This is a genomic window from Nocardioides guangzhouensis (genome assembly GCF_004519545.1).
In the GTDB taxonomy this organism is placed as follows: domain Bacteria; phylum Actinomycetota; class Actinomycetes; order Propionibacteriales; family Nocardioidaceae; genus Nocardioides; species Nocardioides guangzhouensis.
In genome coordinates, this window is sequence record NZ_SDKM01000036.1 from 1 (window position 1) to 49633 (window position 49633).

41 protein-coding genes and 1 pseudogene are annotated in these 49633 nt (G+C 70.9%); 27 read left to right on the forward strand and 15 right to left on the reverse strand.

The genetic code is table 11. From position 1 onward, the window contains the following. Window positions 1-32 precede the first annotated feature (32 nt). The 3 genes and pseudogenes from EKO23_RS26745 to EKO23_RS19710 form a co-directional block, all read left to right on the forward strand. A pseudogene (locus tag EKO23_RS26745) lies at window positions 33-389 on the forward strand (hypothetical protein); the annotation flags it as partial. A gap of 58 nt (window positions 390-447) precedes the next feature. Continuing rightward, complete coding sequence (locus EKO23_RS25925; RefSeq protein WP_246051200.1) at window positions 448-1095, forward strand: transposase; 648 nt, start codon at window positions 448-450, stop codon at window positions 1093-1095. A gap of 529 nt (window positions 1096-1624) precedes the next feature. Continuing rightward, window positions 1625-6133 (forward strand): FkbM family methyltransferase, encoded by a 4509-nt coding sequence (locus tag EKO23_RS19710; RefSeq protein WP_167880566.1) that lies wholly within the window; start codon window positions 1625-1627, stop codon window positions 6131-6133. A gap of 57 nt (window positions 6134-6190) precedes the next feature. Here the strand turns inward: EKO23_RS19710 and wecB are convergent, their stop codons facing one another. The 4 genes from wecB to EKO23_RS19730 all read right to left on the reverse strand — a co-directional run bounded on the left by wecB (window position 6191) and on the right by EKO23_RS19730 (window position 11092). Further along, complete coding sequence (gene wecB, locus EKO23_RS19715; RefSeq protein WP_134719894.1) at window positions 6191-7375, reverse strand: non-hydrolyzing UDP-N-acetylglucosamine 2-epimerase; 1185 nt, start codon at window positions 7373-7375, stop codon at window positions 6191-6193. A gap of 49 nt (window positions 7376-7424) precedes the next feature. Next, window positions 7425-8387: a glycoside hydrolase family 16 protein gene (locus EKO23_RS19720; protein WP_167880567.1), complete on the reverse strand. Its 963-nt coding sequence runs from the start codon at window positions 8385-8387 to the stop codon at window positions 7425-7427. 339 nt (window positions 8388-8726) lie between these two features. Next, window positions 8727-9929 carry a glycoside hydrolase family 16 protein gene (locus tag EKO23_RS19725; RefSeq protein WP_134719898.1) on the reverse strand — a complete coding sequence of 401 codons (1203 nt, stop codon included), beginning with the start codon at window positions 9927-9929 and terminating at the stop codon, window positions 8727-8729. Next, window positions 9926-11092, reverse strand: coding sequence for a glycoside hydrolase family 16 protein (locus tag EKO23_RS19730; protein ID WP_134719899.1), 1167 nt, complete (start codon window positions 11090-11092; stop codon window positions 9926-9928). Before EKO23_RS19730 ends, EKO23_RS19725 begins: the two co-directional genes overlap by 4 nt. Before the next feature lie 191 nt (window positions 11093-11283). On the opposite strand from EKO23_RS19730, the gene EKO23_RS19735 reads away from it, so the two are divergent. From EKO23_RS19735 to EKO23_RS19745, 3 genes are read left to right on the forward strand one after another with little or no spacing between them, the layout of a single operon-like run. After that, window positions 11284-12321: a sulfotransferase family protein gene (locus tag EKO23_RS19735; protein WP_134719901.1), complete on the forward strand. Its 1038-nt coding sequence runs from the start codon at window positions 11284-11286 to the stop codon at window positions 12319-12321. Continuing rightward, on the forward strand, window positions 12318-13244 hold the full coding sequence (locus EKO23_RS19740; protein WP_134719903.1) for a glycosyltransferase family 2 protein: 927 nt from the start codon (window positions 12318-12320) through the stop codon (window positions 13242-13244). The genes EKO23_RS19735 and EKO23_RS19740 overlap by 4 nt, the downstream gene beginning before the upstream one ends. After that, the gene (locus tag EKO23_RS19745; protein ID WP_134719904.1) at window positions 13241-14140 is read left to right on the forward strand and encodes a hypothetical protein; all 900 of its coding nucleotides are present in this window, start codon (window positions 13241-13243) and stop codon (window positions 14138-14140) included. The genes EKO23_RS19740 and EKO23_RS19745 overlap by 4 nt, the downstream gene beginning before the upstream one ends. A gap of 12 nt (window positions 14141-14152) precedes the next feature. Here EKO23_RS19745 and EKO23_RS19750 read toward each other — a convergent pair whose 3' ends face one another. Further along, complete coding sequence (locus EKO23_RS19750; RefSeq protein ID WP_134719908.1) at window positions 14153-15532, reverse strand: pyridoxal phosphate-dependent decarboxylase family protein; 1380 nt, start codon at window positions 15530-15532, stop codon at window positions 14153-14155. Window positions 15533-15617: 85 nt separating this feature from the next. Between EKO23_RS19750 and EKO23_RS19755 the strand changes: the two genes are divergently transcribed. Both EKO23_RS19755 and EKO23_RS19760 read left to right on the forward strand, forming a co-directional pair. Then, window positions 15618-16952 carry a GH1 family beta-glucosidase gene (locus EKO23_RS19755; protein ID WP_246051201.1) on the forward strand — a complete coding sequence of 445 codons (1335 nt, stop codon included), beginning with the start codon at window positions 15618-15620 and terminating at the stop codon, window positions 16950-16952. Window positions 16953-16966: 14 nt separating this feature from the next. Continuing rightward, the gene (locus EKO23_RS19760; RefSeq protein WP_134719912.1) at window positions 16967-17698 is read left to right on the forward strand and encodes an AAA family ATPase; all 732 of its coding nucleotides are present in this window, start codon (window positions 16967-16969) and stop codon (window positions 17696-17698) included. Between the two features lie 423 nt (window positions 17699-18121). Here the strand turns inward: EKO23_RS19760 and EKO23_RS19765 are convergent, their stop codons facing one another. The 7 genes from EKO23_RS19765 to EKO23_RS19795 form a co-directional block, all read right to left on the reverse strand. Then, the gene (locus EKO23_RS19765) at window positions 18122-18733 is read right to left on the reverse strand and encodes a hypothetical protein (protein WP_134719915.1); all 612 of its coding nucleotides are present in this window, start codon (window positions 18731-18733) and stop codon (window positions 18122-18124) included. Continuing rightward, on the reverse strand, window positions 18730-19641 hold the full coding sequence (locus tag EKO23_RS19770; protein WP_134719916.1) for a hypothetical protein: 912 nt from the start codon (window positions 19639-19641) through the stop codon (window positions 18730-18732). Before EKO23_RS19770 ends, EKO23_RS19765 begins: the two co-directional genes overlap by 4 nt. Beyond that, window positions 19638-20513, reverse strand: coding sequence for an ATP-binding cassette domain-containing protein (locus EKO23_RS19775; protein WP_134719918.1), 876 nt, complete (start codon window positions 20511-20513; stop codon window positions 19638-19640). The genes EKO23_RS19770 and EKO23_RS19775 overlap by 4 nt, the downstream gene beginning before the upstream one ends. After that, window positions 20510-21349 carry a cupin domain-containing protein gene (locus EKO23_RS19780; RefSeq protein WP_134719920.1) on the reverse strand — a complete coding sequence of 280 codons (840 nt, stop codon included), beginning with the start codon at window positions 21347-21349 and terminating at the stop codon, window positions 20510-20512. Before EKO23_RS19780 ends, EKO23_RS19775 begins: the two co-directional genes overlap by 4 nt. After that, a complete protein-coding gene (locus EKO23_RS19785) occupies window positions 21346-21915 on the reverse strand; it encodes an RNA polymerase sigma factor (RefSeq protein ID WP_134719922.1) in 570 nt (189 codons plus the stop codon). Before EKO23_RS19785 ends, EKO23_RS19780 begins: the two co-directional genes overlap by 4 nt. 285 nt (window positions 21916-22200) lie before the next feature. Next, window positions 22201-24219: an NADPH-dependent 2,4-dienoyl-CoA reductase gene (locus tag EKO23_RS19790; protein ID WP_134719924.1), complete on the reverse strand. Its 2019-nt coding sequence runs from the start codon at window positions 24217-24219 to the stop codon at window positions 22201-22203. Next, window positions 24216-24749 carry a PadR family transcriptional regulator gene (locus EKO23_RS19795; RefSeq protein WP_134719926.1) on the reverse strand — a complete coding sequence of 178 codons (534 nt, stop codon included), beginning with the start codon at window positions 24747-24749 and terminating at the stop codon, window positions 24216-24218. Before EKO23_RS19795 ends, EKO23_RS19790 begins: the two co-directional genes overlap by 4 nt. Window positions 24750-24836: 87 nt before the next feature. On the opposite strand from EKO23_RS19795, the gene EKO23_RS19800 reads away from it, so the two are divergent. Then, window positions 24837-25994 (forward strand): CaiB/BaiF CoA transferase family protein, encoded by a 1158-nt coding sequence (locus tag EKO23_RS19800; RefSeq protein WP_134719927.1) that lies wholly within the window; start codon window positions 24837-24839, stop codon window positions 25992-25994. Between the two features lie 29 nt (window positions 25995-26023). Then, the gene (locus EKO23_RS19805) at window positions 26024-26755 is read left to right on the forward strand and encodes a glutamine amidotransferase (RefSeq protein ID WP_134719929.1); all 732 of its coding nucleotides are present in this window, start codon (window positions 26024-26026) and stop codon (window positions 26753-26755) included. A 156-nt stretch (window positions 26756-26911) separates the two neighbouring features. On the opposite strand, the gene EKO23_RS19810 is transcribed toward EKO23_RS19805, so the two are convergent. Continuing rightward, on the reverse strand, window positions 26912-28861 hold the full coding sequence (locus EKO23_RS19810; RefSeq protein ID WP_134719931.1) for a PTS mannitol transporter subunit IICBA: 1950 nt from the start codon (window positions 28859-28861) through the stop codon (window positions 26912-26914). A 180-nt stretch (window positions 28862-29041) separates the two neighbouring features. Between EKO23_RS19810 and EKO23_RS19815 the strand changes: the two genes are divergently transcribed. The 3 genes from EKO23_RS19815 to EKO23_RS19825 are packed head-to-tail and all read left to right on the forward strand — an operon-like array spanning window position 29042 to window position 31761. Continuing rightward, the gene (locus tag EKO23_RS19815) at window positions 29042-30100 is read left to right on the forward strand and encodes a zinc-dependent dehydrogenase (RefSeq protein ID WP_134719933.1); all 1059 of its coding nucleotides are present in this window, start codon (window positions 29042-29044) and stop codon (window positions 30098-30100) included. A 26-nt stretch (window positions 30101-30126) separates the two neighbouring features. Continuing rightward, a complete protein-coding gene (locus EKO23_RS19820; protein ID WP_246051202.1) occupies window positions 30127-30894 on the forward strand; it encodes a DeoR/GlpR family DNA-binding transcription regulator in 768 nt (255 codons plus the stop codon). Window positions 30895-30915: 21 nt separating this feature from the next. Next, entirely contained in the window at window positions 30916-31761 is an 846-nt protein-coding gene (locus tag EKO23_RS19825) for a DUF72 domain-containing protein (protein WP_134719937.1), read from the forward strand. On the opposite strand, the gene EKO23_RS19830 is transcribed toward EKO23_RS19825, so the two are convergent. Beyond that, window positions 31735-32949, reverse strand: coding sequence for a PucR family transcriptional regulator (locus EKO23_RS19830; protein ID WP_134719939.1), 1215 nt, complete (start codon window positions 32947-32949; stop codon window positions 31735-31737). The genes EKO23_RS19825 and EKO23_RS19830 overlap by 27 nt on opposite strands. Window positions 32950-33055: 106 nt before the next feature. On the opposite strand from EKO23_RS19830, the gene EKO23_RS19835 reads away from it, so the two are divergent. From EKO23_RS19835 to EKO23_RS19890, 11 genes are all read left to right on the forward strand, one after another. Beyond that, on the forward strand, window positions 33056-34162 hold the full coding sequence (locus EKO23_RS19835) for a ferredoxin reductase (RefSeq protein ID WP_246051203.1): 1107 nt from the start codon (window positions 33056-33058) through the stop codon (window positions 34160-34162). Between the two features lie 51 nt (window positions 34163-34213). Then, window positions 34214-35410 carry a fatty acid desaturase family protein gene (locus EKO23_RS19840; protein WP_134719941.1) on the forward strand — a complete coding sequence of 399 codons (1197 nt, stop codon included), beginning with the start codon at window positions 34214-34216 and terminating at the stop codon, window positions 35408-35410. A 142-nt stretch (window positions 35411-35552) separates the two neighbouring features. Continuing rightward, window positions 35553-36989 (forward strand): flavin-containing monooxygenase, encoded by a 1437-nt coding sequence (locus EKO23_RS19845; RefSeq protein WP_134719943.1) that lies wholly within the window; start codon window positions 35553-35555, stop codon window positions 36987-36989. Window positions 36990-37046: 57 nt separating this feature from the next. Continuing rightward, complete coding sequence (locus EKO23_RS19850; protein WP_134719945.1) at window positions 37047-37583, forward strand: RNA polymerase sigma factor; 537 nt, start codon at window positions 37047-37049, stop codon at window positions 37581-37583. Then, entirely contained in the window at window positions 37580-38404 is an 825-nt protein-coding gene (locus EKO23_RS19855; RefSeq protein ID WP_134719947.1) for an anti-sigma factor, read from the forward strand. Before EKO23_RS19850 ends, EKO23_RS19855 begins: the two co-directional genes overlap by 4 nt. Further along, entirely contained in the window at window positions 38401-39276 is an 876-nt protein-coding gene (locus tag EKO23_RS19860) for an ATP-binding cassette domain-containing protein (RefSeq protein ID WP_134719948.1), read from the forward strand. The genes EKO23_RS19855 and EKO23_RS19860 overlap by 4 nt, the downstream gene beginning before the upstream one ends. After that, window positions 39273-40160 carry a hypothetical protein gene (locus EKO23_RS19865; RefSeq protein ID WP_134719950.1) on the forward strand — a complete coding sequence of 296 codons (888 nt, stop codon included), beginning with the start codon at window positions 39273-39275 and terminating at the stop codon, window positions 40158-40160. The genes EKO23_RS19860 and EKO23_RS19865 overlap by 4 nt, the downstream gene beginning before the upstream one ends. 9 nt (window positions 40161-40169) lie before the next feature. Next, window positions 40170-40823 carry a hypothetical protein gene (locus tag EKO23_RS19870; protein WP_134719951.1) on the forward strand — a complete coding sequence of 218 codons (654 nt, stop codon included), beginning with the start codon at window positions 40170-40172 and terminating at the stop codon, window positions 40821-40823. 179 nt (window positions 40824-41002) lie between these two features. Beyond that, on the forward strand, window positions 41003-42421 hold the full coding sequence (locus tag EKO23_RS19875) for a DEAD/DEAH box helicase (protein WP_134719953.1): 1419 nt from the start codon (window positions 41003-41005) through the stop codon (window positions 42419-42421). Between the two features lie 59 nt (window positions 42422-42480). Continuing rightward, the gene (locus EKO23_RS26265) at window positions 42481-43383 is read left to right on the forward strand and encodes a DUF5701 family protein (RefSeq protein WP_246051204.1); all 903 of its coding nucleotides are present in this window, start codon (window positions 42481-42483) and stop codon (window positions 43381-43383) included. A 110-nt stretch (window positions 43384-43493) separates the two neighbouring features. Continuing rightward, window positions 43494-44183 carry a CPBP family intramembrane glutamic endopeptidase gene (locus EKO23_RS19890; protein ID WP_217702718.1) on the forward strand — a complete coding sequence of 230 codons (690 nt, stop codon included), beginning with the start codon at window positions 43494-43496 and terminating at the stop codon, window positions 44181-44183. Between the two features lie 6 nt (window positions 44184-44189). On the opposite strand, the gene EKO23_RS19895 is transcribed toward EKO23_RS19890, so the two are convergent. Then, window positions 44190-45164 carry an NAD(P)H-binding protein gene (locus tag EKO23_RS19895; protein ID WP_134719957.1) on the reverse strand — a complete coding sequence of 325 codons (975 nt, stop codon included), beginning with the start codon at window positions 45162-45164 and terminating at the stop codon, window positions 44190-44192. Window positions 45165-45219: 55 nt separating this feature from the next. Between EKO23_RS19895 and EKO23_RS19900 the strand changes: the two genes are divergently transcribed. From EKO23_RS19900 to EKO23_RS19910, 3 genes are all read left to right on the forward strand, one after another. Further along, window positions 45220-45867, forward strand: coding sequence for an alpha/beta hydrolase (locus tag EKO23_RS19900; RefSeq protein WP_134719958.1), 648 nt, complete (start codon window positions 45220-45222; stop codon window positions 45865-45867). 91 nt (window positions 45868-45958) lie between these two features. Beyond that, the gene (locus tag EKO23_RS19905) at window positions 45959-47170 is read left to right on the forward strand and encodes an acetyl-CoA C-acetyltransferase (RefSeq protein ID WP_134719960.1); all 1212 of its coding nucleotides are present in this window, start codon (window positions 45959-45961) and stop codon (window positions 47168-47170) included. A 131-nt stretch (window positions 47171-47301) separates the two neighbouring features. After that, window positions 47302-49539, forward strand: a complete 2238-nt coding sequence (locus EKO23_RS19910) for a 3-hydroxyacyl-CoA dehydrogenase NAD-binding domain-containing protein (RefSeq protein WP_134719962.1) — start codon at window positions 47302-47304, stop codon at window positions 49537-49539. Window positions 49540-49633: the final 94 nt, after the last annotated feature.

Genomic DNA, 49633 nt, shown 5'->3' on the forward strand with positions numbered 1-49633 from the left:
TGTTTACCGAGCGTACGAGTGTGGGGCTCGACGTGCACGCCCGATCGGTCGCGGCTGCGGCGATCGATGGCGCCACGGGCGAGCCGTGCCAGACCAGACTGACGCCGTCCTATGACCACATCCGGTCGTGGGTGCAGTCCAGGCCGGGCCCGGTGGCGGTGACCTACGAGGCCGGCCCGACCGGGTTCGGGCTCTATCGACACCTGACGGCGGCGGGCATCCGGTGTGAAGTCGCGGCACCCTCGAAACTGCACAAGCCGCCCGGCGATCGGGTCAAGACCGACGCCCGGGACGCGGCGCGCCTGGCCCGGTTGTTGCGGCTCGATGAGATCACCGCGGTGGCGATCCCGACTGCCGAGCAGGAGGCCGCTCGGGACCTGGTCCGAGCCCGCGAGGACTGCCGCGGCGATCTGATGCGGGCGCGGCATCGGCTTTCCAAGCTGTTTGATGCGGCACGGGATCGTCTACTTCGATGGCGATGCCTGGACCGGCAAGCACGACCTCTGGCTGCGCCACCACGCATGGTCGCAGCTGACCTCTGCGGCCACGCGGGAGGCCTTCGACGCCGGCTACGAGACGGTCTTGGCCACCAAGGCCCGTCGCGACCGCCTCGATGGGCACATCGAGCAGATGGCCGCGACCAGTGAGTTCACCCCGATGGTGCACCGGCTCGGGTGCCTGCGCGGGATCGGTACCCTGACCGGGTTCGCTCTCGCCGTGGAGATCGGCGACTGGGATCGCTTCACCGGCAACACCATCGGCTCCTTCGTCGGGCTGGTCCCCTCCGAGTACTCCTCGGGGACCTCGAGGACCCAGGGGCCGATCACCAAGACCGGCAACCGACACGTGCGTCGACTCCTGATCGAGGCCGCCTGGCACCACCGCCCTCGCTACCGCGTCGGGAAGACGATGCGCGAACGCTGGGACCTCGCACCCGCCGCAGCCCGGGTCCGCGGTGACCAAGGCAACCGTCGACTGCACCAGCGGTGGGTGAGGTTCATCGACCGCAACAAGAAGAGCACGGTCGCCAACACCGCGATCGCCCGCGAGCTGGCGGGCTGGTGTTGGTCGCTCGCCGTCCTCGACGACCGATGAATTGCTGAACCGATGAGTTGCTGAACCGAGCTGCTTCGTCGCCTCAGAGGGTGGCAGCGCGGGGAGCGACCCGCGACCGTTCTATGAGCAGGCCCCGAGCCGACGCTCGCCCCTAGACCAGCGGAACCGCTCCAGCCGAAACACCGTCCTGCGGTAACCAACCCGCGCATATCAGTCTGACCGCGCGTCGCCAACGACACGCTCACCTACACGAGCCGACGAAGCACGAGGCGCCGGCAGGAAACCAATCCCCGCCGGCGCCTCACCCTGGGCTTGACACCACCACCGCCCATATCAAAACGCATGCCGGGGCACGCTGGCGGCCGGTCCGCTGGTGCGAGTCCGATTGACGTCGCATAACCTCGGGGAATCGCCTGGCACGAGGGGATGTGTCGGCCGGCCACAGGGAGTGTTGTTGACCCACCGCGACATGGATGCAGAGCTTCCGATGACTGAGGTTCATTGGCATGACCTCGCATACCCGATTGTGCTGCCTCACCACCAGACCGATTACATACAGGGTGGTGTCATGCGCACCGGGGAGCCCTACGAGCTGGAAATGCTCGAGGCAATGGTGACCTTCCTGGGTGATGGCGAGCTCGTCCTGGACGTTGGAGCGAACATCGGAAACCATGCCCTGTTCCTTGCGCATGCCACAAGTGCCCGGGTGATTGCCTTCGAGCCAAACGTCGAGCTCGTCGAGGCGATCCTCGAGAGTGCACGTCTCGGTGGCGTCGAGGAGCGGGTCGAGGTGCGGCACTGTGCGTTAGGGGCCAAAAGCCTCCGCGGGCGACTCGACGACCTCGACCAGACGAACCTCGGCGGCCAGACCGTCACCGAGGACCCGGATGGACCCTTCGAGATCCGACGTCTGGACGACGAGCAGCTTCCGGGCAAGGTGCGCGCGATCAAGATCGACGTCGAAGGTATGGAGCTCGATGTTCTTACCGGCGCGCAAACCATCATGGCGAACGACAACCCCCTGTTGTACGTCGAGTGTCTTGACCGTGACGAGTTCGACGAGGTAGAGGCCTGGTTGCTCGAACGTGGATACGGCCTGGCTGACACGTTCAACGCCACGCCCACGCATCTCTTTCGCCCTGTTGATGATGCGCCCCAAGGGAGCGTCCGAGACGCACTTCGGCGCAGCGTGCACGCCCGTTACGCACTGGAGGATCGTTATCGTCGGATGTCGGGGTTCCTGAAGAGGTCAAAGGACCGGGAAGCCGTGACAAGGGACGAGATCATCACCCTGCGTGAAGGGCTCGATGAACGTACTTTCCAGTTCAAGAGTGCTCAGGCAGCTTTCGAACGAGTGCGGGGAGAGGCGCTCGTCTATCGAAGGCAGAGGGACGAGCTGGAGCAGAGGCTCGCGGATGCCGCGGCAGAGGTGAGAGCGAAACATCAGGAGATCGCACGCATCGGCAAGGAGAACGCCAAGCTCGCCCGTCATCGCGAACGGAAGAACGCGCAAGAGTCCAAGCACCTGCGTCGCAAGATCCGCCGCCTTCAGGCAGCGCTGAAGGATCTCGAGAACAGTCGCTCGGTTCGTATGAGCAGAGCGTTGCGGGACGCGGGAAGGAGCCCTCGAGGTGTCGCCAGGCTCGCCCGTGACTCGGTCGGCATCATGCGGTCGCCGGCCCGCGGAGGTTCGCAGAGCACAAGGACGGAGGTCGCCCGCGAACCCATCTCTCGCGCCGCTCGCCCCGCTGGTCCTCAGCCCGCCGCTCGCTCGACCAGTCCTAGCCCTTACCACATCCTCGTCCCGAAGGGTGGACCTCGGGGTTTTGACCTCGAGGCGCTCGGCAGGCGCGAGGAGATCGCGCGTCGCGCTGGTGCGGCTCTTGATCTGCGACTAGCTGGCGGCGGACCTCGGCCTCGAATCGCAGCGATCACGGATGACTTCACGCGCCATGGGCTGTCCCACGAGTGTGAGTGGCTGGACCTGCTGCCCCACTCCTGGGAAGAGGCAATCGTCGAATTCGAACCGGACATCCTGTTCGTCGAATCTGCCTGGAGAGGTATGACCGGCGCTTGGCACAACACGGTCCCGCACCTGCCGCAAGAGCTCCGGGATATCCTCGCGTACTGCGAGCGGAAGGGGATTCCCAGGCTCTTCTGGAACAAGGAGGACCCACCGCACTTCGAGACCTTTGTGCGCACTGCGGCCGAGTTCGACCACGTCTACACGACCGACATCGATTGCGTGCCGCGCTATCGAGCAGTCCTCGGTCATGATCGCGTGCACTTCATGCCCTTTGCGTGTCAACCACGCGTGCACAACCCTCGCGAAAGCAGAAGGCGCCGTCCAGGGTTGGCGTTCGCAGGTGGTTACTACACCCGTTATCGGGCGCGCATGCGGGATCTGGAGCAGCTTCTTGAGGGCGCGTCGGACGTCATGCCCGTCGACATTTACGACCGCATGTTGGGCACGACGCACGACGAATACCGATTTCCAGAGCAGTACGAACACCTCATCGTGGGTACGCTCGCGCCGGATGACCTCGACGTGGCTTACAAGGGTTATCGGTTCGCCATGAACCTGAACTCGATCAAGGGCTCGCAGAGCATGTTCGCCCGGCGGGCATACGAACTACTAGCCTCCGGCACAGTGACGGTGTCGAACTATGCGCATGGCCTGAGAGTGATGCTGGGAGATCTGATTCCCATGGGGGACAGCCGGGAGTGGACGAGCCGGACGCTCACGGAGCTATCGGCGGACCCCGAAGCATACGATCGGCTGCGTCTCATGGGCGTCCGGAAGGTGCACCAGGAGCACACATGGGCGGCTCGCAGGGACTTCCTGCTTGCCTCTGCTTCCGGAAGGCCCTTCCGCTTGGAGGAGCCGTCGGTGGGTGTCCTCTTCGTCGTGGATGGCGCGGAGGATGTTGAAAGGGCACGCACGGCACTGGCTCGCCAGACGGGTGTGGCCGTGGACACCACATTCGTGACCGACGATCGCGCCGCCATCGCCCGCCTCGAGGCCGAGGGGCTCACGTACATCTCGCCGGCTCACCTCGGCGCGCGGCCTTCGGCTGAGTTCTGTTCCGGAGCGGTGGGGCTGGCCGTCATGAACGCGAAGGATTGGCACGGTCCCACGTACCTGCTGGACCTCGTCCTCGCATCGCTCTACTCGGGCGACCAAGTCGTAGGTCGCGCGTCCTTTGCCGCAGTCGAGGAGGGGACATTGGTCAAGCCGACGAATGGGTGGGCCTACACCGGCTGCCACGGATTGTTGGCGCGGACGTCTCTGGTTGCGCGTGAGGCATGCGACGAGGTGCGAGCCGGTTCGCTTCTCGAAGATGAGCCCGAAACCCTAGCGGGCTTCTCGCAATTCACGATCGATCGGTTTGACTACTGTTGGGACGGCGCAGCGCTTGAGGCTGCACAACTCGAGGAGTTGCTCGGGTCCTCGACGACTATGAGCACGGGCTACAGGCTCGAGGACGTGCACCGCTTTGTCGAAACTTCGGGTGGGGAGCCGGCTCAGCGTGAGCGCCTCGTGCTGTCCACCCAGGCGATGCTGGACGTGCGTGGGCCGAGAGACGACGTCAGCGTGGAGGTGTCCGGCGAGACTGTCGCCTATACGTCAGGTCTGCCGGAAGACAAGCACATCTACTGGTGGCTTCGTCGACGGATCCCGGTCACAGAGATTGCTCACGACGGTGAGTTGAAGTTGCGCCTCGAGACTTCCGGGGACCTTGACCTGATGATGGCGATTCGATACTTCGACTCCAGTGGGAACGTGGTGCATTCCACCGTCAGGCCGTCCAATCGTGGCGTCGCCTTGCCGGTGCCACAGGAGGCGATTGAGGTCGGCTTTGCGTTGCGTTTGCGAGGTCCCGGTGCCGGAAAGGTCCACGAGTTTGCCCTGGATCACCCCGTGGTGGACCCACCCATCATGCCTGGCACTGGGGAGTATCTCGTGCTCACTGACAACTACCCGTCGTACGAGGACCTCTACCGAAATGGTTTCGTGCACTCACGGGTGCGTGAGTACAGGGACGCCGGTCTGGCCGTGGACGTCTTCAGATTCAAGGAAGGTGAGCCCCTTGGCTACCACGAGTTCGAGGGTGTCGAGGTGACAACGGGGTCCACTCATGCCCTCAGGGCGACCTTGGAGAACGGCCATCACAAGCACGTTCTGGTCCACTTTCTCAACCCTGCCATGTGGGCGGTCCTGCGGGAGTATGCCGACGACTTGAAAGTCACTGTGTGGGTGCACGGGGCCGAGGTTCAACCTTGGTGGAGGAGAAGGTTCAACTTCACTAACTCGACCGAACTTGAGCGGGCCAAGGAAGCGTCGGAGCTTCGACAGGCATTCTGGCGGGGGCTCGTCGACGACCTACCCGCGAAGACGCACTTTGTATTTGTCTCGCGCTACTTTGCAGATGAAGTCATGGACGACCTGAACCGATCGATCCCCGAAGACCAAGTTCACGTCGTCCACAACCCAGTGAACACCTCGTTGTTCGGCTATGTGCCCAAGCAACGGCAGGATCGTCTCCGGATCCTGTCGATTCGGCCGTTCGCATCGGCCAAGTATGCGAATGACCTGTCTGTCGCCGCTGTCCTTGATCTGTCAACAGAACCTTGGTTCGACGAGCTGCATTTCCGCTTCATCGGTGACGGACCGCTGTTCGAAGAGACGATGAAGCCGATCATGGGACTGCCGAACGTGGAGGTGACCAGGGGCTTCCTTACTCAAGGCGAGATCGCTTCCCTTCATCGTCAATACGGTGTTTTCCTGGCTCCCACCCGGATGGATGCGCAAGGTGTTTCCAAAGACGAGGCAATGTCGTCCGGGCTGGTTCCGGTGACAAGCGGCGTGACGGCGATACCTGAGTTCGTGTCAGACCGCGAGGGGTACCTCGCCGGGCTCGATGACGCGACTGGCCTCGCGGACGCAATCAGGGACCTCTATCACAACCCGGACAAGTTCACGGCCAAGTCGGCGGCGGCAGCGGCCCGAGTAAGGCAGCAGACGGCGACGTCAGTCGTCCTTCCGCAGGAGCTGGCGCTGGTGGCGCGGGCCTGACGAGGTCGGGCAGTGGCAGTGGGAGTGCCCGCTGCCCGACGGGCACCGCCTGCATCTTCAGGCGCGGGACGCCCCGAGGAGGCCAGATCTGCCGAGGAGGTCAGGAGCAAAATCGGGCTCTCGCCGACCGAGGTCCAACAGCTGTCTAACCGCGGCCGCGCATCGCCTCGTTGCTCGGCCGTCGCCGTACGGATTCACGGCATTGGCCATCGTTGCGTAGGCGGTGGAGTCCGTTATGAGTCGATCAGCTTCCTCGAACAGGCGGTGTTCATCCGTTCCCACCAGCTTGACGGTTCCGGCTACGACGGCTTCGGGGCGTTCAGTCGTGTCGCGCAAGACGAGAACCGGCTTTCCGAGCGCAGGGGCCTCTTCCTGGATACCTCCCGAGTCCGTCAGTACCAACTGACAGGCCGAGAGGAGGTGCGTGAACTGGCCGTAGTCGAGCGGCTCAATGAGAAGTACGTTGTCGATGCCTTGGAGGCCGGGTAGCACGGCGGCACGGACGGACGGACTGCGATGGACCGGAAACACGAACTGCCATGAGGGATGCCGCCGGGCCACTCGTCCGATTGCACGCGCGGCAGAGTGCATGCCCTCGCCCTGGTTCTCACGGCGGTGCAGCGTCACGAGAACGATCGGTTGTTGCGATCCGACGATTTCAGCCAGGTGGTCATCCTCGAACGGGACTCGGTGCTTCACCACTTCCAGGAGGGCATCGATCACGGTGTTGCCCGTTACTGCGATCGAGGTCGGGTCAGTTCCCTCTTCGAGCAGGTTCTCGCGGCTTGTCTGCGTCGGAGCCAGGTGTAGTGCGGTGACCTGCGCGGTCAGTCGACGGTTTCCCTCTTCGGGGAAGGGTGACCGTAGGTCGCGACTGCGCAGGCCCGCCTCGACATGGATGACCGGCACTTTAGAATAGAAAGCCGCGAGTGCGGCCGCGGTGCTCGTCGAAGTGTCACCCTGCACTATTAAGGCTTCAGGGCGAAACGACTCAAGGACGGGGGTAAGCCCCTCCATGGTCCTTGTGAAGATGTCCGAAAGACCCTGCGACTCCCTGATGATGTCAAGATCGTGGTCCGGGACGATCCCGAAATGCCGGTTCACTTGATCCAGCATGTGTCTGTGCTGGCCCGAGACTGCGACCAAGTGTTCAATGTCGGGGTCATCGTTCAACGCTGACACCAGTGGCGCCATCTTGATGGCCTCTGGTCTTGTCCCGTAGACCGAAATTACGCGTCGCATGAACTCGCCGTGCCTCCAAGCATGCCTTCGTCAGCCGTGGATGACGTTATCAACTGCCCTGTCCCACTGGAGGTGCCACCCCTGAATGTGAGAGCGGCCAGTGCCGCACCCAGTCGACGGCCATCGTCTGGGGAAGCCTGCTGTCCTTGCCCAGGTGTGGGATCTCGTAGTCCGAGCTGAGCAGGCTCAGGATCATGAACTCCGGGCGGCCCGAGACGCCGCGGTCGGTCTGGTAGCTCCGCTGGCCGTCGATGCGGAAGACGTACTTCCTGGGAGTCCACTCGACCGAGAAGACGTGGAACGTCGAGGCCCAGTCGTCGCCGAAGCGCTCCGGCTTTCGGACGAAGCCCCCGGTCTTCCGTCCGGCCTCTGTCGGATAGTCGTAGACGAAGCTGGTCAGGCCCCCGGAGGGGTGCTTGTGCCCGAACCACTCGATGACGTCGACCTCGGATCCGGTCTGCGTGGCCGGTCCGGTTGTCGCGGCGCGTGACTTGACCTGGAGCCAGAACGCGCCGTGTTGGCCGCGTCGATGCTGGAACTTCACGCGCGCTGCGAAGTAGCCGTAGAGGAACGAGCGACTTTGCTCGGTGGAGATGTGGCCGTTCAGCCGATAGGCAAAGTTGCCCTCGTCGCTGGCGCAGCGGTCACCGACCCGGTCCGGGTCGAGCAGGACGCTCAGTTTGACAGTGCCTCCTGAGACGCCGACAGCACGATCGTCGGCCTTCGAGCAGGCGCGATGGCTGTCGGGAAGGTACCCCTGCAAGCGGTTGCTCCACGTGTCGTCCAGGGCGTTGCCGTCGAACTCATCACTGAAGTCGGGCTCGCCCCAGCGATCGGACGCTTGCGGCTTGCTCGACAGAGACGGGTGTCCGCCCTGGCCGACGACGGTCGCGCGATAGACGACAGGCTCCCCCTCGATCGAGTAAGGGGCGGTGAACTCGGCCCGTCCCTCACGGCCCTGCCGGACCGCGTCCACTCGTTCCCAGGAGCCACCGACCTGGCGCTCGAGCACGAGCTTCCGACCCTTCTGGGGTGGACGCGACACAGCTGTGAGAGCTGTGAGGGCCTCAGCAGCCGGCGCCGGGCGCAGGCCCGGCTGAGCGATCTGGGGGTGCGCCTTGAGTCCGACAAAGCGCGGCGTCGGTCGATTCGCGACGGCGCGGTCGCCTCCCTGCCGTCCCGGCGAACCGGAGTCGTTGGACGTGCACGCCGCGGTCAGTGCCGAACCAAGGACGAGCGCGGCGAGGGCGGATCGCACACGGGAAGCAGACATGGATCTCCGGAGACGGGGACGGACCCGGCCATGTTAGGTGGTGGGTCGTTGCCACGCCGAAGCCGGTTCCTTGCCGGGCTAGCGCTCCCAGTACCGGACCCAGTCGACGTACATGTGTTGAGGCAGCTTGCCGGGCCTGAGGTGCGGGATCTCGTAGTCGGAGCTGAGCAGGCTCAGGATGAGGTACTGCGGCTGACCGGAGACACCGCGCGTGGTGCGGAAGGTCTCCTTGCCGTCGATCCGGAAGATGTAGACGTTGGGCGTCCACTGCACCGAGAAGACGTGGTACCTGCTGGCCCAGTCCTTGCCGAACCTGCCCGGGTTCTTGATCCAGCCGCCCGTCTTGCGCGGGGTGACGCCGGCGCGCCCGTCGTTCGGGTAGTCGTAGACGAAGCTGGTCAGCCCGCCCTGCGGGTGGTTGTTGCCGAACCACTCGATGACGTCGATCTCGGCCCCGGTGTTCCGGGCTGAGCCCTCGGTCGCGGTCCGGGTCTGCGGCTGCATCCAGAACGCCGCGTGCTGGCCGCGTCGCGGCTGGAACTTGATCCGGGCCGCGGCGTAGCCGTAGCGGAACGCCTGGGTGCCGCTGGTGGAGATGTGGCCGTTGGCCCGCCACTGGAAGGTGCCGTACGGCGTGCGGCACTTCGGGCGCGTGGCCGGGTTCGGGCCGGCGTCGCGCAGCACGCTGAGGCGGAGCGCCCCGTTGCCCACCCTCGAGGCCCTCGGCACACCGCCGCGCGAGCACTTGCGGTACTGCGTGGCACCGAAGTCCTGCCGGCGCTGGGACCAGGCCGAGCCGAGCGTCGTTCCCGAGAACTGGTCGGTGAAGTCAGCCTGCGCCCAGCGCGAGGTGCTCTGTCCCGTGGTGGCGATCCGGGCCAGCGAGGCCGTCCGCGGGGCCACCGCACGATAGGTCTGGAAGGCGCCGTTGCGTCGGAAGGGTGCGTTGAACTGGGCGATCCCTCGCCCATTCTCCCGCCCCTCGGCGACGGTGTCCCAGCCACTGCCGGTGCGGCGCTGGAGGAGCACGGTCCGGCCCTCCCGGACGGGCCGGAGGGTGGCGGTCACGGTGCTCCTGGCGCCGCCAGCGGAACGGGTGCCGGTGCCGGGCTGGGCGAGCTGAGGGTGGACGCTCAGCGTCGCGGTCTGGGTTGTCCGCGCCGCGACCGTCTCGCTGGCCGCGGCCGGGCCGGAGGAGCAGGTGATCCCCCCGACGAGGGCGGGCAGCAGGGCGAGGGCCGCGGCGCCGGTGAGGGTGCGGGCGAGGTTCGCGGTGGTCATCGCTTCCAGTACTTCACCCAGTCGACGTACATGTGCTGCGGCAACGAGCCCTTCTGCAGGGGGAGCTCGTAGTCGGAGCTGATCAGGCTGAGCAGGAGGTATTCAGGGCGCCGCGAGACCCCGCGGGTCTGCTCGATGGTCTTCCTGCCGTCGATCCGGAAGACGTAGCGTGAGGGGGTCCACTCGACGGAGAACACGTGGTAGCGGGTCCACCAGTCGGAGTTGCGGGCGGTGAAGCGGCCCGTGTTCGTGATCGGCCCCTTGTACTTCGTCCCGTTCTTGTAGACGTGGCTGGTCAGCTCGGTGTTGTCGTTCGTGCGGTCACCGAACCACTCGATCACGTCGATCTCCGCACCCGGGTCGGACGAGGCGACACTCGGCTCCGGCTGCATCCACACGGCGGCATGCTGACCGGCGTAGCGCTGGAACCTCACGCGCGCGGCGACGTAGCCGTACTGGAGGAACTTGGTGCCCTGGGTGGTCACGTGCCCGGTGAGCCGGTAGTTGTACGTCGGGCCGCCCGGCTCGCCCGGGTCACAACGATTGGCGAGGTCACCCGAGTCAGCCCGGTCCGGGTCGTCGAGCACGCTGAGTCGGAGGGCGCCGCCGGCCACCGAGGTGGCTCGTGGGTCGGACTTCACGCACTTGCGCGACCCGACCGACTCATAGCCTTGGGATCGGTCCTTCCAGGTCGTCCCGAGGGTCGCCGGGTTGGTGAACTCGTCGGTGAAGTCGGGTGCACCCCACCGGTCGGTCCGGGCCGCGGCGGTGGCCTTCTTCGCCAGGCCTCGCCACGAGGCCGTGTAGGCGCGGTAGGTCGCGAGCCTGCCGCTCACCATGTAGGGGGCGTTGAACTCCGCGACGCCGCTCGAGTTCTGCCGGGCCTTCGCCACGTTCACCCACGCCGTTCCCTTCCTCCGCTGGAGGATCACAGGACGGCCGGACCGGACCGGGCGGAACCGGGCCGTCATCGAGCTCTTCGCGCCGGCAGACGAGGCGGGCGTGGCGCCCGGCTGAGCCAGCTGCGGATGCATCGACAGGGTCGCGGTCTGGCGGACGGCGCGGGCGCCCGGCTCGGCCCCGGCAGTGGCGATGGTCACGGTCGCCAGCAGCGGCAGGAGCAGGGCGCAGGCGGCCGCGGACAGGCGGCGGGAAGACGGCATGGAGACATCCTGTGGTGACGGTGGAGGGGCGCCCCCATCGTAGACGCATGTCTAGACAACTAGGGTGCTCATGGGTGAATCTGGCTATCCGGGATGCTCCGCCTGAGGCAGGCGACATTCCCAAGATGCGGCCGTTGTGGCGCTCCTAGCATACCCTTGCGGCCGATCGAGACATGAATTGAGGGGGCCGCATGACCCAGACGGGAGCCGCCGCATCCGGTCCGCGGCGCCTGTTGCTCGTCGCCGGGTCCGGTCGCAGCGGAACGAGCGTGCTCGCCAGCACGCTGCAGATGCTCGGAGCGCATATTCCCGGGCCCGAGGTGCTGCCGGACGAAACCAATCCCAAGGGCTTCGGTGAGAGCCAGTGGGTGGTCGACTTCCACGACCGGCTGCTGCGGCGGAGCAACGTCCGGGTCACCGACGCGCGACCGCAGGCCTGGTTCGACGCCGGTCGGATGAGCACGCTCGAGCGGGTCCGGGAGGAACTGTCCACCTGGCTCGCCGAGCAGTACGCCGACGACGTCCGTGAGGTCGTCATCAAGGATCCCCGCCTCGCCTGGTTCCTCGGCCTCTGGCGCTCGGCGGCGCTGCGGCATGGGGTCGAGCAGTCCTACGTGGTCATGCTCCGCCCCCCGACCGAGGTCGTGGGCAGCAAGCAGAAGTACTACAACGCGACTCTCGGCGAGACCGGCCGGATGGCCAGCTGGGTCAACGCCATGCTGCACACCGAGCGGGCCACCCGCGGCGGTCGCCGGGCGTTCGTCCACTACCACGACCTCCTCGACGACTGGACCCGGCCGGTCTATGCGCTGGGCGAGCGCCTCGGGATCGAGAGCGTGCGCTCGGCGTCGGCCACGAAGATCCGGCGCGTGCACGACCTCATCGACCCTTCGCTGCACCGCGTGCGGACGACGTGGGACGACCTCGACGTGCCCAAGGGCCTGCGCGAGCTCGCCGACGAGACCTGGGAGCAGCTCGTGGTGCTCGCGGATCAGGACCTCGAGAGTCCGTCGTTGCACGCCAGCCTCGACGACCTCCGCGCGCGCTACACGCAGTACTACGAGGAGGCCGAGGCGATCGCCCAGTCCTCGGTGCTGGCGGCCGCCCGCCAGAAGCGCAAGCCCACCGACGGGTCGAAGCCCGACCCGGCACCCGTGCCGCCGGCAACGGGCCTGTCCCACCGACTCCGCCGCGCGGTGCGCCCGCGGGGAAGGTCGGATCGCCGGTGACCGCGATTCTTCGGTCCCTGGATCCTGGGAGTGACCTCGACCTCGGACCTGTCCCGGGCCCGGCCCGCCGGCGGCCCGACCAGCGCGGCATCACTACGGTCCTCCGGGTCCGCAACGAGGCCGACGCGCTGCCCTGGTCGCTGCCCCCGGTGCTGCGGGCCACCGCCGAGGTGGTCCTCGTGGACAACGGGTCCACCGACGGGACCCCCGACGTGGCACGCGAGGTGGCGGCGGACCTCGGGCTGTCCGACCGACTGCGCGTGCTGGACTACCCGGCCCTGATCAGCCGCTGCGGCCCGGAGCACCTCGCCACCCCGCCCGGCTCGCCGAACAGCCTGGTCCACTTCAACAACTGGGCGTTCGACCACGTCGAGACGACGTACGGCCTGAAGTGGGACGGCGACATGGTCCTGACGCCGGAGGGGGAGGCGATGCTGGCCGACCTCGCCTGGCAGATCGGTCGCCACCGGGTCACCGTCCGCCTCCCGCGGCACCCCCTGTACGTCGCGAGCGACCAGGTCGCGTACCTCGACCTCGGCCTGCACAACGTGGAGCACTACGGCCACCCGGTCCGCGACGAGTTCTCCTACGTCAAGGCGTTCGAGTGGGAGTTCCTGAAGTTCCCGGCCAACAGCGGCGCCTACACGTTGCCGGCCGGAGTCTGCCTCGAGCTCAAGCGCATCCACGCCGACGAGTTCGAGCACTGGACCGACCCCTCGGCCTTCGCCACCAGCCCGCGGACCCCGCGCAAGCGACGTGAGTACGACGTGTTCCGGGCCATCGTCGACGGCACCTGGCAGCTGCGGGAGCACGTCCACCGCATCGAGTCCCCGGCCGGCACGCACGTGGTCGACCACGTGATGGAGTGGCTGCGCACCGCCCCGCGCCCGCTGGTCCGAGACCACCAGGCCAACGCCTCGTGACCGTCGACGACATCCGCAACCGGGAGGGTGAGCGGGACTTCGACGTGCGCTGGCCCTGGGGCCGGGTGCACCTGCCGCACGGGCTCACGGCCGTGCTGCGTGTGAAGGACGAGGCCCGCAACCTGCCCTGGGTGCTGCCGCCTCTGCTGGGCGTCGTCGACCGGGCGGTCCTCGTCGACAACGGCTCGATCGACGGCACCCCCGACCTGGCCCGCACCATCGCGGACCACCACGGGCTCGGCCACCGCCTCGACGTCACGTCGTACCCGTTCCCGGTCAGCCGCTGCGGCGCGGAGCACCTCGCCACCCCGGCCAACTCGGTGCACAGCCTCGTGCACTACTACAACTGGTCCTTCTCGCACGCCCGCACGGCGTACTCCCTGAAGTGGGACGGCGACATGGTCCTCACCGCGGAGGGCGCCGCGATGATCGGCGACCTCCTGTGGCAGATCGAGTCGGAGCCGACGGTCGTCGTCTTCCAGCACCACCCGCTGTACGTCGAGAGCGAGCGGGTCGGCTACTTCGACGTGCAGCTGGTCAACACCGAGCCCTGGATCCATCCGATGGGCCCGGAGTTCACCTACGTCAAGGGCTTCGACTGGGAGGTCCGCCGCCACTCCGACGAGATCCGCAAGATCACGTTGCCGCAGGGGCTGTGCTTCGAGCTGAAGTGGCTGGACGCCGACGAGTTCAGCCACTGGACGACCACCGACGCCTTCGACCCCTCGCGGACCCCGCGCAAGGTCCGCGAGCTCGAGGTGTTCAGCTGCCTGCGCGAGGGTCGCCACGCGGAGCTCGAGGGCGTCGTCCGCATCGAGGCGCCCGAGGGCGTCCACATCGTCGACCACGTCGCGCGGACCTGGCTGCCCTCGGCCGAGCGCCCGCTCAGGTCCTGACCGGGCGCGGCCTCAGAGGCGCCCGACCACGCGGCGTACGGCGGCGAGGCTGCGGGCCACGTCGTCCTCGGTGGTCGACCAGTTGCTCACCGAGATCCGCAGCACCTTCTCGCCGCGCCAGGTCGACCCGGTCATCCACGCCTCGCCGTCCTCGAGCAGCAGCCGGACCACCTCGTCCGTGCGAGCGTCGCTGCCGAACGTCGCACAGACCTGGGTGAACACCACGTCGTTCACGACGGTCGTGCCGGGGATCGCCGTCAGCCCCTCGGCGAACGCGGTCGCGTGCCGGCACAGCCGGTCGACCAGCTCGACGACGCCGGACCGGCCGAGCGCGCGCAGCACCGCCCACACCGGGAACGCTCGCCCGCGCCGCGAGATCTCCGGCACCTTGTCGAACGGCTCGCCCGCCTCGTCGTGGATCAGGTAGTCGCCCTGCATGCCCATCGAGGCACGCAACGCGGCCGGGTCGCGCACGATCACGAGGCCCGAGTCGTAGGGCACGTTGAGCGTCTTGTGCGCGTCGGTCGTCCACGAGTCCGCGCGCTCCATGCCGCGCGTGAGACCGCGGTACGACGGCGAGGTGGCCGCCCACAGCCCGAACGCCCCGTCGACGTGCACCCATGCCCCGTGCTCGTGCGCGGCGTCGACCACCTCGTCGAACGGATCGAACGCCCCGGAGTGCACGTTGCCCGCCTGGAGCGCCACGACCGTCGGCCGGCTTTCGTCCTCGGCGAGTGCCGCGAGCAGCGCGTCCGCGCGCACCCGGCCCTGGTCGTCCGCGGGCACCGCCTCCGGCAGCCCGAGCCCGAGGTAGCGCAGCGCCAGGTCCACGGTGTCGTGCCGCTCGGCCCCGACCAGCACCCGCACCCTCGGCGCGCCCTGCAGCCCCTTCTCGGCGACGTCCCAGCCGGCCCGGCGGAGCACGGCGTCACGCCCGGCGGCCAGCCCGGTGAAGTTCGACATGGTCGCGCCGGTGACGAACCCGACCGCGCTCCCGGTGGGAAGGCCGAGCAGGTCGAGCAGCCAGGCGGAGGCCACGTCCTCGACCGCGCTGTGCGCCGGAGTCAGCCGGCGCAGCCCGGAGTTCTGGTCCCAGGCGCTGACCAGCCAGTCCGTGGCCAGCGCGGCCGGGTGGGTGCCGCCGATGACGAACCCGAAGAACCGGCCCGACGGGATGGCGGTCAGCCCGGGCTCGCAGGCCGTCGCCAGCAGGTCGACCACCTCCTCGGCCGGCGTACCCTGCTCCGGCAGGTCCGTGCCGAGCGTAGCGACCACCGCGTCGACCGAGGCCTGCGGGGGCACCGGTCGCTTGTCCAGGGAGGCCAGCCAGGCCAGCGTGTGCGCGTGGGCGCGGTCGAGCGCCGCGTCGGGGGCTTCGTTGCTCTCCGCCATCCGGACAGTCTGCTCCCGGCCGCCGGTGCCCGCCATGACGAGAAGGGGTGCCCCGGGGGCCGCCCCAGCCGCTAGGTTGCGAGACGTGACGAACCGCTGGAACCTGCCGCCCGACTTCACCTTCGGCGCCAGCACGGCGTCGTACCAGATCGAGGGGGCGGTCGCCGAGGGCGGCCGCGGCCCCAGCATCTGGGACACCTTCTGCGCCGAGGAGGGCCGGATCAAGGACGGCTCGAGCGGGGCGGTCGCCTGCGACCACTACCACCGGTACGCCGAGGACGTCGGCCTGCTGAAGGACCTCGGCGTGCAGGGCTACCGGTTCTCGATCGCCTGGCCGCGCATCCAGCCCGAGGGCCGCGGTCGCCCGAACGCCGAGGGACTGGCGTTCTACGACCGGCTGCTCGACGAGCTGCTCGCGGCCGGCATCGCACCGATGGCGACGCTCTACCACTGGGACCTCCCGCAGGCGTTGCAGGACGACAAGGGCAGCTGGCTGAACCGGGAGACCGCCGAGCGGTTCGGTGAGTACGCCGCCCTGTGCGGCATGCGCTTCGGCGACCGGGTCCAGCAGTGGGTCCCGGTCAACGAGCCGAACGTGTGCGGCCTCCTCGGCTATGCGATCGGCCGGTTCGCGCCGGGCGAGGCACTGGTGTTCGACGCGATGCCGGCCGTCCACCACCTGCTGCTCGGCCACGGTCGCGCGGTCCAGGCGCTGCGAGCCGCGAGGGCGACCGCGGTCGGCACCGCCACCAACCACAGCCCGATGTGGCCGGCCAGCGACGCCGACGCCGACGTGGCGGCCGCGTCCATGGCCGACACCATCTGGAACCACCTGTTCGGCGACCCGATCCTGCTCGGCAGCTACCCCGAGGGCTTCGCGGAGCTGATGCCCGGCCCGGTCGAGCAGGACCTCGCCGCGATCGGCGCGCCCCTCGACTTCTACGGCCTCAACTTCTACAACCCACAGCTCGTCGCGGCCCCCGCGGAGGGCGACGACCTGCCGTACGCATACGTCGACATGCCGGGCGTCCCGACCACCGACTTCGGCTGGCCCGTGGTGCCCGACGGCTTCCGCCAGTGCCTGGTCGGGCTCAAGCAGCGCTACCCCGACCTGCCGCCGGTCTACATCACCGAGAACGGCTGCTCCTACGTCATGGGCCCGGACGCCGACGGCGTCGTCGACGACCAGCCCCGGATCGACTACCTCGACGCCCACCTGGCCGCGATCGGCGACGCGATCGCCGCGGGCGTCGACGTACGCGGCTACTACCAGTGGTCGATCCTGGACAACTTCGAGTGGGCCGACGGCTACACCCAGCGCTTCGGCCTCGTGTACGTCGACTACGAGACGCAGCGCCGCTACCCCAAGAGGTCCTACGGCTGGTACCGCGACACCATCCGCGCCGTCCGCGGGTCCTGAGCCGGCCGCCCGCCGTGCGTGACCAGCGGCCGGTGCGCCGGGTCGTCCCGAACGACCTGGCCCCGCCGGGCGGCGGCGACTGGCCGGCGTCCGTCCCCGCGGTCGCGCAGGTGCTGCGTGACGGCCTCGACCTCCCGGCCGGCGTGACGTTCCTGGTGGGCGAGAACGGCACCGGCAAGTCGACGCTGGTCGAGGCGGTGGCCATGGCGTTCGGCCTGGCAGCGGAGGGCGGCACGCGCCACGTCGCCCAGGAGGGGACCCGGGCGTCGGAGTCGCCGCTGCACCGCTGGATCACGCTCGAGCGCTCGGCGGGTGCGCCGCGGTGGGGCTTCTTCCTGCGGGCGGAGACCATGCACGGTTACTTCACGCGCCACGAGGAGCACCGCCTCGCACGCGAAGCGCGGTTCCACGAGATGAGCCACGGCGAGTCGTTCCTCGAGGTGCTGCGCACCCGCTTCGACTCGCCGGGGTTGTACTGCCTCGACGAGCCCGAGGCCGCGCTCTCCTTCAGCGCGCAGGTCGCCCTGGTCGGCACCCTGCACGAGCTCGCGGCCGGCGGCGCCCAGGTGCTGTGCGCGACGCACTCACCGCTGCTGGCGGCCCTGCCGGACGCGTTGATCCTCGAGGTCGGCCCCTGGGGGATCCGCCGGGCGGCGTGGCAGGACCTCGAGCTGGTCGAGCACTGGCGGCGCTACCTCGACGAGCCGATGCGGTACCTGCGCCACGTGCTCGACCCCGACGAGTGAGGCGGCCCGCTGTCGGGAGGCCGCAATTGCAGCCGCACGACACGTCCGCGGGTTCGGGAACTGTCATGCCGCTGCAATTGCAGCCGTACGACGTGCCCGCGCGGCGGCCGAATTGTCATGGGGCCGCAATTGCAGCCGCATGACATGGGTGCGCCGCCCGGACCTGTCACGTGCCCGCAATTGCCGCCGTATGACATGTCCGGGCGGTGTCCGACCTGTCCCGCGGCTGCAATTGCGTCCCTATGTCAGATCCGCGGCCCCGAAACGTGCAATACGGCTGCAATTGCGGCCCCACGACATGTGGGGTCGGCGGCGGCCTGTCACGCAACTGCAATTGCAGCCGAATGACAGATCCGGCACGGCGAAACGTGCAATACGGCTGCAATTGCGGCCCCACGACACCGCCCACGAGGCGCTCGGGACCTAGCGACGCTGCGGGTCGCGGGCTCCCCACACCAGCCCGCCGACCCCCAGCACCGCCACCCCCAGCCACAGCACGGTCTCCCGCGTCCCCGCCGACCCCACGTCGTACGGCGCGACGGACCAGGGCAGCGGCACCACCATCAGGCCGAGCGCGACGAGCACCGCGGCCCCGGCGACGGCCGCGCCCGGCTCGGCCCCGGCGCCGAGCACCGCGGAAGCTCCGGTCGCGGCGCACACCAAGGCCAGCCCGACCAGGGCGAGCGCCGGCCAGGACACGGTCCCGCCGTCGGCGCGGACCGCGGCGACGACCCGGGCGGCGTACCCGCACCAGGCCACCACCACGAGCGCAGCCACCCCCAGGCGGATCGCGGTCCGCATGCGCACGCCGGCCGGTACGGCGCGCGTCACCGTGGCCGCGGGGTCGTCCAGCGCCAGCGCCGCTGACCCCCCGAGCAGGCCGGCGACCAGCCAGGTCAGCTCGGACCCCGGTCCCCGCGGCCACACGGTCAGGTCCAGTGCCACCAGTCCTGCCGCGGTCAGCGCGGCCGCCGCCACCGGTCCCCAGCGCACGGCCTCCAGCTCCGCACGCGTGACGGTGGCGGCCCGGCTCACCGGTGGTCCCAGCTGTAGAAGCCGTCGGGGCCGAGGACCGTGCCGGCCAGCAGGCAGGCGACCGTGAAACCGCCGACCAGCCAGGCCGCACGCACGAGCCGCCGTCGCAGCTGCCCCTCGGCGTCCCTGGCACAGGCGCCGATGACTGCGAGTCCGCAGAGTCCCAGCAGGTACGGCGCCTTCCACACCAGGCTGCCGCCCATGTGCCACGAGTAGTTCTCTCCGTTGGACGCGACGAGCGAGAACGGCGCGGCCACGTGGTTCAGGGTCAGCAGCAGGTTCTTGTCCGGAGCCAGGCTGGAGACCGACCACAGGATCAGCAGGACGCAGGTCACCGCGGCCGCCGTCGGCCATCGCCACCATCGCGCGACGAGCACCCCCAGCAGCGAGCCACCCAGGGCCGCGAGCACCCCTTGCGCCATCAGCGCCACCAGCTCGGCGTTGCTGAACTCGCCCCAGTTCTCGCTTTGGACCGGCGGGTCCACCATCCAGAACACGAAGACGTACGCCGCCCCGAGCAGCGCGAGCGCGGCCGGCACCAGGCAGGCGATGCACAGTGCCAGGGTCCGGCGCGGGCCGGGGACGGGGACCGAGCGGACGACGTCGCCGGCGCGGCCGGAGCTGCTGGTGATCCGGTTCATCGCGAGCAGGCCCCCGAGTCCCAGGAAGAACGCCGGCAGCACGGGCCAGTCGAGGTTGGTCTCGGTGCCGTGGGCGGCGGTGTCGTAGTCGGCGTTGGCGTACTCCGAGAACGGGGTGGTCACCGCGATCAGCACGAACAGCAGTGCGGCGACCACGAACAGCGGGTGCCGGAGCAGCCGCAGCGCTTCGTAGCGGGCCAGGCACCACAGCACGCGGCGCTCCTCGACCTGCGCCACGGGGGCGGGAGAGACGGCCACGGTGGTCATGCGGTCACCCCCGCCCGGTCGCGCACGGCCTGCGCGCGCAGCAGGAGGTAGGCGTCCTCGAGGGTCGGCTCGGCGAGCTCCACGTCCTCCGGCGGGTCGAGCGCGACGTGGCGGTAGCGACCGGTCCCGGTGCGCCAGGACGACAGCGCGGCGGCCTGCTCCTCGTCCGCGTGCCACACCTTGCCGGTCGCGGTGCCGACCAGCGCGGTGACCGCGCCGTCGTAGAGGATGCGGCCGGCGTCGAGCACGATCACCCGCTCGCACAGCGCGGCCACGTCCTCGGTCTGGTGGGTCGCGAGCAGGACCGTCGACCGGTGGCCCGCGCCGGAGAGCACGCCGCGCAGCGAGGCCCGTTGCTCGGGGTCGAGGCCGGTGGTCGGCTCGTCGAGCACCAGCAGGTCCGGCGAGCCGAGCAGGGCCTGGGCCAGGGCAGCCCGGCGCCGCTGCCCTCCGGAGAGGGTGCGCATCCGCTTCGCGGCAAGGTCGTCGAGGCCGACCAGCGCGAGCACCCGGCGTACCTCGGCATGCCGGCTGTCGCGCTCGGTCCACTCCTTGAGGGCGGCCACGTAGTCGACGTATCGGAAGGCGGTGAAGCCGCGCGGGTAGCCGCTCTCCTGCGGCAGGTACCCGAGCCGGCGCCGGATCTCGGTCCGCTGGTCCGGGTCGGCCGGGTCGAAGCCCAGGATCCGGCAGTGGCCGGAGCTCGGCGCGAGCACGGTGGAGAGGATCCGCAGCAGCGTGGTCTTGCCGGCGCCGTTCGGGCCGAGCAGCCCGGTCACGCCCGGGGTGAGGTCGAGGTCGAGTCCGTCGAGGACGGTCGTCGGGCCGTAGCGGCGGCCCACGCCGACGAGCTGGATGCTCGGTGTCGTCATGAGGTCCTCCCCAGGAGTGAGAGACGGTCACAGCGGAGCCAGAACACCGCGGAGGCGGCGACGGCGAGGATCAGGTACGCCGGGAGCACCGGCGCGTCGAGCACCTGCACGGCCCGGCCGAGGGGACCGGCGACCGCGACCACGGCGGACGCCCACACGCCGCCCACGCCCAGCGCGGCGCGCCCGACGTCGACCCAGGTCGACAGCGCGAGCGTCAGCGCGCAGCAGGCGGCGGCCGGCAGCAGCCAGGCACCCGCCACCCACGGTGGACCGGGCAGCACCGGGGCGGCGACCAGGGCCAGCGGCAGCGCCACCGCCACCACGGACACCGACCGCAGCAGCACCAGCCGGAGCGGGGAGTACGGCGCCGCGAGCGTGGTCTCCCACAGGGGGTCGACGTCCTGGCCGTAGGCGAACGCGACTGCGGCGACGGGCACCAGCGGCGCGACCACGAGGAACAGCGTCGATCCCTGGGGAGCGCCCTGGGTGGCCGCGAGGATCGAGAAGAGCAGGCAGACCAGCAGCCCGAGTAGCCAGGCGCCGCGCACCGCGGGCGCGGCCGCCACCAGCAGCGCGTCGCGGCCGGAGAGGCCGACGTGGGCGGCGACTCGCTCGACCGGCCCGGGCTGCGGCGACTGCACCTCGTCGACGACCCGGTCCCAGACACCGCGCAGCGGGTCGGCGTCGACCAGCGCCGCGATGCCGGCCCGGCATGTCGCGCACCCGAGCAGGTGCATCTCCACCGAGGCGGTCACGGGCGGGCGGGTGCGGCCGGCGACGTACGCCGCGAGGAGGGCGTCGTCCGCGTGCCAGCCGCGCTCCGGAGAGATCGTCATGTCACACCTCCTGCGAGGTCCTGGCGCAGCTGCGCCTTCGCCCGGTGCAGCCGGGTCTTCACGGTGTTCTGGGGGATGCCGAGCAGCTGCGCGGCCTCCTTGCTGGTGAGGCCGTCGAGCACGGTCGCCTCGACCACCGCCCGCATCTCCGGGCTGAGCCGGTCGAGTGCGTCACCGAGACCGCCGTACTCGATGCCGAGCAGCACCAGCTCCTCGGCGCTCGGCTCCGCGGCCACGGCCGGCGTGGCCGCTTCGACCGGCCGGCGTACGACGAGGCGCGCGGCACCCCGCTCGCCGGCGCGGAGGCGGGAGATCAGGCGGCGGACGGCGATCCCCCAGATCCAGGCCGCCACCTCGCCCTCGCCGCGCCAGCGGCCGGACTCCTTCCAGACCGCGACGAAGCAGTCCTGGAGCGCGTCCGCGACCACGTCCGGGTCGCTGCACCGGCGTCGGAGCCGCACGGACAGCCACGGCGCGTGCCGGTCGTACAGCGCGCGCAGGGCACCCAGGTCACCGCCGGACAGGGCCCTCACGAGCTCCGCGTCGGTGGTCTCGGGTGCTTCCATAACCCGACTGTCGCACCGCGGGGCGGGAAAGGTTCCCGGACGCGGAATTCGCCGGGGTCAGGCCAGCGCGGCGATCGTCGGGAAGCCGCAATTGCAGCCGTGTGACATGTCCGCGGGTTCGGGATCTGTCACGCCGCTGCAATTGCAGCCGTACGACATGCCGGCGCGGTGGTGGAACTGTCACGCGGCCGCAATTGCGGCCCCGTGACATGGCCGACAGCCGAAACCATGCAATACGGCTGCAATTGCGGGGTTACGGCACCCACTGACCCACACCACCCACGGTCAGGCCAGCGCGGCGACCGTCCGGGTGCCCTGGTCGATGGCCCGCTTGGCGTCCAGCTCGGCGGCCACGTCCGCGCCGCCGATCAGGTGCAGGCCGTCGCGGCCGGCCAGGTCGTCGTACACGCCGCGCACCGACTCCTGCCCGGCGCAGACCACGACGTGGTCGACGTCGAGGACCCGGCGCTCGGGGCCGCCGTCGCCGTTGGCGACGATGACGTGCAGCCCGGCGTCGTCGACCTTCTCGTAGGTCACGCCCGGCACCATCCGCACGCCGGAGTCCTTGAGCACAGTGCGGTGCGCCCAGCCCGACGTCTTGCCGAGGCCCTTGCCGACCGGCGTGGTCTTGCGCTGCAGCAGCCACACCTCCCGCACCGGGGTGCGCGGCTTCTTCTCGGTGAGGCCGCCGGGGTGCACCGCGTTGTCGCCGACGCCCCAGTGCGCCATCCAGTCCTCGACGGTGTCCGCGGGGTCGTGGGTGAGGAAGTGGCTGACGTCGACGCCGATGCCGCCGGCGCCGATCACGGCCACCCGCTTCCCGACCTCGACCGCGCCGCTGAGCACGTCGGCGTACGACACGACCTTCGGGTGGCCGATCCCGTCGAGCTCGATGTCGCGCGGCACCACACCGGTGGCCACCACCACCTCGTCGTACGGCGCGAGGTCGGCCGCGGTGGCCTCGGTCGCGAGCCGCACGTCCACGTCGAGCACCTCGAGCCGGCGCCGGAAGTACCGCAGCGTCTCGGTGAAGTCCTCCTTGCCCGGCACCCGCATCGCCAGCCGGAACTGGCCGCCGAGCTCGGCGTCCTTCTCGAACAGCGTGACCGCGAAGCCGCGCTCGGCGGCGGCCACCGCCGCGGACAGCCCGGCCGGACCGGCGCCGACCACGGCCACCGACCGCTTCGTGCGCACCGGGCCGAGCACCAGCGTGGTCTCGTGGCAGGCCCGCGGGTTGACCAGGCAGGACGCCACCTTGTTGCTGAACGTGTGGTCGAGGCAGGCCTGGTTGCAGGCGATGCAGGTGTTGATCTCGTCCGCACGGCCGGCCGCGGCCTTGTTCACGAGCTCGGGATCCGCCAGGAACGGGCGAGCCATCGACACCAGGTCGGCGTCGCCGTCGGCCAGGATCTGCTCGGCCAGGTCGGGGGTGTTGATCCGGTTCGACGCGCACACCGGCACCGAGACGGCCTGCTTGAGCCGGGCCGTCCACGGCACCCAGGCCCCGCGCGGAACCTGGGTGATGATCGTCGGCACCCGCGCCTCGTGCCAGCCGATGCCGGTGTTGAACATCGAGACGCCGGCCTCCTCGAGCGCCTGCGCCAGCGCGACGGTCTCGTCCCAGGTCTGGCCGCCGTCGACGAGGTCGAGCAGCGACATCCGGTAGACGATCGGGAAGTCCGGCCCGACCAGCGCCCGCGCCCGCCGCACGATCTCGACCGGGAACCGCATCCGCGCCTCGGGGCTGCCGCCCCAGGCGTCGGTGCGGTCGTTGGTCCGCCCGGACAGGAACTGGTTGATCAGGTAGCCCTCGGAGCCCATCACCTCGACGGCGTCGTACCCGGCCTTCCGCGCCAGCGCGATCGAGCGGGCGAAGTCGTCGACGGTCCGGTCGACCGCCTTCGTCGACAGCCGCTTCGGCCTGAACGGGGTGATCGGCGACTTGCGGTCCGAGGCGCCGACGCTGAACGGCGTGTAGCCGTAGCGGCCGGCGTGCAGCACCTGCAGCGCGATCGCCCCGCCCTCGGCATGGACGGCGTCAGTGATCTCACGGTGCCGGGCCGCGTGCAGCCGGGTGGACATGCCGCCGGCGAACGGCTTGAGCCAGCCCCGCCGGTTCGGCGCGTAGCCGCCGGTGATGATGAGGCCGGCGCCGCCGCGGGCCCGCTCGGCGAAGTACGCCGCGAGCTTGGGGAGGTCCCAGCGGTGGTCCTCCAGCCCGGTGTGCATCGAGCCCATCACCACCCGGTTGCGGAGGGTGAGGTCGCCGATCGTGATCGGCTCCAGCAGGTGGGGGTAGGTCATCGATCGGTCCTCTCGAGGTACTCCGTCAGCCAGCCGACCCAGAACTCCTCGAGCCGGATCCCGCCGCGCAGGACGAGGTACCGGTCGAGGTCGGCACCGTCGAGGGCCGCCGGGTCGGGGTAGTCGCGCTCGCACCACTGCTCGTACGTCGCCAGCCGGGTCGCGTGCACGGCCAGGTGCTCGCGCACGCCGTCGAGCACCGCCGCCCGGTCGCCGTACGACGCGCCCCGGAGGCGGACGGCGAGGTCGCTGCGCGCCTGCTCGGGCGGGCCGGGCTCGGCGATCCACTCGGCCAGCGCCCGCTCGCCGGCCGGCGCGACGGCGTACACCTTCTTGTCCGGCCTGCCGGTCTGCTCGACCGTGGCGGCGGAGACCCAGCCGTCGCCCTCCATGCGGGCGAGGGTTCGGTAGATCTGCTGGTGCGTGGCCCGCCAGAACAGGCCGATCGAGCGGTCGAACCGGTGCCGCAGCTCCAGTCCGGATCCGGGGCGCTCGCTGAGCGAGACCAGCAGCGCGTGCTCGAGGGCCATGGGCGCCATGGTGAACCACCTATGCAACGAGTTGCAAGCCCATGTGGCCCGGGTCACGCTGACAGCAGATCTGTCAGACTCGCGCGCATGGGCTACGAACTCGGACAGGGCACGGGTCCGCTGCGCGGCGTCAAGGTCGTCGAGATCGCGGGGATCGGGCCCGGCCCGCACGCCTGCATGATCCTGGCCGACCTCGGTGCCGACGTGATCCGGCTCGAGCGGCCCGGCGGCCAGCTGCTCACCGGCGGCCCGCACGACCTCCTCAACCGCGGTCGCCCCTCCGTCGCGCTCGACCTCAAGGACCCGGCCGCCGCGCGCACCGTGCTCGACCTGGTCGCGCAGGCCGACGTGCTGGTCGAGGGCATGCGGCCCGGCGTCGCCGAGCGGCTCGGCATCGGCCCGGAGCAGTGCCACGCGGTCAACCAGCGCCTGGTCTACGGCCGGATGACCGGCTGGGGCCAGACCGGGCCGTTCGCCGAGGTGGCCGGCCACGACATGAACTACATCGCGGTCGCCGGCGTGCTGCACGGCCTCGGCCAGGACCGCGCCCGGCCGTCGTTCCCGACCAACCTGGTCGGCGACTTCGGAGGAGGGTCGACTTACCTCGTGATCGGGATCCTGGCCGCCCTGCACGAGGCGCGCGCCAGCGGACAGGGGCAGGTGATCGACGCCGCGATCGTCGACGGCGCCGCCCACCTGAGCGCGATGACGCTGGCCTTCCTCGCCGGCGGCAACCTGCGCGAGCGGCGCGCCTCCAACCTGCTCGACGGCGGCGCGCCGTACTACGACGTCTACGAGACCAGCGACGGGAAGCACATGTCGGTGGGCGCGCTGGAGCCGCAGTTCTACGAGCAGCTCCTCGACCTGCTCGGCATCCGCGACTCCGCGCCCGACCGCTACGACCTCGCGACGTACCCCGAGCTGCGGCGGGTCATCGCCGACGCCTTCGCCACCCGCACCCAGGCCGAGTGGGTCGAGGTGTTCGAGGGCACCGACGCCTGCGTGGCCGGGATCATCCCCCTCACCGAGGCGTTCGACCACCCGCACCTCGCGGCCCGGTCGACGTACGTCGAGCACGAGGGCGCGATGCAGCCCGCCCCGGCGCCGCGGTTCTCCCGCACCGAGCCGTCGCTCGGACTGCCGCCCGCCCCGAAGCCCGGCACCCACACCCGCGAGGCGCTGGCCGCCTGGGGCATCGACGACGTCGACGCGCTGCTCGCGTCCGGTGCGGCGGTGCAGGCGTAGCCGGACAAAGGAGCCCTAGGCTGCGCGGCATGAGGCCGTTCCTGTTCCTGGGCACCCGCGCGGAGGACGAGGTCGCGGACGGCGAGTACGCCGCGATGCTGTCGTTCGGCGGGCTCCGCGCGGAGGAGCTGGTCCGGGTCCGGCTGGAGGCCGAGCCGCTGCCGGAGGTCGACCTGGACGACTGGTCGGGCGTGATCATGGGCGGCGGCCCGTTCAACGTCAGCGACCCGCCCGGCAAGAAGTCCGAGGTCCAGCACCGGGTCGAGGCCGAGCTGCGCGGCCTGGCCGAGCGCCTGGTCGCGGCGGACTTCCCGGTGCTCGGCGCGTGCTACGGCATCGGCACCTTCGGCACCCTCGACGGCGGCGTCGTGGACCGGACGTACGGCGAGCCGATCGGCTCGCTGCCGATCACCCTCACCGACGACGGCATCGCCGATCCGCTGCTCGGCGTGCTGCCGCGGGAGTTCCGGGCGTTCCTCGGCCACAAGGAGGCGGTGCGTGCCCTGCCGCGCGGTGCCGTGCTGCTGGCATCGTCGGCCACCTGCCCGGTGCACGCGTTCCGGATCGGCCGCAACGTCTACGCCACCCAGTTCCACCCCGAGCTCGACGTGGTCGAGCTGGTCCGCCGGATCGAGGCCTACCAGCACCACGGCTACTTCGAGCCGGACGAGCTGGAGTCGGTCATCGCGACCGCTCGCTCGGCCGTGGTCACGGAGCCCACGAAGCTGCTCGGCCGGTTCGTCGAGCTCTACGCCCGCTGACCGCCGTACGCGTCCCGGGCGGGTCGCACGCCGCGGTCGTGCCGGGTGGCGCGGGGCGGCCACCACGTGCGAAACGCCGGGAGAGGGCGGCCCGACGCACGAAGGAGCCGGCGCCCGAGCGCCGGCTCCTTCGATCGGTGGTGCAGGACGGACGGGCTACGCGAGGATGCGCCGCACCTCCTCGACGGTCCGGGCCGCCTCGAGCTGGGCCACCTTGTCCTGGTCGGTGAACACCTGCGCGATCTGGCCGAGCAGTGGCAGGTGGTCCTTGCCGGCGCCGGCGATGCCGATCACGAACTTGACCTGGTGCCCGTTCCAGTCGATGCCGTCGGGGTAGCGGACGAACGAGATCGCGGTCCGGTGGATCGCCGACTTCGCCTCGTTGGTGCCGTGCGGGATCGCCAGCCCGTTGCCCATGTGGGTCGACACGGACTCCTCGCGGTCGTGCATGGCCTGGAGGTAGGACCGGTCGACGGCGCCGACGTCGAGGAGCAGCTCACCGGCCTCGGTGATCGCCTCGTTGCGGGTGGAGGCGAAGCCGCGGAGCACCACGGACTGCTCGGCGAGCAGCTCGCCCGACGAGCTCTCCTCCTCGGCCGCGACACCGCTGCCGGCGCCGGCGCCGTTCGAGGCCTCCACCATCTCGACGATCTCGTCGTAGCGCGGGCTGCCCATGAAGTTCTCGACCGACACGTGCACCGCGCGGCTGGTCTTCTGGCGGGCCCGGTCGGTGAGGTCCTGGTGGGAGACCACCACGTCGTAGTCGTCGGTCAGGCTCGCGATCGACTTGTTCACGACCGTGACGTCGTCGAACCCGGCCTCCTGGATCTTGCGCCGCAGGACCGAGGCACCCATCGCGGAGGAGCCCATGCCCGCGTCGCAGGCGAACACGATGTCCCGGATCGGGCCGGTCAGGGTGGCGGTGCCGCCGCCGGCGATCGTGCTGGAGGCCACCGACTTCTTGCCCTTCATGTCCTCCATCGCCGCGGTCGCGTGCATCAGGTCGCCGTCCTCGGACCGGTCCATCCGCAGCAGCAGCGAGCCGACGAGGAACGACACCAGCGCGGCGCCGAAGACGCCCACCGTGATGCCGAAGAAGTCGCCGCTCGGCGTCTGGGCGTAGACCGCGAAGATCGAGCCCGGAGCCGCCGGAGCGCGGAGGCCGACGTCGAACAGCACCAGCAAGAAGATGCCGGTCATGCCGCCGGCGATGGTCGCGAGGATCATCTTCGGCTTCATCAGCACGTAGGGGAAGTAGACCTCGTGGATGCCGCCGAAGAACTGGATGATCGCCGCGCCCGGTGCCGAGGCCTTGGCCAGGCCGCGCCCGAAGACGCTGTAGGCGAGCAGCAGGCCGAGACCCGGGCCGGGGTTCGCCTCGAGCAGGAAGAGGACGGACTGGCCCTCGCGTGCCGCCTCCTGGATGCCCAGCGGGGTCAGCACGCCGTGGTTGATCGCGTTGTTGAGGAACAGCACCTTCGCCGGCTCGATGAAGATCGAGGTCAGCGGGAGCAGGTTGTTGTCGACCAGGGTGTTGACCGCGTCACCGAGCCAGTCGGTGACCGTCCGCAGCACCGGGGCCAGCAGGAACATGCCGCCGATCGCCATCAGGGCCGCGAGGATGCCGGCGGAGAAGTTGTTGACCAGCATCTCGAAGCCGGGGCGGATCTTGTGGCTCCAGAGCGCGTCGAGCTTCTTCATCACCAGCGCGGTGAGCGGGCCCATGATCATCGCGCCCAGGAACATCGGTGCGCCGCCGTCGTCCCCGATGAAGATCGGGTCGCTGGTGGCCATGATGACGCCGATCACGGCGAAGCCGCCGACGACACCACCGCGGACGTCGTAGACGAGCTTGCCGCCGGTGTAGGCGATGAGGATCGGCAGCAGGTAGAAGATGCTGGGCCCGACCATCGTGGCGATCTTCTCGTTCGGAACCCATCCGTCCGGGATGAAGAAGGCGGTGATCAGTCCCCAGGCGATGATCGCGCCGATGTTCGGCATGATCATGTTCGACAGGAACGTGCCGAACTGCTGGACGCGCACCCGCAACCCGGGCCGCGGCGCGGACGTCTGGGTCTCGGTGCTCGTAGTGGTGGTGGTGGCCATGCGTACCTCCGATTGCTTGGCCGGGATGTGACCCCGGCCACAACGATTTGCCCAGTTAACCGCACATTCCCACTCATTGCCAAGCATTCGGGCATGGATATTTGCCCGGATGTGTGGCTTTCTGCCCGCATGGCCGGATAACGTGGGTACCCACCCGTCAACGCCGACCGGAGGAGAACCATGAAGGCCCTGCGTTTCTACGCACCCGAGGACGTCCGTCTCGAGGACGTGCCGGAGCCCGAGTGCGGACCGGACGAGATCAAGCTGCGGGTGCGCAACTGCTCCACCTGCGGCACCGACGTCAAGATCTTCTACAACGGTCACCAGAACCTCACCCCGCCGCGGATCACCGGGCACGAGATCGCGGGCGAGGTGGTCGAGGTCGGCGCGGACGTCAACGCGACGTACGGCGGGGACTGGAAGGTGGGCGACCGCGCCCAGGTCATCGCGGCGGTCCCGTGCGGCGACTGCTACGAGTGCAACAAGGGCTGGATGGCGGTCTGCCAGAACCAGACCTCGGTCGGCTACCAGTACGACGGCGGCTTCGCGGAGTACATGATCGTCCCGAAGCAGGTGCTCAAGGTCGACGGCCTCAACCGGATCCCCGACAACGTGGGGTACGACGAGGCCTCGGCGGCCGAGCCGTTCGCCTGCGCGATCAACGCCCAGGAGCTGCTCGGCATCGAGGAGGGCGACACGGTCGTCGTGTTCGGCGCCGGCCCGATCGGCTGCATGCACATCCGCATCGCCCGCGGCGTGCACAAGGTCGGCCCGGTCTACCTCGTCGACGTCAACGCCGAGCGGCTGAAGATGTCGGCCGACGCCGTCCAGCCGGACGAGACGATCAACGGTGCCGAGGTCGACGTCGTCGAGAAGGTCATGGAGCTGACCGGAGGCCGGGGTGCCGACGTGGTCATCACCGCGACCGCGGCGAACGTCACCCAGGAGCAGGCGATCTCGATGGCCGCGCGCAACGGCCGCATCTCGTTCTTCGGCGGGCTGCCCAAGACCGACCCGTTCATCAAGTGCGACTCCAACGTGGTCCACTACCGCCAGCTGCACATCCACGGAGCCAACGGCTCCGCGCCGGAGCACAACAAGCGGGCGCTGGAGTACATCTCGACGGGCCAGGTCCCGGTCAAGGACCTGATCACCGAGCACATCCCGCTCGACCGCGTGCTGGACGCCTTCCAGATCGTCAAGAACGGCGAGGCGATCAAGGTCACCGTCGAACCCTGACGGTCACCGGTCGCGGACGGGAGGACGTGGTGTACGCCGAGGAGCGCCAGCAGGCGATCGCCGAGATGGTGGTCGCGCGCGGGCGCCTCTCGGTGCTCGATCTCGCCGAGGCGTACGGCGTCACCACCGAGACGGTCCGCCGCGACCTGTCGGTCCTCGAGCGGGCCGGCCTGCTGAGGCGGGTCCACGGCGGGGCCGTCCCGGTCACGGTGCTCACCGCCCTCGAGCGCGGGCTGGACGACCGGGACCGGTCCTTCCCGCTGGAGAAGGACCGGATCGCGGCCGCGGCCGCCGAGCACCTGCCCCCGTCCGGGGGCTCGGTCGTGGTCGACGCCGGCTCGACCACGTCCCGGCTGGCCCCGCACCTGGTGGGTCGCGACCTCACCGTCATGACGCACGCGATCACGCTGGCGGCCCGGCTGGCCGGGGTGGACCGGATCGATCTCCACCTGCTGCCGGGGCGGGTCCGCCTGGCCACCCAGGCCGCGGTCGGCGAGGTGACCGTCGCCGCGCTGTCCCAGGTGCGCGCCGACGTCGTGTTCCTGGGCACCAACGGGATCTCCGTCGGGCACGGCCTCTCCACGCCCGACCACAGCGAGGCGGCCTGCAAGCGCGCGATCGTGGCCGCCGGCCAGAAGGTCGTGGTCCTCGCCGACCACTCCAAGCTGGGGGTCGACAGCACCGTCCGGTTCGCCGAGCTGACCGACGTCGACGTGCTGGTCACCGACCGCGACGCATCCCGACGCATCTGCGACACGCTGACCGAGCGGGGCGTCGAGGTGGTCCTCGCCTGAGCCCGGGCTAGCGTCGATCTCATGCCGACCGCGTACGTCGGGGTCTCGGGCTGGCGCTACCCGCGCTGGCGGGGCGACTTCTACCCGGAGGGGCTCGTGCAGCGGCGCGAGCTCGAGTACGTCGCGTCCCGGATGACCTCAGCCGAGATCAACGGCTCGTTCTACTCCCTCCAGCGGCCGTCGACGTACCGCCGGTTCGTCGAGGAGACGCCCGACGACTTCGTCCTCGCGGTGAAGGGCAGCCGCTTCATCACCCACCTGAAGCGGCTGGCGGACGTCGACGCCGGCCTGGCGAACTTCTTCGCGTCCGGGGTGCTCGCCCTCGGCCGGAAGCTCGGCCCGGTGCTGTGGCAGCTGCCGCCGACGCTCCGCTTCGAGCCGGACCTCGTGGCCGGGTTCCTCGCTGCGCTGCCAAGGACGACCAGCGAGGCGGGCCGCCTGGCCCGTCGTCACGACGACCGCCTGGCCGGTGACCGGGTGCTCCTCGAGCCGCCCGCGCCGGGACCCGTCCGGCACGCGGTCGAGGCCCGCCACCCGTCGTTCTTCACCGACGGCGCGATCGCGCTGCTCGCCGAGCAGGACGTGGCGCTGGTGGTTGCGGACAGCCCGGGAACCTGGCCCGGCGAGGAGCACGTGACCGCGGACTTCACGTACGCCCGGCTGCACGGGCACACCGAGCTGTACGCGAGCGGTTACGCGCCGGCCTCGCTGGATGCCTGGGCGGACCGTGTCCGCGGCTGGCTGGCCGCGGGGCGCGACGCGTACGTCTACTTCGACAACGACGCGCGCGGGCGGGCGCCCTGGGACGCCGTCGCGCTCCTCGACCGGTTGCGGGACCGGTCAGGTCGGACTCTCGGGCCCGGATGAGGCGATGCCGAGGGCGATCGTCGCCTCCAGCACGAAGCGCGGGTCCTCCAGCCGGTCGCCGTACGCCTCGCGGAGCTGGCCGACGCGGTAGCGCACCGTCTGCGGGTGCACGAACAGGTCGGCCGCGATGTCCTCGCGACGTCCGTGGTGCAGCAGCCAGGACCGCAGGGTCTCGGTGAGCTTCTCGACCGCTGAGGGCCGTAGTCCGTCGAGCGGGGCCAGCACCGCGACGCGCAGGTCGGCGAGCGCGTTCCGGTCGGAGGTCAGCACGATCTCGGCCAGGTGCTCCTCGGAGTCGACGGTGCCGGGGAGCTCCAACCGGCGGCACTGCAGCGCCCGCTCGAAGGAGGTCGCGACCTCCAGCCACGGCACGGTCGGTCCGACCACGGCGTCCAGCCCCTTGAGTGCGCCGAGCAGCCGGGCCCGGGCCGCCTTGGTCGTCGGGCCGGCGACCAGCAGCAGGCCGGTGCCCTCGACCGCGCCGGGCACGTCTTCAGTCGGCGCGAGCGTGCGCTCGTCGACGTGCGAGAGCACCTGGCGGACGTGCGCCTCGGGCAGCAGCACGGCGGTCAGCCCGGCCGGCGGCTCCCACCCGGCCCGCTCGGCTGCCGCGACCACCGCGTCCGCCGGCTGGTCGGTGAGCAGCCCGCGGGCCAGCCGCTCGAGGTTGCGGGAGCGGACCCGGCCGGTGCGCTCGAGCTCCTCGGTGTGGCCGGCCGCGCTGGCCGCGGACAGCTCGTCGATGTAGGCGAAGACCAGCTCGGCGAACAGGGACAGGTCCTCGGCCGCCATGCCCTGCTCGACCACGGTGCGCGACATGTCCCGCCACGAGACCCGGGCGCCGATGCGGTACGCCGCGAGCAGGGCCTCCATGCTCCGGCCGCTGCGGGCCTCGCCGCGCCCGAGCTGGTAGGCGCCCTCCAGTGCCGGGGCCATCGGGGTGCCACGGTCGGAGCGGGTGGCCAGGTTGAGGAAGGTGCCGAGCGCGAGCTGCACGGCGCTGCGGATGGTCTCGCCCATGGGGCCGCTCAGCGCGTCGGCGTAGCTGGGCACCTCGTCGATGATCGCGGCCACCGTGCGGTCCGCGACCGCCGGCAGCTCGGAGCGCATCGCCGAGGCGGCGTGCGGGGAGAGCTCGAGTGCGTGCGGGTCGTCGCCGCCGCCCCGGCGCGCCGTACGTCGGGCCATGGTGCCTCCTCCGCCGGCCCTCTTTGTGCACAGCGAACAAAGAAAGGGTCCTGATTCACGTGGCTCAGTCATGAACTTTAACCCTCAGGGCGGCACGATGGGGACCATGGCCACGATCGACGTACCCCGACGCTCCTTTCGGGACCGCCTGACCCAGGTGGCGGAAGCCGCGACCACCCCCCTGGTCCCGGCCGACTTCCTCGACCTCTTCCACCCCCTCCGTCCCGGCGCGGACCTGCGGGCGCGCATCGTGAGCGTGCGGCACGAGACCCGCGACGCGGCCACGATCGTGCTCAAGCCCGGTGCCGACTGGCGGGGTCACGTCCCCGGCCAGTACATCCGGATCGGCGTCGACGTCGACGGCGTCCGCCAGTGGCGGGCCTACTCCCTCACCCACGGCCCTCGCCGCGACGGCCTGATCTCGATCACCGTCAAGGCCGTCCCGGACGGCAAGGTGAGCAACTTCCTCGTGCACGAGGCGCGGACCGGCACCGTCGTCCAGCTCGAGCAGGCGACCGGCGACTTCGTGCTCGCCCAGCGGCCCGGCAAGCTGCTCTTCGTCACCGCCGGCTCCGGCATCACCCCGGTGATCGGCATGCTGCGCAACCTCTTCCCGGTCGCCGACCGCGGTGTCGTGCACCTGCCCCGCAGCCGCGACCTCGACATCGTCGTGGTGCACGTCGCGCCCTCCGAGCCGGACTCCATCTTCCTGGACAACCTCCGGGAGCTCGACGTCGACGGATCCATCCGGCTGGTCGCGCGGTACGACGACGAGCACGGCGTGCTCGACGTCGACGAGCTGCCAGCGCTGGTGCCCGACCTCGCCGAGCGCACGACGTACGCCTGCGGGCCGGCCGGGCTGCTCGACGCGCTCCAGGAGCTCCACGACGCCAAGGGCCTCGACCTCTACACCGAGAAGTTCCGCACCACCACGCTGGTGACCGGCGAGGGCGGCAGCGTGTCGTTCGCGAAGACCGGTGCGGTCGTCGAGGCCGACGGCGCCACCCCGATCCTCGACGCCGCCGAGGACGCGGGCGTGCTGATGCCCAGCGGCTGCCGGATGGGCATCTGCTACGGCTGCGTGCTCCCGCTGCGCGAGGGCGCGGTCCGCGACCTGCGCAACGGCGAGCTGACCACGGCCGTCGAGGGCGACGGGGTGCTCGTGCAGACGTGCATCAACGCCGCCGCCGGCCCCTGCGACTTCGACCACTGACCACTCCACACCCCGAACCGATCGCGACCCGATCAACCTGAAGGAGACGGCATGACCGCCATCCAGAAGAAGCCGACCAACCCGATCGCCCACCTCACCCCGGAGGACATCGAGAACATCGGCCGGGAGCTCGACGCCATCCGGCAGGAGGTCATCGACTCCCGCGGCGCGTCCGACGCGGCGTACATCCGCGGCGTGATCAAGACCCAGCGCTCGATCGAGCTCGGCAGCCGCGCGGTGCTGCTGTTCAGCGCCTTCCCGCCCGCGTGGCTCCTCGGCACCGCCGGGCTGAGCATCTCGAAGATCCTCGAGAACATGGAGATCGGGCACAACATCCTGCACGGCCAGTGGGACTGGATGCGCGACCCCAAGATCCACTCGACGACCTGGGAGTGGGACTCCGCGACCCCGGCCGAGCAGTGGAAGCACAGCCACAACGAGCTGCACCACACCTACACCAACGTGATCGGCAAGGACAACGACCTCGGCTACGGCATCATGCGCGTCGACGAGGACCAGCCGTGGCACCCGTTCCACCTCGGCCAGCCGCTGTGGAACTTCGTGAACATGCTGTTCTTCGAGTACGGCATCGCGGCCTACGACCTCGAGCTCGGCGCCACCATGAAGAGGAAGGGCACCAAGGACCCGGAGTTCCGCAAGCGCGCGAAGCAGGTGCTGGCCAAGATCAAGAAGCAGGCCACCAAGGACTACGTCGTCCACCCGCTGCTGTCGCTGCCGACCGGCTCCTTCCTGCCGACCGTGGCCGCGAACTTCGTGGCCAACACCGTGCGCAACGTGTGGAGCCACTCGGTCATCATCTGCGGCCACTTCCCCGAGGGCGTCGAGACCTTCGAGAAGCGCTCGATCGACGGCGAGTCCCGCGGTGACTGGTACGTCCGGCAGATGCTCGGCTCGGCCAACATCTCCGGCCCGAAGCTGATCCATATCATGACCGGCAACCTGAGCCACCAGATCGAGCACCACATCTTCCCGGACCTGCCGAGCAACCGGTACGCCGAGATCGCGCCGAAGGTGAAGGCGCTGTTCGAGAAGTACGACCTCAACTACCACTCGGCCCCGATGCACAAGCAGGTCGCCAGCGCCTGGCACAAGGTCGTCCGCCTGTCGCTGCCCAACGGCTGGCTCGCGCAGACCACCCCGAAGAACGCCCCGCAGCAGCTCGCCAAGCTCTACAAGATGACCACCGGTGGTCCCCGCGTCCGTCGCGCCCTCCAGCGCGCCGCCTGACCTCCCGCCGCTCCAGCTGTAACGCGGTGTTCATGTCGCTTGGCACGCGTTTGAACACGTACTAAGTGACAAGAACACCGCGTTACAGCGGGCGGTGGTGCGACGCTTCCGCAATTGAACGGGATTCAGTAGGGTCGAGGGCGTGACCGAGCACGTCGACGTCCTGATCCTGGGAGCCGGCCTGTCCGGGATCGGCGCGGCGGCCCGGCTGACCGAGGAGCACCCGCGCCGCACGTACGCCGTCCTGGAGGCGCGGGCGGCCAGCGGCGGGACCTGGGACCTGTTCCGCTACCCCGGGATCCGGTCGGACTCCGACATGTACACCCTCGGCTACCGCTTCCGGCCGTGGACCGGGAGCCGGGCGCTCGCCGACGGGCCGTCGATCCTGGCCTACGTCCGCGACACCGCGCGGGCGTACGGCGTCGACCGCCACATCCGGTACCGGCACAAGGCCGTCGAGGCCTCCTGGGACTCGGGCGCCAAGCGCTGGACGGTGCTCGCCGAGACCCCGGACGGGCCGACGGAGATCACCTGCTCGTTCCTGTGGGCCTGCACCGGCTACTACGACTACGACCAGGGGCACGCCCCCGAGTTCGCCGGGGTCGAGGACTACGCGGGCACCGTGGTGCACCCGCAGCACTGGCCCGAGGACCTCACGTACGCCGGCAAGCGGGTCGTGGTCATCGGCTCCGGCGCCACCGCGGTCACGCTGGTCCCGGCGCTGGCCGAGGACGCCGCGCACGTGACCATGCTGCAGCGCTCGCCGTCGTACGTCGTGTCCCTGCCGGGCACCGACCCGCTGCACGAGCGGCTCTCCCGGCGGCTGCCGCCGCGCGCGGTGCACGCGATCATCCGGTGGCGCAGCATCCTGCTGGCGCAGGGGCTCTACAAGCTGAGCAGGGCCCGCCCCGCGCTGGTACGCCGCCTGGTCCGCAGCCAGGTCGTGAAGGCGCTGCCGGACGTGGACGTCGACACCCACTTCCGCCCGCGCTACGACCCGTGGGACCAGCGCATGTGCTTCGTCCCGGACGGCGACCTCTTCCGGGCACTGCGGCACGGCGCCGCCGAGATCGTCACCGACACCGTCGACCGGTTCACCCCCACCGGGCTGCGGCTCGGCTCCGGCCGCGAGCTCGAGGCCGACGTCGTCGTCACCGCCACCGGGCTCAACCTGCTCCTGGTCGGCGGGATGCGGCTCCTCGTCGACGGCGAGGAGGTGAAGCCGCCGCAGACCATGGCCTACCGGGCGATGATGCTCAGCGGCGTCCCGAACTTCGCGTTCACGGTGGGCTACACGAACTCCTCGTGGACGCTGAAGGCCGACCTCGTCGCCGACTACGTCTGCCGGCTGCTCGCGCACCTCGACGCGCGCGGCCTCTCCGTCGCCGTACCGCGACGCGACCCGGACGTCGGCGAGGCGCCGTTCATGGACTTCACGCCGAACTACGTGCTGCGCAGCCTCGACAACCTGCCGGTGCAGGGCGACCGGGAGCCGTGGCGACTGCGGCAGAGCTACCTCCACGACCGCCGGCAGATGCGCCGCGCGGCGATCGAGGACGGGGTCCTCGAGCTCTCCTGACCGGGACGGTTCGCGGCACCGTGGTCCGCTCGGGCCTCCCGGTGCGACAGTCCTTGTATGGGTGGCTGTGACCGTACAGACGCCGACCTCCTCAGGGAGATGGCCGGGAAGGACGAGGGCGCGCTCCGCGAGCTCTACGACCGGCACGCCACCTGGATCCACGCCCGGCTCGCCCGGCGCTGCGCGGACCCGGACGCGGTCGCGGAGGTCCTCCAGGACACCTTCATCGCCGCCTGGGACGGCGCCGCCCGATTCCGCGGCGACGGTGCGGTCGGAGCCTGGCTGTGGGGGATCGCGATCCGTCGCCTGATCAGCCGGCTGCGCCGCCGTACCGACGTCCGCCTCGGGCCGGCCCTGCTGGAACGCGACGAGTACGAGATCTCCGCCGAGGAGCAGGTGCTCCTCCGTCTCGAGAACGTCGACGTCGGCACGGCGCTCGGCCGGATCTCGCCCGAGCTGCGGGTGGTCCTCCAGCTGACCGTGATCGACGGTCTCACCACCCGGGAGGCATCCGCCCTCCTCGGCATCCCGCGCGGCACCGTGAAGTCGCGGCTGCAGCGCGCCCGCACCTCGTTGAGGGAGGAGCTCGCATGAGCACGACCTGGCACGTCGACGCGACCGCGCTCGCGTCGTACGCCGAGGGCCGGTGCGCGCCGGTCGTCGGAGCGTCGGTGGAGGCACACCTCATGGACTGCCGTGAGTGTGCCGCGGCACTCCGCGAGCTCCTGCCTCATGAACCGGTCGAGCGGGCCTGGCACGCGATCCGTGCCCACGTCGAGGAGCCGCGACCCGGCTTCGCGGAGCGGCTGATGACGCGCCTGGGCCTGTCCACCGAGACCGCCCGGCTGCTGGGCGCGGTGCCGGCGTTCCGGGGTGCCTGGCTGCTCGGGCTGTTCACGGTCCTGGTCTTCGCGGGGTTCGCCTCGCTGTTCGCCGAGGACCTCGGGCTGGCCCTGTTCCTCGTCGTGGCGCCGCTGGTCCCGGTCGCCGGCGTCGCCGTCTCGTTCGGCGGTGACGCCGACCCGGCCCACGAGCTGGTCACCGTCACGCCGTACTCGTCGCTGCGGCTGCTCCTGCTCCGGACCACCGGGGTGCTGGCGACCTCGGTCCCGGTCACCGTCCTGCTCGGTCTCGGACTGCCCGGGCCCGCCTGGCTCGCGGTCGCCTGGCTCACGCCCGCACTGGCCGGGGTCTCGCTGACCCTCGCGCTCGCGCCGTACGTCGGCACGTCCACGACCGCCGCCGTCATCGGCGGCACGTGGTCCGTGGCCGTCCTGACCGCCAACCGTCTCGGCGACCCCGTCGAGGTCGTCGAACCGCTCATGCAGGTGCTGCTCGCCGCCGTGGCGCTCGTGGCCGCCGCCGCCGTCCTGCTGCGCCACTCGTCCCTCGACCTCCTGGGGAGGCACTCATGAACACCACCACCGTCGCCCTGACCGACGTCGGCAAGTCCTATGGCCGGGCCGACGCGCTCTCCGACGTCACCCTTGCCCTCAGGCCGGGCATCACGGGCCTGCTCGGACCCAACGGAGCGGGCAAGACCACGATGCTGCGGATCCTCGCCACGGCCCTGGCTGCCGACCGCGGCACGGTCGAGGTGCTGGGGTCCGACCCGGGCACCGCGACCGGTCGGACCGCCGTACGCCGGCGCCTCGGCTACGTCCCGCAGGAGACCGGGTTCCCGCGCGGGTTCACGGCGTTCTCGTTCCTCGACTACCTGGCAATCCTCAAGGAGTGGTCGGACGCGGAGACCCGGCACGCCGAGGTACGCCGCGTGGTCGAGCTGGTCGACCTGACCGACGTCGCCCCCAAGCGGGTCTCGGCGCTGTCGGGCGGCCAGCGGCGCCGGCTCGTGCTGGCGCAGGCGATGATCGGGCAGCCGGACCTGCTGGTGCTCGACGAGCCGACCACCGGTCTCGACCCGGCCCAGCGCGGGCGGCTCCGCGACGTGCTGGGCCGGGCCGGGGAGTCGGCCACCGTCCTCATCTCGACCCACCAGACGGAGGACGTCGCGGCCCTCTGCGAGCGGGTGGTGGTGCTGGACGGTGGCCGGGTGCTCTTCGACGGCGCGGTCACGGACCTGGTCCGTCAGGCCACCGGCCGGGTGTGGATGGCCGATGACCGGCACCCGGCGGCGCAGCACGCGTGGCGCACCGGGACCGGACGGGTCCGCAACGTCGGCGACCCGCCGCCGGACGCCGAGCTGATCGAGCCCGACCTCGAGGACGCCTACCTCCTCCTCGTCGGCGACGCCGCGCACGACGCAGGACTGGAGGCCGTGTCATGAGCGCCGGACTGATCCACGCGGAGTCCCCGGCCCCCGCCGCCGTGGCGGACGGACGTGCCACCCTGCTCGCCCTGGCCCGGGCCGACGCCCGGCGGTACGTCCGGCACCCGCTGTTCGTGCTGCCCTGCGCGGTGGTCCTGGTCATGGTGGTCGCCAGCGTCGTCCAGCGCGACGGCGGCGGAACGGACCCGATGTTCGGGACGATGATGATCGCGTTCTTCTTCGGGGTGTTCGGCTTCCTCGTCGCTCATCGGCTGACCAACTCGATGCTGCGCACCCGCGAGCTGGCCGGCGTCCTGCCGGTCGGCCGGCAGGTGCGGACCCTCTCCCTGTGCCTTGCCTGCCTCGTCTCGGCCGCCGCGGGCACGGCGACCGTCGGCTTCATGCTCGTCACGGCGGCGTTCTGGCCTCCGGACGGAGAGCCGTCGAGCCTGCCGGTGGCGTGGTTCGGGGACTATCCGGCGAGCACGGTCCTGCCAGCTCTCATCGCCATGGGACCCGTGGCCGCGCTCGGCGGCCCGCTGCTGGGCGTGGTGGTCGCGCGCTGGATGCCGTTCCGCGGATCCGGGCTCCTCGGGGTGGTCGTCCTCGTGGTCGCCACGGCGATCCCCGCCAGCGACTCCCGCGGGAGCGACATACGCCTTGCGTCGGCCTGGCCCGTGCTGATGGACGAGCACGTGGACCCGGACACCGAGCAGATCATCAGCACCACGTTCGTGCCCGGGATCACGCCGGGCTGGGCGCTCGGCTGGGTGCTGTGCCTGTGCGGCCTGGCGGTGGTGGCGGCCCTGCTCCGCGACCCCCAGCACCGGCGTCCGCTGCTCTTCGCCGGCGCGGGGCTGACGCTGGCCGCGGCGGCCTGCTACGCCCTGGCCCTGGCCTGAGGTGGCGCCATGACCATGGTCGACAGGACGGCGCTCGCCAGGACGCCCTGGCCGGTCGCCGCCACCGGGCTCGCCTCGAGCGTCCTGGTGCTGGCGATCGCGGCCAGGTGGCCGACGTCGGCGGCCCTGCCGTTCGTGGGACGCATGGCGGAGCTGGCCCTGGCCGGCTGCGCGGCGTACCTCCTCGACGACGCGGCCGCGCCGCTCACCGGCGTCGCCCCGCAGGGTCCGTGGCGGCGCCGGGCCCCGGTCCTGCTGACGGGCGTCGTGCTGATCGCCCTGGCCTGGCTCGGCCTGCTGGCGATCCTGGGCTGGCGCGACGTCCGGCCACCGGTGCCGGAAGCGTCCGCCGAGCTGGTCGTGGCGGGCCTCGTCGCCGTGGCGCTCGCGACCTCCCTGATGCGGCTCGGCGACCCGGAGCCAGGCGTCGTGGTGGCGCCGGTCGTGGCCCTGTCCGGCGTGGGACTGCTCGTCATCGAGGGCCTCGTCCGCTCGCCGGTGTTCCTCACCTCCACGGACCCGACCGCCGGGCTGGTGACCGGCTGGGTCGCGGTCGGCTCGGCCGCGGGCGCGGTCGTCCTCCTCACGCCGCCGGGCGCGCCCTCGCGGAGACCTGTGCCCGACGTCACCCCGTGGCGGAAGCGGCGATCCGGGGTCGGGTGAACTAGGTTGGGGGCAGCCGGCCCGTCCAGTCTTGCCCCGGGCCGAGGGCGTCCCCGACCACGGTGCCGACCATCGTGTCGACCACAGTGCCGAGGACGCGCGCCCGCCCAGCGGCGCACCCGCCCCTCCCGCCACCCGCGGGAACGCGTTGGTGAGACACCAACGGATAGCGAATCACCTTGTCTTCTTCGTTCGCCGACCTCGGCGTCCCCTCGTCCCTTGCCCGCGTCCTCGACGACCTGGGCATCACCACCCCCACCCCGATCCAGGCCGCGACCCTGCCGGACTCGCTGGCCGGCCGCGACGTCCTCGGCCGCGGCCGCACCGGCTCCGGCAAGACGTTCGCGTTCCTGCTGCCGCTGGTCACGCGGCTCGCCGCCGGCGGACGTCCGCCGCGCCCCGGCGCCCCGCGTGCGCTCGTGCTCGCCCCGACCCGCGAGCTGGTCGGACAGATCGAGGCCGAGCTGGCGCCGCTGGCGGCCGCCGCCGGCCTCTCCTCCCAGACCGTCTTCGGCGGCGTCGGCCAGAACCCGCAGGTGCGTGGCCTCTCGCGCGGCGTCGACATCGTGCTGGCCTGCCCCGGCCGGCTCGAGGACCTGATCGGACAGGGCCACTGCACGCTGCGCGACGTCGAGATCACCGTGCTCGACGAGGCCGACCACATGGCCGACCTCGGCTTCCTGCCCGCCGTACGCCGGCTGCTCGACCAGACCCCGCGCGGCAGCCAGCGGCTGCTGTTCTCCGCGACCCTCGACAACGCCATCGACGTGCTCGTCCGCCGCTACCTGCGGACCCCGGTCACGCACGAGGCGGACTCCGCGCAGTCGCCGGTCGCGACCATGAGCCACCACGTGCTGCACCTCGCCGACCGCGCGCACCGGCTCCCGGTGCTGCTCGACCTGGCCAGCGCGCCGGGCCGCACCGTGGTGTTCACCCGGACCAAGCACGGCGCCAAGGCGCTGGCCCGGCAGCTGAACAACAACGGCGTCCCGTCCGTCGACCTGCACGGCAACCTCAGCCAGAACGCCCGGACCCGGAACATGGAGGCCTTCCACTCCGGCCGGGCGACCACGCTGGTGGCCACCGACATCGCGGCCCGCGGCATCCACGTCGACGACGTGGCGCTGGTCGTGCACGCCGACCCGCCGGTCGAGCACAAGGCCTACCTGCACCGGTCCGGGCGGACCGCACGGGCCGGCGCCGAGGGCACCGTGGTCACGCTGATGACCGACGACCAGGTCCGCGACGTCCGCGCGCTCACCCGCGCGGCCGGGATCCGGCCGACCACCACCCGGGTCGACGGCGCCGGGCACCCGGTGCTCGGCGAGCTCGCCCCCGGCGAGCGGTCCCGGCCGGGCGGCCTGGTCGCGGACGCACCCGCCCAGCCCACCGCCGGTACGTCGACTGGCCGCGGCCGCAACCGGCGCCGCGGCGGCTCCGGCGCGGCGAGGTCCGGCAACGGCTCGGCGAAGTCCGGGTCCGGCTCGACCGGTCGCAGCGGCGGTGGCAACCGCAACCGCTCGCGCCGCGGTGGCTCCGGCGGACCCGGGAAGAGCGGGGGCCACAGCGCCGCCGGATTCAGCTCCGGGCGCCGCTGAGGGAACTCCGCGACCGGCCGGTGCGTTGGTCTCCTGCCGCCGACGACAGGAGCCTGCCCGTGCCCGTGGACCACACCTCCGAACTCGACGCCCAGCTCGACCGCCTGGTCGAGCTGGGCTACCCCGCCCTGGCCGGGACGGACGAGACGTCCTTCCGGGGCCTGGTGGAACCACTGCGCGGCCACGCCGCCGCGCTGCCCGACACCGTGCCGGCCGAGGGGCGGCTTCCGTTCGTGCTGGTGGTCACCCGTGACCTGGTGCCGCCGGAGCGCACGGTCCCGCTGCTGCGGCTCGCCGACGGGACCCGGCCGGGCCGGATCGACCGGAACCACGCCGAGGGCGACCTCGCGACGTACCACCCGCTGCCGGAGCTCGCGGTGCCGCGCGCCTCGGCGTACCTGCTCGTCGACGTGGAGCGCGGCGAGGAGTTCTGCGGCGTCCGGCCCGAGGCCGCGCTGCCGGTGATCCGGGAGCGCGGGCGCACACCGCTCACCATCGACGAAGGCATCGCCGTGGTCACCCAGGCCCCGAGCCTGCTGGCGAAGAACACGTGCTTCATGCTCTCCGGCTCGCGTCGGCACGACCGGCGGGTGCCGGCGCTGTGGATCAGCGAGCGGGCCGAAGCTCGGCTGGTGCTGGGACGGGAACCCGCACGACTGGCTCGGTGTCGCCTCCGCCGGCGACCGTCGCGCGTGATCCCGGGACAGGTGGGTACGAAACGCTCACGCCCGTGTCACGGGGAGGCTGTCGGACAGACAGGAGTAGAGATGAGCATCGGCGACAAGGCCAAGCACAAGGCAGAGCAGGCAGGCGGCCAGGCCAAGGAGACCACGGGTCGGGCCACCGGCGACCGGGACCTCGAGGCCGAGGGCAAGGCCGACCAGTCCAAGGCACACGCCAAGCAGGCCGGCGAGAAGGTCAAGGACGCCGCCAAGGAGGCCAAGGACGGCCTGAAGGGCTGACCCGCCCTCCTGCCCACGCCGGGCGCGACCACCGGACCACCGGTGTCGCGCCCGGCGTTGCGTCGTGTGGTGGACTGGAGCCCGACCGAGCCACCGGAACGGAGGGTGCCGTGCGTGCCTGGCTGCACCGGACCCTCGTCGAGATGGTCCCGCGCGACCACCGGCAGAGCATCCGCGACCTGCGGCGCCGCCAGGTGGTCACGTCGCTGTTCGTGGTCCTCGGCGCCGTGGTGCTCGGGCTGTCGCTCAACATCGAGCCGGGCAGCCCGTGGTTCTACCCCGCGACGTTCGGGCTCGCCGTCGTGTGGACGATCGGGGCGTTCGCGTCCGGGCCGCTGCACCTCGGCCGGATCGCGCACACCTCCGAGCAGCTGCGCCGTCCCGTGCTCGGGCCGATCCTGCTCGGGCTCGGCCTGGCCGCGGTGTTCGTGGTCGGCGGCCTGGTGGTCCGCGAGATGCCGTGGCTCGGCGACCAGGTGCGCAGCATCCTCGACTTCGCCGACGAGGGGTCGGTGGCGCTGCTGCTGGTGATCACGGTCGTCAACGGGATCGCCGAGGAGCTCTTCTTCCGCGGTGCCGCCTACGCCGCCGTGACCCAGTACCCGGTCGTGGTCACCACGGTGGCCTATGCCGTCGCCACCCTGGCCACGGGCAACGTCATGCTGGCGTTCGCGGCGGTGCTGCTCGGCGCCGTGGTCGGGCTCGAGCGACGCGCGTCCGGCGGGGTGCTCGCGCCGATCCTCACCCACGTCACCTGGTCGGCGACGATGCTGCTCGCGCTGCCGGTCGTCTTCGCCTGAGGCCGGCTACCAGTCTCGGCCCCGCTCCTCGAGCGCTCGGCGTACCGCCTCCTCGTAGGGGACCGGGTCGCCCGGCACGATCTCGCGGATCGACGTGTCGGTGACGACCACCTCGGTGCCCATCGAGTCGATCAGGTTGCGGCCGGTCGTGACGTCGACATCGGTGACCAGGGCCAGCCAGTACGACGAGAGCCGCGGCGTCAGCACCGGCACCTGCACGATCGGGACCCGTTTCCCGACCGAGACCAGCGACGCCTGCTGCAGCATCTCCAGGTAGGTCAGCTGGTCGGGGCCGCCGATCTCGAAGACCCGGCCGAACGCGCGCTCGTCGTCAACGACGCCCGCGAGGTAGCGGGTCACGTCGTCGAGGGCGATCGGCTGGGTGCGGGTGCTCACCCACTTCGGCACCACCATCGCGGGCAGGTTCTTGACCAGCTGCCGGGTCAGCTCCCACGAGATGCCGCCCTGGCCGACCACGATCGCGGCGCGCAGCACCGTCACCGGCACCCCGGACTCGCCGAGCAGCCCCTCGACCTCGCGGCGCGAGCGCAGGTGGGGGGAGAGGTCCTCGTCCTCGGAGCCGAGCCCTCCGAGGTAGACGATCTGGCGCACCCCGGCGTGCGCGGCCGCGGCCCCGAACGCCCGGGCCGCCTCGGCGTCGCGGCGCTCGAAGTCCGGGGAGTCGAGGGAGTGCACCAGGTAGATCGCCACGTCCACGCCGTCGAGCGGGGCGACCAGGCTGTCCGGGTCGGACACGTCGCCGCCGACCGGCTCCCCGGGGCCGTCGTACGCCTCGGGACGCCGGGTCATCGCGCGCACCCGTCGACCGTCCTCGAGGAGCGCCGGGACGAGGCGCCGGCCGACGAAGCCGGTGGCCCCGGTGACGAGCACGGTGCAGGCGGCCGGGTCGCGATGGTCGGTGTCGCGGTGGTCGGCGTCGGGGTGGTCGGGATCGGGCGCAGTCTCCTCGGCCGGTGCCATGCCGCCACACTAGCCGCGGTATGATTGATTGAACCTTCAACTGTTGGAGTCCGTCATGACGCACCTCCCTGTCCCTGCCGTCGCGTACGCCGGCGCCCGCGACGCCTCCGCCCCGCTCGTCGTGCTGCTGCACGGGCGCGGTGCGTCGGAGGTCGACATCGTCGGGCTGGCCGCCCACCTGCCGGAGGGTCCGGCGTACGCCGCGGTGCGGGCGCCGATCGCCGAGGGCGGCGGCTACGCCTGGTTCGCCAACCGGGGTATCGGTCGCCCGGTCGCCGAGTCGCTGGCCGAGACGATGGCCTGGTTCCGGGCCTGGCTGGAGGAGGTCGCCACCGAGGAGCGCCCGGTCGTGCTGGTCGGCTTCAGTGGCGGGGCGGCGTTCGCGGGCGGGCTGCTGCTCGACGACCCGGACCGGTTCGCCGGGGCTGCGGTGCTCTACGGCACGCTCCCCTTCGACGCCGGCGTCCCGGTGACGCCCGGCCGGCTCGCGGGCGTGCGGGTCTTCGTGGCGCAGGGTGAGCAGGACCGCGTGATCCCGCGGGAGCTGCTGGACCGGACCTGGGACTACCTGCACGGCGAGGCCGACGCCGACCTCACGGCGTACCGCGACGGGGGTGGGCACGGACTGACCGCGCCCGGCCTCGCGGCGCTGCGGGACTGGCTGGCCACGCTTGTGCCCCGCGTCACAGCAGGTCGCCGTTGACCACGATGACAGTGATGGTGTCACAATCGGAGGTACCCGCTCGGGGAGCGGCCGCACCGGTCCACCCGACTCACCTCCGACAGGGACGGTCATGGCAGAAGCATTCGTGTACGACCACATCCGGACACCGCGCGGCAAGGGGAAGAAGACGGGCTCGCTGCACGAGGTGAAGCCGGTCGACCTCGTGGTCGGCCTCCTCGACGAGATCCAGTCCCGCAACCCGACGCTCGACCCGCACCGCGTCGACGACGTGGTCCTCGGCGTGGTCACGCCGATCGGCGACCAGGGCGGCGACATCGCCAAGACCGCCGCGCTGAAGGCCGGCCTGCCCGAGACCGTCGCCGGCGTCCAGCTCAACCGGTTCTGCGCCTCCGGCCTCGAGGCCGTCAACCAGGCGGCCGGCCGGGTCCGCTCCGGATTCGAGGACCTGATCCTCGCCGGCGGCGTCGAGTCGATGAGCCGGGTGCCGATGGGCAGCGACGGCGGCGCCTGGGCAACCGACCCCGCCACCGCGCTCGACACCTCCTTCGTCCCGCAGGGCATCGGCGCCGACCTGATCGCCACCCTTGGCGGCTGGACCCGCACCGACGTCGACACGTACGCCGCAGAGTCGAACGCGCGCGCCGCGAAGGCCTGGGCCAACGGCTACTTCTCGGGCTCGGTGATCCCGGTCAGGGACATCAACGGCCTGACCGTGCTCGACCACGACGAGCTGATCCGGCCCGGCACCACCGCCGAGTCGCTGGCCGGCCTCAAGCCGTCGTTCGCCTCGATCGGCCGGGACGCCGGCTTCGACGACGTGGCGCTGGAGAAGTACCACTGGGTCGAGCGGATCGACCACGTCCACCACGCCGGCAACTCCTCCGGGATCGTGGACGGCGCCGCACTGATGGCGATCGGCACCGAGGAGATCGGCGCCGAGCTCGGGCTTCGGCCGCGGGCCCGGGTGCTGGCCACCGCGGTCTCCGGGAGCGACCCGACGATCATGCTCACCGGCCCGGCACCGGCCGCCCGCAAGGCGCTGGCGAAGGCCGGGCTCGAGGTCGCCGACATCGACCTGTTCGAGATCAACGAGGCGTTCGCCGCGGTCGCCATGCGGTTCATGCAGGACATGGGCATCAGCCACGAGATCACCAACGTCAACGGCGGCGCGATCGCGATGGGCCACCCGCTCGGCGCGACCGGCGCGATGATCCTCGGCACCCTGATCGACGAGCTCGAGCGGCGCGACCAGCGCCGCGGCCTGGCCACGCTCTGCGTCGGCGGCGGCATGGGCATCGCCACCATCGTCGAGCTCGTCTAGCCGTCCCCGTTGAGTTGCGCCTCCCGGGCGCTTGAATCGCGCCTCCCTTGCGCGCGACCCGGAGCCAGGCGCAACTCAACGGTGAGGGAGGCGCAACTCAACAAGACTTGATCCACGAACGAAGGACACCGATGAGCACCGAGAGCACCGTCCAGAGCGCGGTCCGCTACGACCGGGACGCCGACGGCATCGTCACGCTGACCCTCGACGACCCGACGGCCAGCACGAACACCATGAACGACCTCTACCGCGACGCGATGGTCGCCGCGGTCGACCGCCTGTACGCCGATCTCGAGGACGAGGCGACCGGGGTCACCGGAGTGGTGATCGCCAGCGCCAAGAAGACCTTCTTCGCCGGCGGCAACCTCAAGCTGATGAGCCAGGCGACGCCGGCCGACGCCGCCGACGTCTTCGAGTCCTGCGAGCGGATCAAGGGCGCGCTGCGCCGGCTCGAGCTGCTGCCGCGCCCGGTGGTGGCCGCGGTCAACGGCGCCGCGCTCGGCGGCGGCTTCGAGATCTGCCTGGTCGCCAACCGGCGCATCGTCGTCGACGACCCGAAGGCTCTGGTCGGCCTGCCCGAGTCCACCCTCGGCCTGCTCCCCGGCGGCGGCGGCGTCACCCGCGTCGTACGCCTGCTCGGCCTGCAGACCGCGCTCATGGACGTGCTCCTCCCCGGCACCCGGTTCAAGCCGCAGCAGGCGCTGGAGAAGGGCCTGGTCGACGAGCTGGTCGCCACCCGCGAGGAGCTGGTCCCGGCCGCGAAGGCGTGGATCCTCGCCCACCGAGACGACGCCGAGGCCGCGCAGAACCCGTGGGACCGCGAGGGCTACCGCATGCCCGGCGGCACCCCGAGCAGCCCGAAGCTGGCGCCGTTCCTGCCGGCGTTCCCGGCGCTGCTGCGCAAGCAGACCAAGGGTGCGGTCTACCCGGCGACCCGCGCGATCCTCTCGGCCGCGGTCGAGGGTGCGCAGACCGACGTCGACACCGCCGCCCGGATCGAGTCCCGCTACCTCACCAGGCTGGTCACCGGGCAGCAGTCGAAGGACATGATCCAGGCGTTCTTCTTCGACCTGCAGGCGATCAGCTCCGGGTCGCTGCGCCCGGACGGCTTCGAGCCGTACGTCGCCCGCAAGGTCGGCGTCCTCGGCGCCGGCATGATGGGCGCCGGTATCGCGTACTCCTGCGCCCGAGCCGGCATGGAGGTCGTCCTGAAGGACGTCGAGGTCGCGAGCGCCGAGAAGGGCAAGGCGTACAGCGCCACGCTGCTGGACAAGGCGATCGCCAAGGGGCGCTCCACCGAGGACAAGAAGGCCGAGCTGCTCGACCGCATCCGCCCGACCGCGGACCCGGCGGACCTGGCCGGTTGCGACCTGGTGATCGAGGCGGTCTTCGAGGACCCGGGGCTGAAGCAGCAGGTCTTCGCCGAGGTGGCGCCGTACGTCGACGCCGACGCGCTGCTCTGCTCCAACACCTCGACGCTCCCGATCACCGAGCTCGGTGCCGGCGTCGACCGGCCGGCCGACTTCATCGGCCTGCACTTCTTCAGCCCGGTCGACAAGATGCCGCTGGTCGAGATCATCCGCGGCAAGGAGACCTCGGACGCCGCGCTGGCCAAGGCCTACGATGTGGTCCTCCAGATCCGCAAGACCCCGATCGTTGTCAACGACAGCCGCGGCTTCTACACCTCGCGGGTGATCGGGTTCATGGTCAACGAGGGACTCGCGATGCTCGCCGAGGGCGTGCACCCGGTCTCCCTGGAGCGTGCTGCCACCCAGGCCGGTTACCCGGTGGGGACGCTGCAGCTCTCCGACGAGCTCAACATGGAGCTGATGCTCAAGATCGCCCTGGCGACCCAGGCCGCCGCCGAGCGCGACGGCACGCCGTACGACGAGCACCCGGGCACCGCGGTCAGCCGCCGGATGGTCGAGCTCGGCCGCCCGTCGCGGCTGAAGGGCGCCGGCTTCTACGAGTACGACGAGAACGGCGCGCGCCAGCGCCTGTGGCCGGGTCTGGCCGAGGAGTTCCCGGTCGCCGCCGAGCAGGTCCCCTTCCAGGACGTGAAGGACCGGATGCTGTTCGTCGAGGCGCTCGAGACCGCGAAGTGCTTCGAGGAGGGCGTGATCACCTCCGTGGCCGCCGCCAACATCGGCTCGGTCATGGGCATCGGCTTCCCGCCCAACACCGGCGGTGCCGCGCAGTTCATGACCGGCTACCAGCGCACCGACGAGCGTGGCAACGGCGTCGGCCCGATCGGGCTCGCCGAGTTCGTGGCCCGCGCCGACGAGCTGGCCGAGGCGTACGGCGAGCGGTTCCGGCCGACGGCGTACCTCCGCGACCTGGTGGCGAAGGGGGAGGGCTTCCCCGCCTGAGCGTGGGGGCCGGACCTCAGCCCGTAGGGCGGGTGCTGTTCGTGCCGGAGCTGTCGTAGGGCCGCAATTGCGGCTCTTGTGATTGATCCGTGGG

Coding starts and splice junctions, on each gene's coding strand:
- EKO23_RS25925 (WP_246051200.1), top strand. CDS start 448: ATGCGGCACGGGATCGTCTACTTCGATGGCGATGCCTGGACCGGCAAG.
- EKO23_RS19710 (WP_167880566.1), top strand. CDS start 1,625: ATGCGCACCGGGGAGCCCTACGAGCTGGAAATGCTCGAGGCAATGGTG.
- wecB (WP_134719894.1), bottom strand. CDS start 7,375: ATGCGACGCGTAATTTCGGTCTACGGGACAAGACCAGAGGCCATCAAG.
- EKO23_RS19725 (WP_134719898.1), bottom strand. CDS start 9,929: ATGACCACCGCGAACCTCGCCCGCACCCTCACCGGCGCCGCGGCCCTC.
- EKO23_RS19730 (WP_134719899.1), bottom strand. CDS start 11,092: ATGCCGTCTTCCCGCCGCCTGTCCGCGGCCGCCTGCGCCCTGCTCCTG.
- EKO23_RS19735 (WP_134719901.1), top strand. CDS start 11,284: ATGACCCAGACGGGAGCCGCCGCATCCGGTCCGCGGCGCCTGTTGCTC.
- EKO23_RS19750 (WP_134719908.1), bottom strand. CDS start 15,532: ATGGCGGAGAGCAACGAAGCCCCCGACGCGGCGCTCGACCGCGCCCAC.
- EKO23_RS19770 (WP_134719916.1), bottom strand. CDS start 19,641: ATGACCACCGTGGCCGTCTCTCCCGCCCCCGTGGCGCAGGTCGAGGAG.
- EKO23_RS19775 (WP_134719918.1), bottom strand. CDS start 20,513: ATGACGACACCGAGCATCCAGCTCGTCGGCGTGGGCCGCCGCTACGGC.
- EKO23_RS19780 (WP_134719920.1), bottom strand. CDS start 21,349: ATGACGATCTCTCCGGAGCGCGGCTGGCACGCGGACGACGCCCTCCTC.
- EKO23_RS19785 (WP_134719922.1), bottom strand. CDS start 21,915: ATGGAAGCACCCGAGACCACCGACGCGGAGCTCGTGAGGGCCCTGTCC.
- EKO23_RS19790 (WP_134719924.1), bottom strand. CDS start 24,219: ATGACCTACCCCCACCTGCTGGAGCCGATCACGATCGGCGACCTCACC.
- EKO23_RS19795 (WP_134719926.1), bottom strand. CDS start 24,749: ATGGCCCTCGAGCACGCGCTGCTGGTCTCGCTCAGCGAGCGCCCCGGA.
- EKO23_RS19800 (WP_134719927.1), top strand. CDS start 24,837: ATGGGCTACGAACTCGGACAGGGCACGGGTCCGCTGCGCGGCGTCAAG.
- EKO23_RS19805 (WP_134719929.1), top strand. CDS start 26,024: ATGAGGCCGTTCCTGTTCCTGGGCACCCGCGCGGAGGACGAGGTCGCG.
- EKO23_RS19810 (WP_134719931.1), bottom strand. CDS start 28,861: ATGGCCACCACCACCACTACGAGCACCGAGACCCAGACGTCCGCGCCG.
- EKO23_RS19815 (WP_134719933.1), top strand. CDS start 29,042: ATGAAGGCCCTGCGTTTCTACGCACCCGAGGACGTCCGTCTCGAGGAC.
- EKO23_RS19825 (WP_134719937.1), top strand. CDS start 30,916: ATGCCGACCGCGTACGTCGGGGTCTCGGGCTGGCGCTACCCGCGCTGG.
- EKO23_RS19830 (WP_134719939.1), bottom strand. CDS start 32,949: ATGGCCCGACGTACGGCGCGCCGGGGCGGCGGCGACGACCCGCACGCA.
- EKO23_RS19835 (WP_246051203.1), top strand. CDS start 33,056: ATGGCCACGATCGACGTACCCCGACGCTCCTTTCGGGACCGCCTGACC.
- EKO23_RS19840 (WP_134719941.1), top strand. CDS start 34,214: ATGACCGCCATCCAGAAGAAGCCGACCAACCCGATCGCCCACCTCACC.
- EKO23_RS19850 (WP_134719945.1), top strand. CDS start 37,047: ATGGGTGGCTGTGACCGTACAGACGCCGACCTCCTCAGGGAGATGGCC.
- EKO23_RS19855 (WP_134719947.1), top strand. CDS start 37,580: ATGAGCACGACCTGGCACGTCGACGCGACCGCGCTCGCGTCGTACGCC.
- EKO23_RS19860 (WP_134719948.1), top strand. CDS start 38,401: ATGAACACCACCACCGTCGCCCTGACCGACGTCGGCAAGTCCTATGGC.
- EKO23_RS19865 (WP_134719950.1), top strand. CDS start 39,273: ATGAGCGCCGGACTGATCCACGCGGAGTCCCCGGCCCCCGCCGCCGTG.
- EKO23_RS19870 (WP_134719951.1), top strand. CDS start 40,170: ATGACCATGGTCGACAGGACGGCGCTCGCCAGGACGCCCTGGCCGGTC.
- EKO23_RS19895 (WP_134719957.1), bottom strand. CDS start 45,164: ATGGCACCGGCCGAGGAGACTGCGCCCGATCCCGACCACCCCGACGCC.
- EKO23_RS19900 (WP_134719958.1), top strand. CDS start 45,220: ATGACGCACCTCCCTGTCCCTGCCGTCGCGTACGCCGGCGCCCGCGAC.
- EKO23_RS19905 (WP_134719960.1), top strand. CDS start 45,959: ATGGCAGAAGCATTCGTGTACGACCACATCCGGACACCGCGCGGCAAG.
- EKO23_RS19910 (WP_134719962.1), top strand. CDS start 47,302: ATGAGCACCGAGAGCACCGTCCAGAGCGCGGTCCGCTACGACCGGGAC.